Origin of the sequence: Marichromatium sp. AB32, assembly GCF_003718675.1 — a bacterium.
In the GTDB taxonomy this organism is placed as follows: Bacteria; Pseudomonadota; Gammaproteobacteria; order Chromatiales; family Chromatiaceae; genus Marichromatium; species Marichromatium gracile.
The window spans coordinates 55,140-101,705 of the sequence record NZ_RHFJ01000005.1; the positions used below are offsets into that span (position 1 = coordinate 55,140).

Consider the following 46,566-nt stretch of genomic DNA (forward strand, 5'->3'; position numbering starts at 1 on the left):
TGCGCCGGCAGCAGCAACCACTCGCGCCCCTGGTCACGATCGACGATGCGCACCATCTCCCGCCCCTCGCGGGTCATCTCGACGCGCATCCGTCCGTCGCCGACATACATCCGCCCCGAGGTCGTCTGCCCGTCCGGGGCGCGACCGAGCATCTCGGCGGAGAACTCGGTCGCCGCCGAGGCCCCCTGGGCCATCGCGGCCAGACCGGCGCCGAGGGCGACGGCCGTCTGCATCCATTGTTTCAACCGCATGACGTCAGCTCCTCCTGATGGTGTGTGGGATGGTGATCGGGACCACGCCGCCGAGGTCAGTCCACGGACCAGGGTGCGGGCCAACCGAGGGGTGGCGGCGCCTGGCCGTCACTCGAACGCTGTCGTCGCGGCCGCCAGTCGCGATTCCTTGTCTCATCACGCTGCATGCGTTCGCGCTCGGTCAGCGGTCGGAAGCGATACTCGATCCCCTCCCCCGGCACCACCAATGGCGCATCGGCGCGACGCCCGGGCTCACGGAAGCGATAGCCCGGAACCTCATCCGTCCTCGCCTCCTCAGCGCCCCAGGGGCGGAAGCGATAGCCGTCGTCGCGAGCGCGCGGCGGCGCTGACCAGACAGGCGGTGCGGCCTGCTGCTCGAGCCCCTGCTCGAAGCCCTGGCGATAGGGTGAATCCGCCCCATCGGGGGCCGACCACAGCGATTGGGCGGCCCCGGGGGCCGCGCACCAGAGCGCGCACACCAGGGTGGCGGCCGACAACCGACGCATCATGAACGTGACTCCTTGCGCACGCTCATGCGGCGACGTGCAACGCAGCGACCTTAGCAGACCGCCCCGGCAGGCGACCAGACGGAGACGACTCAGTCATCGCTCGGCGGCTCCTGGGCGTCATCCTTCAACTGGATGCCACGCCGCCCGCTGCGCTTGGCGGTCTTGCGCGTCGTGGTCGACTTCGCGGTGGTCTTGCGCGCCGTCGTCTTCTTCGCGGTGGCCTTCTTCGCCGTCGTCTTCTTCGCGGTCGTCCTCTTCGCCGGCGACTCGGACTCGGACTCGGACTCAGGCTCAGGTTTCGGTTCCGGTTCCGGTTCGGCGGCACGCGTCGTGGGCGACGCAGCCGCTGCCGGAGTGTCGCTCGGCGGCGGCGCCGTGGTCCGCGTCGGCGCCGGGCGCTGCGGCCGGCGCCGCTCGCGCCAACGCCCGAGCATCCCCTTGAGCGCCTCGAACAGCAGCACGAAGATCGCGCGCACCGCATAGAACACCATCACCAGGATCTCACCGGCCTGGGCGGCGATCCGGCGCATCCGCCCCGCGCCTGGCGCGGCATCGGGACGCGCGTGCTCTGCGGCCTCGGCGGCCTCCTCGCGCTCGGCGAGACAGGGCACCCGCACCCCGGGCGGCGCGCTCGCCGCCGCGACCTCGCACATGGCCTCGCTCGCGGCGACACAGCCGAGCGGGATCACGATCAGGGTGAGCAGGGTCGAGACCACCACGCCCGAGAGCAGCGAGATCGCCATGCCCTGGAAGATCGGGTCGGTGATGATCACGCTGGAGCCGGCGACCAGCGCCAGCGCGGTGATGAGGATCGGGCGCGTGCGGATCTTGCAGGCGCGGATCATCGCCTCGGCCACCGGCACGCCCTTCTGGATCTCGTGGATGGCGAAATCCACCAGCAGGATGGAGTTGCGCACGATGATCCCGGCCAGGGCGATCCAGCCGATCATCGAGGTGGCGGTGAACTCGCCGCCCATGCCCATCGCGAACACCAGCGCGTGGGTGGGGATGATGCCGAGCAGGGTCAGCGGGATCGGCGCCATGATCACCAGCGGGATGCGGAAGTTGCCGAACTCCCACACCACCAGGATGTAGATCAGCACCAGGGCGACGGCGAAGGCCGCGCCCATGTCGCGGAAGGTCTCGAAGGTGACCGTCCACTCACCGGCCCACTGCCAGGCGAGACGCCCGTCGTTGGGCGGCGCGCCGAGCCAGTGGAAGGCATCGCCGAAACCGCCGCCGGCGTTCGGACGCGAGCCGTCCGGGGCGAGGTAGTCCTGCTCGGCCATCAGGTCCTGGACCTGGAACATGGCATAGACCGGCGCGGCCAGACGCCCGCCGACATCGGCGACGACGTATTCGACCGGGCGCAGATCCTTGTGATAGATCAGATCCTCCTCGGGGGTCAGCACAAAGCGCCCGAGCTCGCTCAACGGCACCGTGAAGCCCTGGTTGGAGAGGATCGGCAGATCGCCCAGACGCTCGATCTGCGAGCGCTCGGCCAGCGGCACCTGGATGACGATCCGGGTCGGCTCGTGACCGCTCTGACGCCCGCTCTGCTGCTTGATGTCGCCCATGGTGGCGCCACCGAGGGCCATCTCGAGGTTGCGGTTGATGGTGTCGACCGAGATGCCGCGACGCACCGCCTTCTCGGTATCGACCTCGAAGCGCCAGTAGTCGAAGTCGTCGCGCAGATAGTTGTCGACATCGCGCGCGCTCGGCGCCTGCCCGAAGAAGGCGGTGACGTCACGCGCGAACTCGCGGCGCAGCTCCGGGGTCGGGCCGTAGATCTCGGCGACCACCGATTGCAGCACCGGCGGTCCCGGCGGCATCTCCACCACCGCGATCCGCGCCCCGGCCTGGTGCGCGGTGGCGGTGATCAGCTCGCGCGCGGCGACCGCGATCTCGTGGCTGCTGCGCTCGCGCGCGTGCTTGTCGGTGAGCTGCACCTGCAGCTCGCCCTGCCAGGGGTCGGAGCGCAGATAGTAGTGGCGCACCATGCCGTTGAAGTCGAACGGTCGCGCGGTGCCGGCATAGAGCTGGATCGCGGTCACCTCGGGCAGGGTGCGCAGCTGCTCGGCGAGCCGGTGGGCGAGATTCGCCGTCACCGGCAGCGCCGTGCCCTCGGGCATGTCGATCACCACCGAGAACTCGGGCTTGTTGTCGAGCGGCATCATCTTCACCGCCACCCACTTGAAGTAGAAGAAGGAGCAGGCGAAGAGGAAGGTGCCCCAGAGCACCAGGCGGAAGATGCGCCGCTTGGCGCGGCTCTCCATCAGCGGGGTGAGCACGCGGCGGAAGAAGCGCTCGAGTCGCTCGGCGTCGCGATGCTCGCGCCGCTCGGCGGCGGCGAGATAGCCCATCGAGGGGCGCAGCCACTTGGAGATCGCCAGATAGGGGGTGAAGACGAAGGCGGCGAACAGCGAGACGAACATCGCCACCGAGCCGAGCACCGGGATCGGCGCCATGTAGGGCCCCATCATGCCGCTGACGAAGCCCATCGGCAGCAGCGCCGCGATCACCGTGAAGGTGGCAAGGATGGTCGGGTTGCCGACCTCGCGCACCGCGTCGACCGCGGTGGCCTCGTCGGTGCGGCCCTCGGCCAGCCAGCGTCGGTAGATGTTCTCGACCACCACGATGGCATCGTCGACGAGGATGCCGATGGAGAAGATCAGCGCAAACAGGCTCACCCGGTCGATGGTGAACTCGCCCACCCAGGCGATGAACACCGTCATGAACAGCACCACCGGGATCACCAGCATCACCACCAGCGCCGGGCGCACCGCGCGGAAGGCGATGAGCACCAGCACCACCACGAACAGGGTGGCCTTGATCAGCTTCCAGATCAGCTCCGAGACCTTCTGATCGGCCGACTCACCGTAGTTGCGGGTGACGCTGACCTCGACGTTGTCGGGGATGCGCGTGCCGCGCAGCTCCTCGACCCGCTCGAGGATGGCATCGGCCACGGTCACGCCGTTGCTCAGCTCCTTCTTGGCGATGGCGAGGGTGACGGCGGGACGACCGTCGGCGCGGGTCTCGATCTCGGCGGCAGGTCCGGTGTAATAGGTGACGAGCTGGCTGGCGTCCTCGGGTCCGAGCCGGATCTCGGCCACATCGTGCATGTAGACCGGGATGTCGTTGTAGGTGCCGACCACCAGCCGGTTGATGTCCTCGACCCCGGTGAGGAAGGCGCCGGTGGTGACGGTGAAGTGCGCGCCGCGCGACTCGACGTCGCCGGCGGTGGTCTCGGCGTTGGCGCTCCTCAGCGTCTGCGCCACCTGGTCGAGACTGATGCGATAGCCCGAGAGCCGCTCGGGCGAGACGTCGATGGTGACCTGCTCGCGCCGCCCGCCGACGATGAACGCGTTGCCGGTGTCCTCGACCTGCTTGAGCGCCTGCAGCAGGTCCTGAGCGAGCAGGCGCAGCTGGCCGTCGTCGACGTCGGCGATGCCGTTGTCGTCGAGATCCTTCGACCACAGCGTCAGGGTGACGATGGGCACATCGTTGATCCCCTTGCTCTTGACCAGGGGCGGCAGCACACCCGGCGGGATCAGGTCCATGTTGGAGGCGAGCTTGTCGTTGACCTTGACCAACGAGGGGCCCATCTCCTCGCCGACGTCGAACTCGACGGTCACCAGCCCCTCGCCGCGCCGCGAGGCCGAGTAGACGTGCTTGACCCCGGGGATCTCGCTGATCAGCCGCTCCAGCGGCTGGGTGGCAAGGTTGGCCACCTGCTGCGCCGAGGCGCCCGGGTACTGCACCATGATGTCGATCATGGGCACCGAGATCTGCGGATCCTCCTGGCGCGGGGTCATCATCAACCCGAGCAGCCCCATCATCAGCATCGCCGCGTAGAACAGCGGCGAGAGCGGCGAGCGGATGAAGAAGCGGGCGGTGCGCCCGGCGATGCCGAGATGCGCGTCGTCGGCGAGACGGGTGTCTTGATCCGAGGTCATGGGGGTTACGTCTTGGCTCATGTCGAATCCAGCTTGTACGGGCCAGCGCGGCGTGGCGGCGATCGGCGGACGCCCGCAGCGGGCGTCGCTGCCCAGCGGCGCGACGGTCGCAGGCCGTCACGCCGGGTCGCGGGCGGTCCTGCGCGCCGCGACCGGTTGATCCGTCAGTGCCCGGCGTCCTCGCCTCGGGCCCAGCCGGCACTCACCCCGGGACCGGGGTCGGCGAGCACTCGCTCGCCCGGGCGCAGCCCGCTGAGCACGGTGATGAAACCGCCCTCGAGCGACTCGCCGACACGGATCAGGCGCAGCTTGGCTGCGCCCTCGGTGTCGAGCACATAGACCCCGGGCAGGCTGCCGTTGTAGCGCACCGCCGAGCGCGGCACGACCGGGTTGGCACGCGCCGGGGCGTTGTGATCGGGCACCAGCACCTTGGCGTACATCCCCGGCTCGGAGACGCCCTGGGGCAGGTCGAACTTGATCTTGATGGTGTGACGCTGGGGGTCGGCCATGGGGAAGATCTGCGCCACCCGGACCGGCACGCGCTGGTTCGAGGGGTCGATCTCGGCCTGCAGCATCATCCCCTCGCGCAGCCCCGCACGCAGTCGCGCCGGGACGTCGACCTCGACCTGGAGATACTCAATGTCGGCATAGTTGAGCAGCGGCTGCCCCGGCTGCACGGTGTCGCCGACCTCGACGAATTTCTTCACGATCACACCGTCGAAGGGCGCGATGCCGCGGGCATCGCGGATCTTGGCGTCGAGCGCCTGCAGCTCGGCCTGCAGACGCAGCATCAGGTTCTGCGCCTCCTGGATCTGCACGCCGGAGGCGAACAGGTCGGCCGAGCGCTCGGCGCTGCGATCACGCTCGCCGATGAAGGACTCGACCGGACGGGTGAACATCTGATCGAACAGGTTGGGCAGACCCATGCCGCCGGGCACCGCGCGCGACTGCGGCGAGAAGATCTCGCGGGTGTACTGCACCCCGGCGTTGCGCAGCTGGGCGTCGGCGCTGGCCATCTGCGCGAGCAGCGCACGGCGCTTGGCCAGCAACTCGGCGTCGCCGATGGCCACCAGCAGCTCGGCGTCATCGAAGGCGTCGCCCTCGCGCCCGGCGATGAAGGTCACGCGCCCGGGGAGCTGGGCGGCGAGCATCACCTCCTTGTAGGGGACCACGGTCCCGCCGATGGAGACCGTCGGCGCACCCTGCGCCTGCTGGACGACGAAGGTCTCGTCCGGACCGCCCTGCCCCTGCGCCGTGTTTGCGGCGCCCACCAGGGCGAGGGCGAACAGCCACGCGGCTGAGGCCTTTCTCATCTGTATTGCCATCGGATCGCACACCAAACGCTGTGTGTTGAGTCGGAAGCCCGAAGGGCGCGATTGCGGTTCGGAGCGGAACTCGGACACCGTCGGGGGGGAGGGTCGTTGAGCCCGGCGCGCGTCCGTCTTTTCATGGACCAGGCGATCTTCGGCCGGGTACTGCGAGACATGCCAGGTGCCGCATCCCTGTGCTCCGGACGGCGCAGTTGTCCAGTATGCCTGTGTCGCCGCGAGACATTCAACCCAGGCCACGGGCCCGTTCCCGGGGACATGCAGACCGCCGCGCGGTCGACTATCACTGGCCTGGGGGTTCGTTGTAACATCGCGGGCCATCGCGCGCCGGGAAACCGCAGGTGAGCCCGATACTGAAGTGCGCGTCCGCCGCGACGTGCCCGGCACACACCCGCAAGCGACAAGCGCACGGACCATCGCAGAGAGGAACCCAATCCATGCCGTCTACCGCTGACGCTGTGCAGCAGCGCCTGAAGGAACTGGAGTCCCACCTGGAGCAGGAGAACCCGGTCCTGCTCAGTGCCGTGCAGAGCTTCCGGGAGATCGACGAGGTCGCCTACGCCACCGGCGTTCTGCAGACCAATCAGACCTTCTCCAGTCAGATCCCCTGGTGGCCGCTGATCTCGGTGCTCGGCACCTTCTCGGCGGGCAAGTCGACCTTCATCAACCATTATCTCGGCGAGAAGCTCCAGCGCACCGGCAACCAGGCCGTCGACGACCGCTTCACCGTCGTCGTCTACAGCGCCGACCCGATCAGCCACTCGCTGCCCGGGGTCTCGCTCGACTCCGACCCGCGCTTCCCCTTCTACCAGATGTCGCGCGACATCGCCCATGTCGACACCGCCGAGGACAGCGGCGACGGCAACCGCATCGATACCTATCTGCAGCTCAAGACCTGTCACAGCGACCGGCTGCGCGGCAAGATCCTGATCGACTCCCCGGGCTTCGACGCCGATGCCCAGCGCACCACCATCCTGCGCCTGACCGATCACATGATCGACCTCTCCGACCTGGTGCTGGTGATGTTCGACGCCCGTCACCCCGAGCCCGGGGCGATGCGCGACACCCTCAAGCACCTGGTGCGCGACACCATCAACCGGGCCGACTCGGGCAAGTTCCTCTATATCCTCAACCAGATGGACTCGGCGGCCACCGAAGATAACCCCGAGGACGTGGTCGCCGCCTGGTTGCGCGCGCTCGGCGAGGCCGGACTCACCGCCGGGCGCTTCTACACCGTCTACAGCCCGGACGCCGGCACCACCATCGCCGACGAGCACCGGCGCGCCCGCTTCGAGAAGAAGCGCGACGAGGATCTCGCCGAGATCTATCTGCGCATGGAGCGCGTCGAGATCGAGCGCGCCTACCGCATCGTCGCCGCGCTGCGCAAGACCGCCACCGACTTCACCGACGGCTCGATGGCGCTGCTGCAACAGGCCAAGCGTCGCTGGCGTCGTCGCACCCTGGTCACCGAGACTATCCTGCTCGCGCTGCTGGCCGGCGCCTTCATGGTCTGGAGCCTGCGGGCCGGACACTGGCACGGGCTGGTCTACGACCCGCAGTGGCTCGACCTCTTCACCACCGTCTCCTGGGGACTGTGGGGGCTCGAGGGCGTGATCGCGGTGCTGGTGATCGGCGGGCACTTCACCATCCGCCGACTGGCGGCGCTGAGCGTGATGCCCTGGCTGCGCAAGCAGGTCGAGAAGCACAACCCGCCGGGCGACGTGATCGGCGCCTTCCAGCGCAACACCCGCTTCTGGCGCACCGTGCTCTCGGGCTCGCCGATCGGCTGGAGTCGCAGGAGCCGCAACACCATCGACGAGGTGCTGCAGAACTGCGAGAACTATATCCAGACCCTCAACGAGCGCTTCACCAACCCGCGCGGCCTGCCCGACAAGCCGCGCCGGGGGCAGTCCGCAACCGAAAGCGACTCCGCCTCGGCCTGACCTGACCGCTCCGGGTTCGCCCGGAGGAGAGCTTGCCACCGGCCGACCCCGGCCGGTGGCGACACGGCGCTGCGGCGCCACCATGCACCCCCCGTCCACCAGCCCACGGATGGCGCTGCTCGCCACGGCGCGGCGACACGCCTGGACGGGAGCATTCATACCCGAGACCGGTCCAATGCCATGACATCGGCCCGCGACGAACCCGTCTGCGGCGCCAGGCCGGACCCCAGACGAACCACTAGAGAACGACCATGCCAAACGCGACCACGGGGGGTGGCTCCCGCCCCACTGTCCAGGTACCGCCCCAGCCCCAATGGCCCATCCTCAGCGCCGACGAGAAGCGCGCCACCAAGGAGCGCATCGCCAAACTGCTCAAGGCGCAGGACGCGGTACTGGTCGCCCATTACTACACCGACGGCGACCTCCAGGAACTGGCCGAGGAAACCGGCGGCCGGGTCGCCGATTCGCTCGAGATGGCGCGCTTCGGTACCCAGACCGAGGCCAGCACCCTGGTCGTCTGCGGGGTGCGCTTCATGGGCGAGACGGCCAAGATCCTCAACCCCGAGAAGCGGGTGCTGATGCCCGATCTGAGCGCCACCTGCTCGCTCGACGAGGGTTGCCCGCCAGCAGACTTCGCCGCCTTCTGCGCCGCCCATCCGGATCACACCGTGGTGGTCTACGCCAACACCAGCGCCGAGGTGAAGGCACACGCCGACTGGATGGTGACCTCGAGCATCGCGCTCCCGGTGGTGCGCCACCTTGCAGAGCGCGGCGAAAAGATCCTGTGGGCGCCTGACCGCCATCTCGGCCACTATGTCCAGCGCATGACCGGCGCCGAGATGCTGATGTGGGACGGCGCCTGCGTGGTCCACGAGGAGTTCAAGTCGTACGCCCTCGAACGCGTGCGCGCGCTACACCCCGACGCGGCGGTGCTGGTCCACCCCGAATCACCCGATGCGGTGGTCGAGCAGGCCGACGTGGTCGGCTCGACCACCCAGCTGATCCGCGCGGTCACCGAGCTGCCCAACCCCGAGTTCATCGTCGCCACCGACACCGGCATCTTCTGGAAGATGCGTCAGCTCGCCCCCCACAAGACGCTGATCCCGGCCCCCACCGCCGGCGAGGGCGCGACCTGCGAGAGCTGCGCGCACTGTCCGTGGATGGCGATGAACGCGCTGCAGAACCTCGAGCGCGTGCTGCGCGAGGGCGACCAGGAGATCCGGGTCGAGGACGCCATCCGCGAACGCGCGGTACGCCCGATCCAGCGCATGCTCGATTTCTCCGCGCAGCGCTAGAGGCCATCACGCCAGCGACCAGCGACCAGCCTTCAGCCACCAGCCACCAGCCACCAGTGGCTGACTACCCTCAAGCGCTGGTGCCAAAGACCTGCACCACGGATGCGGGCAAGACGTGCCCTCGTCGAGGGTGCGCTCCCACTGGCTGCTGGAGACTGGCCGCTTACGACTTGAGGCTCTTTGCGCCCTTCGCGCCTTCGCGGTTCAATCTCCCCGGCTGGGCGCTGGCGACTGGCGGCTGGCGGCTGGCGGCTGGCGGCTGGCGGCTGGCGGCTGGGCACCCTACCGCCCGCTCACCAAAGCGGCGAAGCGTTGGAGCAGGCCGGCCGCCTCGGGAGTGTCGACGACCTCGACCTCGGACCCGCGCGCGCCCAGGGCGTCGATCTGGCGATCGACATAGACCTGGGTCGCCTCGCGATCGAACTCGGGATGGAACTGTACGCCCCAGGCCGACGCACCCAGGCGCAATGCCTGATGGGGATCGTGGTCGTTGGCTGCCAGCACCCGGGCACCGGGCGGGGGGCGCAAGACCGACTGGGCATGGGTGACCGGCGCCACGAAGCGATCGGGCAGCCCACCGAACAGCGGATCGTCGTGCGCCGCCGCGCTCAGCCGAACCTCGACACAGCCGAGTTCGAGTCCGCGCGGATTGAAGCCGACCTCGCCGCCGCAGGCGCGGGCGAGCAACTGGTGCCCGTAGCAGATCCCGAGTACCGGCACCCGGCGCGCCAACACCCCCGAGAGCCACCGCTCGATGCCCAGACTCCAGGGCGCGGCCTCGCTGACCATGGCGTGCGAGCCGGTGATCACCACCGCGGCGAGTTCATCGGGCGCGGGCAAGGATGCGCCCGCCGCAGCGTCGACCACCCGCCAGGCGCGATCGCTGCCGAGACCGGTGCGGATCCAGTCCTCGAAGTCACCTCGACGCGCGACCAGCTCGCCGAAGGTCCGGCCGACCTTGATGATGCAACAACGTCCTTGCATGCACCCCATCCCCCGAGAGATCCGCCGTCGCTACCGACTCAACGCCCGGCGGCCAGCCAGGCACATGCCGCGGCGACGTCGAAGAAGTACGTGAAACACACCCCGGTGTTGGCTGCGGTCGTGCGATGGAATTCAGCATGGGCACGCAGCGCCTCACGCTCCAGGATCGCGACCTCACGCGGCGGGTGCTGGCGCAGCGGCAACTCGCGCATCAGGAAGTAGACCGAGGCCAGCGAGGGACGGCCGTGCAGCCGGCGCACATCGACCAGCACCCGCCCCGAGACCCTGCACAGACGATCCAGCAGCAGCTCGGCCATCAGCATGGCGTTCTGGTCGTCGGAGACACCGGAGACACGGATCGTGACGGCGTCACCGAGCAGTCCATCGTCGATCGCGAAGGCGGTGGCGAGCACCTGCCGCACGACATCGGGGCTCACGGAGACCCCATGAGCGGGGATCAACTGCGATAGCACCACTCCACCTCCGACCAGTGATTCACGGCGGCGTTCCCGGCACACGTCCACGTCCGGAATACGCCCGCCAACCTCGGACACGGGCGCCGGCCTTGGCAACCACAGACCAATTCACTTAAGATCAATGACAATTATCAAGAAGGCGGAGCGACCTCCTGGGCGTGCTCGGGACCGGTCACCAACCGCCGTCGGGGAGGATGGTTCGTATGCCCCAGCGCAAGACGTCTCGGCGCAGATTCTCCATGGCAGTCCTGGTTCTGATGTTCTTTGCCGGCATCGGCTTCGTCGCCGCGCTCGACTTCGGCATCCGCTCCACCAACACCATGGAGTTCTGCACCTCCTGTCACACGATGCATACCAACTTCGAGGAGTACAAGGAGACACTCCACTACAAAAACCCCTCGGGCGTACAGGCGACTTGCGCCGACTGCCATGTCCCCAAGGCGCTGTGGCCAAAGCTGGTCACCAAGGTCATCGCCGTCAAGGACGTCTACCACGAGCTGGTCGGCACCATCGACACCCCCGAGAAGTTCGAGGCGCGTCGCTGGGAGATGGCCTCGCGGGTCTGGGCGAAGATGGAGCGCAGCGACTCGCGCGAGTGCCGCACCTGCCACGACTTCTCCAGCATGGACCTCTCCGAACAGGGGCGCTCGGCGCGTAGCCGTCACGCCGCCGCCGAGGACAAGGGACAGACCTGCATCGACTGTCACAAGGGCATCGTCCACGAAGAGCCCTACGAGCCGCTGCCCGAAACGGCCGCCGCCGATTGAGGTCGGCGCCCGCGCAACGACGAGGCCGGAGATGATGACCAGCAACAGGACCTGCCGCCGCGCCCCGAGGATCTCCCTGCTCGCCGCCTTGCTGCTCGGCGCGGGCGGCGCCGGGGCGGCCGACCTTGCCACCGAGCTCAGGCTCAATGCCATGGTCGGAGACACCGAGACCATGGCCGAACTGCTCGACCGCGGCGCCCCCGTCGATGCCGCCAACGCCTTCGGCAAGACCGCGCTGATGTTCGCCGTCGAGGCCGACGAGCTGGAGACGGTGGCGCTGCTGCTGACCCGTGGCGCAACGGTCAACGCCCGCACCGTCGCCGGCTGCACCCCGCTGACCTTTGCCGCCGAGGGCGGACACATCGGCATCTCGGCGCTGCTGATCGCACGCGGCGCCCATGTCCACGACCGCACCCGCGCCGGCTGGGACGCGCTGATGATCGCCGCGCGTCACGGCATCCTCGAGATGGTCGAACAGCTGCTGTTCCGCGGCGCCGATCCCAAGGCCGCCGATCGCGACGGTCGCACCGCGCTGATGCAGGCGGCCGAACGCGGCCATGTCGCCCTGGTCGCACCGCTGCTCGGGGCCGGCGCCGAGCTCGAGTCGCGCGACCGCGACGGCGCCACCGCGCTGCTGATCGCCGCCGACCGCGGCCAGCTCGAGATGGCCCGCGCCCTGCTCGAGGCCGGCGCCGAGGTCAACGCCCGCGACGCGCTCGGCGCCACCGCGCTGATCCTCGCCGCCAGTCAGGGCCACCACGAGCTGGCGCGATTGCTGCTGGAACAGGGCGCCAACCCCAATCTGCAAGACAGCGACGGCACCACGGCGTTGATGGAGGCCATCTCGACCGATCACAACGCCCTGATCGATCTCCTGATCGACTATCGCGCAAACCCCGCTCTCGAGGATGCGCAGGGACGCACCGCGGCGGACCGCGCCCGCCAGCTCGACAATCGCGAGGCGATCGAGCTGCTGGCCCGCGGTCACTGATCCCGCTCGCTGCCGGGCGACGACACGACTCCGCGCACCGCGCACTTGCTCAAGAGGCAGTGGCCCAGGCCGCTACCCCTCAGCCGCCGACGCCCCGGAGGGCGTCGGTCTACCGCAAAGATGCAACAGGAGGAAGGAATGGCCGACTCGATCCGCAACAGACTGTCCCTGACCGCGGGACTCCTCGCGCTCGGACTCGTCTCCGCCGCACAGGCCGGAGACGCCACCCCGGAGATGCTCGCCAACGCCTGTGCCGGCTGTCACGGCACCGAGGGCAACAGCATGGGGCCGGCGGCGCCCAGCATCTCGGCGATGGACCCGCTGGTATTCGTCGACACCATGGAGGCGTTCAAGAGCGGAGACACCTACTCGACCGTGATGGGCCGCATCGCCAAGGGCTATGACACCGCCGAGTTCGAGGCGATGGCCGAATACTTCCATGGCCAGCCCTATCGCCCAGCCCCCCAGGACTACGACGCGGCACTGGTCGACACCGGCGCCGAGCTCCACGACCGCTTCTGCGAGAAGTGCCACGCCGAGGGCGGCATCCCGCTGGTCGACGAGGAGGACTACAACATCCTCGCCGGACAGTGGATGCCCTATCTGCGCTACGCCATGGAGGACTTCCGCGCCGATCGTCGCGAGCTGCCGAAGAAGATGCGCAGCAAGCTCGAGGACCTGCTCGAGCGCCACGGCGAGGACGGTCTCGAAGCCCTGTACGCCTTCTACGCCAGCCAACAATAAGGACATCGGAGGATCAGCACGCGATGAAGCTCAGCAGACGCGATTTCGTCAAGACCGGCGCCACTGCCACCGCCGCCCTCGGCCTGCTCTCGGCCCCCTATCTCGCCCGCGCCGCCAGCCACCGGGTGGTGGTGGTCGGCGGCGGCACCGGCGGGGCCACCGCCGCCAAGTACCTCAAGCGCGCCGACCCGGCGATCGAGGTGACCCTGATCGAGCCCAACCAGACCTACTACACCTGCTATCTCAGCAACGAGGTGATTGGCGGCGACCGCCAGCTCGACACCCTCGAGCACGGCTATGACGGGCTGCGCGCGCACGGTATCCGCGTGGTCCACGACACCGTCACCGCGATCGACCCCGAGGCGCGCGCAGTCGACACCGCCGGCGGCGAGCGCTTCGAGTACGACCGCTGCGTCGTCGCCCCGGGCATCGAGCTGCTCTACGACCGCATCGAGGGCTACAGCGAGACCGCCGCCGAGACCCTGCCGCACGCCTGGAAGGCCGGCGCCCAGACCGCGTTGCTGCGCCGCCAGCTCGAGGAGATGGCCGACGGCGGCACCGTGGTGCTGGTCGCCCCGCCCAACCCCTTCCGCTGTCCGCCCGGTCCCTACGAGCGCGCCAGCCAGATCGCCCACTACCTCAAGGGCCACAAGCCCAAATCCAAGGTCATCATCCTCGACAGCAAGCAGGCCTTCTCCAAGCAGGGACTGTTCACCCAGGGCTGGGAGCGACTCTACGGCTTCGGCACCGAGGACAGCCTGATCGAGTGGCATCCCGGCCCGGACGCCGCCGTGGTCAGGGTCGACGCCGAGGGCATGGTCGCCGAGACCAGCTTCGGCGACGAGATCCGGGCCGACGTGATGAACGTCATCCCGCCGCAGCGCGCCGGCAAGATCGCCCAGGTGGCGGGCCTGGCCGACGACAGCGGCTGGTGCCCGGTCGACAAGCGCACCTTCGAGTCGAGCATCCATCCCGGCATCCATGTCATCGGTGACGCCTGTATCGCCACCAAGATGCCCAAGTCCGGCTACTCGGCCAACAGCCAGGGCAAGGTCGCCGCCGCGGCGATCGCCGCGCTGCTCAAGGGCGAGGAGCCGGGCACGCCCTCCTACATCAACACCTGCTACTCGATCATCGGCACCGACTACGGCATCTCGGTCGCCGCCGTCTACCGCCTCAGCGAGGACGGCGCCACCATCGCCCCGGTCGAGGGCGCCGGCGGCCTGACCCCGAGCGACGCACCCGACTGGGCACTGGCCCGCGAGGTGCAGTACGCCTACAGCTGGTACAACAACATCACCCACGACACCTTCGGCTGACCCGCCACGAGGCGGGCGCCCGCGAGAGGGACCAAAGGAGGAGGAGTCTTCGGGGGCCGCACGGCCCCCTTTTTTCGTCGTCGCGAAGCACCGGAGCGAGCGCTAGAATTGCGTGCACCGACCAGCCACGGAGCGGGGCCTGGCGCCCCGGACCTCGCCATCATGACAGACCCCAGCCTCGGCAACTGCTGGCACTGCGGCAGTCCCCTGACCCGTCTCGACTACGCCCGCGAGGGCCGCTGCCCGAACTGCGAGCGCGCCACCCACTGCTGCCGCAACTGCCGGCACCACGCCCCGGGACGCGCCAACGACTGCATCGAGCCGATCGCCGAACCGGTAACGGACAAGGTCCGCGCCAACTTCTGCGAGCTGTTCGAGCCGCGCCACCAGACCGGCGCCGCCGCGCCCGCCGACCAGGCCGAGACGCTGCTTCAGGCCGCCGAGGCGCTGTTCCACTGAGTCCCGGGCAGGGTCGTCGACGAGCGGTCGACGGCGTTTTCGGCTAGCCTCTCTGCCACGGCCAGCCGTGCGGGACCGCCCCGGGATCGAGTCGATGCGCAACCTCTGGAAACACCTCACCGCCCCCAGGAGCGAGACCCGCTCCGGCCCGCCCGCCCTTCACGCCGAACAGACAACCGCCTTTCCCGATCTCTCCGAAGCAGAGGTGGTGCAACTGCACAATCGCGCCCTCCCGCTGCGTCTCGCCCCGGGTGATGTGCTGTTTCGCGCCGACAGCCGCGCCGAGCGGCTCTATGTGATCAGCGCCGGCGAGATCGTCATCGGCGACACCGCCGCCTCGGACGCCGAGCGTTTCGGCCCGGGCGACTGGATCTGCGAGTTCGACCTGACGCAACCCGGCATCCACGCCGCTACCGCCACCGCCCTCACCCACAGCCAGGTGCTGGCACTCGAACGCAGCGCCATCGCCGACCTCGAACCCGCGCTGCTGGACTATCTCCGACACCGCGCGCACCAGTTCGGTCTCCAGCGACTGTACCGTGCACAGCGACGCCAGGCGGCGCTCGCGCGTCACAGCCGGGCGCTCACCGATGCGCTGATCGCCGCGCGCACCGCCGGCGGCGCGGGCTTTGCCGAGACCGAGACCGCACGCCAGCTCTTCGCCAAGGTCCCGGCGCTGCCGATCTCGACCACCGCGCTGCTCAACAAGATGCTCGACGAGCGCACCACCAAGGGCGAGATCGTCGAGCTGGTGACCATGGACCCGGCGCTCACCAGCACCCTGCTCAAGTCGATCAACTCGCCCTACTACGGGCTGCAGCACCAGGTCACCAGCGTCAGCCACGCCATCGCCCTGCTCGGTCACAACGCCGTCTACCAGGTGATCATGACCGAGAGCATGCGCCGCAGCCTGCCCAACACCGAGCTGTTCACGGACATCCACCAGCGTGCCGTCGAGCTCTCGCGCCTCGCCTTCACCCTCGCCCAGACGCTTGCCTTCGGGCGCCCAGCGGAGGTCGCCACCCTCGGCATCCTCGCCGACATCGGGTTGGTGATCAACGCGCTGCTCAAGAGCGCCAACCCCCGGCTCAAGCCCCTGTTCGACCTGCTCGATCCCGCCGAGATGGGCGCCGCGCTACTGCGCAGCTGGCACCTGCCGGCGATGGTGTGCGACAGCCTGCACCACCAGCATCACCCCGAGTTCGCGCCCCCGGCGCGGCTCCCCGAGACGGTGCGCGACAACGTCGCCGTGCTCTATCTCGCGCGCCGACTGCTCGCGCGGCTACACGGTCACACCCCGGGCGACCCCGGACTCTTCCTCGATGCCTATCTGGCGCTACTCGGACGCGCCGGGATCAGCGAGGTCGAGCTGCTCTACGAACAGCTCGTCCCCCGGCTGCGCGCCCAGCTGCGCCAGCTCCCGCGCTCGCTGGCCGAACGGCTCGACGGCTGAGCCGGCTCAGGCCGGCTGCGGGCGGCGCCAGGTGTAGACCGCGGTCACCGCATAGTTCCACACCGCGCCGACGAGGATGCCGGCGAGCGCCGAGAGGAACCAGCCCGAGAGCCCCTCGACGAACAGATAGTTGGCGATGCCGACATTGGCCAGGGCACCGACGCTGCAGACCACCACGAAGGAGAGCCAGCCGCGCAGCAGCGCGCGACCGCGCAGACGCATGTCGCGATAGGTGAGCAGGTTGTTGAGGAAGAAGTTGCTGGTCATCGCCACCAGGGTGGCGGTGGCCTGACCGGCGAGGAAGGCGCCCTCGCCGAGCACCGCCAGCAGCGGCCACAGCACCGCCATGTGGACGAACACGCCGAACCCGCCGATCAGCGAGAAGGCGAGGAAGCGCACCGGGATCGCCGAGCCCAGGGTCTTTTGCGCGAGCATCAGCAGATACTCCCAGAGCACCGCGTTGTCGAGCTTGCTCGTCCCGGCGTGACGCTCGCGGAAGGTGAAGGGCAGCTCGCGACAGCGCAGCGGCCGCTCGCTCGAGGAGACGATGTCGAGCAGGATCTTGAAACCGACCCCGCTGAGCCGGTGCACGCAGCCCTGGAAGGCGGCGGCGCGGACCATGAAGAAGCCGCTCATCGGGTCGGCCAGCTCGACCCCGAGCAGTCGCTGCCCGACGCGCGTGGCGAAGCGACTCATCGCCTGGCGCCGCGCGTTCCACTCACCGACCCCGCCACCGCCGACATAGCGGCTGCCGACCACCAGGTCGAGTTCGGGCTCGGCGTCGAGGGTGTCGTACATCTGGCGCAACAGCGACTCGTCGTGCTGCAGGTCACCGTCCATCACCGCCACGCAGGGCGCGGTGGTGGCGAGCATCCCCTCGATACAGGCCGAGGACAGCCCGCGCCGCCCGACGCGCCGGATCAGCCGCACCCGCGGATCCTGCCGGGCCTGCTCGCGCACCCGCTCGGCGGTGCCGTCGGGCGAGTCGTCGTCGACGAAGATCAGCTCCCAGGCGAGCCCGTCGAGCACCCGACGGACACGTTCGACAAGCTCGGGGACCGATCCCGCCTCCTTGTAGGTAGGCACGACGACGGCGAGCTGGGGCGGCTGGTGGGGGGGTCTGTGTGGCATGGATCCGAACAACCTGAAACAAGGGGTTTGGCGCCTCGGCGGTACCGGACGCGGCATGACTGAGCGGCGATCGCGCACGCGGGTCGGTTGCGCGGCGACCCTGGTGGGCGGCATTCTAACGCGTTCGTCCACCGAACCCGTGCCCGCCATGTCCACCGCCGCCCCGAGTCGTCCCGCTGCCGAGTCCATCGACTGGCGCCCGATCGCGCTGCTGATCCTCGCGCTGAGCGCACTGCGCCTGGCCATCGCCGCGCTCCTGCCGGTCACCCAGGACGAGGCCTACTATTTCGACTGGGCGCGGACGCTCGGCTGGGGCTATTTCGATCACCCGCCCGGGGTCGCCGCGCTCGGGCTCGGCACCCTGCTCGAGCCCGGCTCGGCGCTCGCCGCACGGCTCGGCACCCTGCTCGCCGGCGTCCTCACCCTGGTGGTGCTCGCCCGGCTCTACTGGCGCGCCGGGCTGACCACCACCGCCACCCTGGCGAGCGCGCTGCTGCTCGCCTGCGCCACCCTGCCGGGGTTGATCGGCGGCGTCGTCACCACCCCGGACACCGTGCTCGCGCTGGCCTGGGCGCTGGCCCTGCACGAGTCCGAGCGCGCCCTCGGCGGTGAGCGCCGGCGCTGGATCACGGCGGGCATCGCGGTCGGTATCGGGCTGCTCGGCAAGTACACCATGGTGCTGATCGGACCGGTGCTGCTGTGGGCGATCCTCTGGGTCGATCCGCGCGCGCTGCGCACCCGCTGGCCCTATCTCGGTGCGTTGGCCGCGCTGCTGGTGTTCGCCCCCAACCTGTGGTGGAACGCCAGCCACGACTGGCTCAGCCTCGGCTTCCAGCTCGGTCACGGGCTCTCCACCGAGCTGGCCGCACCCGAGACCCTGGGCGCCGGCACCATGGCCCACAGCGGCCCGCAGACGCTCGTCGAGCGCCTGGCGAGCCTCGGCGGCTATCTCGGCGCCCAGCTCGCCTTCTGGGGGCTGCTGGTCCCGGTGCTGGTGATGGCGCTGCGCGGCGGTGGCGGCACGCCACCGCGCCCGCGACTCACCCGTCACGCCCGCGCCCTGCTGATCGCCGCGACCCTGTTCCCGCTCGGTTTCTTCGCCGTCATCGCCAGCTTCAGCGAGGTCGAGGCCAACTGGCCGGTGGTCTATCTGCTCGCCGCCCCGGCGCTGCTCGCACCGCGACTGCTGCAACGACCGCGCTGGCTGCTCGGCGGCGCCGGGGCCAACCTCGTCCTGGTCACGCTCTATGCGGTGCACGCGGCGAGCGCCGCGCTGCCGCTGCCCGACAGCGCCAACCGGGTGCTGCGCGAGACCCACGGCTTCGCCGCGCTGGCCGAGGTCGCCGCCGGACTCGACGCCCCGGTCCATGCCGACCGCTATCAGCTCGTCGCGATGCTGCGCTTCCACGCCCCGGGGCTTGCGGCCACCACCAGCCAGTGGCCGGGACTGCACCGCCCCTCGGAGTATCTGCACGGGCGCATCGCGCCACGGCTCGACCCGGCGCGCATCGACCAGCCCTTCTGGCTGGTCTCGCGCGCCGGTCATCCGCCCGCGCTCCCCGGCTTCCGGGTGACCGAGCGGCGCGTCCTCCAGGATTGCGCGGGACAGCCGCTCCACCAGGGGGCGAGCGCGCCCTGCGCGCGCCCGCTCCACATCTGGCGGCTCTATCGCTACGCCCCGCTCGGCGACTGAGCCGGGCTCAGTCGAGGCGCTCGTCGTCGAGCTCGCTGTGGATCAGCATCAGTGATTCGAGCGAGCGGTTGACCGGGGCACGCTCAGCGATCTCCAGCAGTCGCGCCCGCTGCCCGGCGGTGAGATGGCCGAGCAGGTTGATGCGCTGCTGCACCCGATCGACACGCACCTCCTCGCGCTCGCAGGCGGTGCAGTCGGCGGCGTGACTGCGATCGAAGGCGAGACGCACCTCGACGTCGTCGAGATCCCAGCCCTTGGCGGTGGCGTATTCGCGCAGCGTCATCGAGGTACAGGCGCCGAGCGCCATCAGCATCAGCTCATAGGGATCAGGACCCAGCCCGCTGCCGCCGACGGCCGAGGGCTGATCGGCGAGCAACTGATGGCGACCGGTATAGAGCCCGCGCAGGAAGCGGGCGTGCAGCTCGGTGACCAGCACCTCGCCCGCGCCTACCTTGGGCGCGGTGCCCAGGCTCTGCTCGAAGCGATGACCGCCGAGGCCGAGATAGCGGCTGGCCCAGGCCACCAGGGTCTCGGCGACGTACTCGGCGTCCTCGCGATCGCTGAGCATGTGGTCGGCGTTGTCGAGCGAGATGAAGCTCTTGGGGTGACGCGCGGCCTGATAGATCTTGGCCGCCTCGTCGATCGAGACGATGGTGTCGAGCGGCGAGTGGAACACCAGCAGCGGCCGGTCGAGGTCGCGGATGTGATCGGCCGCACCGTACTGCGCGAGGTCCTCCAGCAACTGCTTGCGGATGCGGAAACGGCGCAGCCCGATCTTGACCTCGGCCTCGCCGCGCGCCTCGAGCTCGTCGCGGGCGTCGCTCAACAGATGCTGGACGTGCGAGGCGGTGGCAGGCGCGGCGATGGTCACCACCGCCTCGACCGAAGGCAGCTGGGGCGCGGCGGCGAGCACCGCCGCGCCGCCGAGGCTGTGACCGATGAGCAGCGCCGGGGCCTGGAAGTCCTCCTCGAGCTTGCGCGCCGCAGCCAGCAAGTCCTCGACGTTGGAGGAGAAATTGGTGTTGGCGAAGTCGCCGTCGCTGTTGCCCAGCCCGGTGAAGTCGAAGCGCAGCACGGCGATCCCGCGATCGGCCAGGGCGCGACTGATCCGGCTCGCCGCGGCGATGTCCTTGCTGCAGGTAAAGCAGTGGGCGAAGAGCGCATAACGTCGCGTCGGCACCCGTTCCGGCGGCATCTCCAGCAGCCCCGCCAGTCGGTGCCCTGCGGCGTTCGGAAACTCGAGCTTGATACGTGGCATTCCGATCTCCTCGGTGTCTTCTCGTGCGAATCGCGACCAAAACAGACCGCCCGCGCAGACTGCGTGCGCGGGCGGCACGAAACGAAGTGATGAACCGCCGTGACCAGGCCACGGCAAGCCCTCCATCCTCTCGCATCCGCGAGCGCGGTTCCAGTCGAGCGCACACGTTGCGCGCGCCGCCCCCGAGCCCCGCCGTCAGCGACCGTGACGACACCGATTGGTCTCCGCCGCGACTCGTTGGTTCAGCGCTTCAGTCCCGGCGGGCGCCAACGCCGATGATCCAACCCTCGATGGCGGCATGGAGGCGGGCGTCGGCATCGAGCGGAGGCGTGAACAGGTCATCGAGTCGCCCGGCGCGATCCGCGCGCATCAGCCACAAGGCCACGGCACGGGCATCGCACTGATCCGGGGTGAGCCCGATGCAATCGCCATCGTCGCGATAGAGTGCGGGATAGGCCTCGACCAGCACCGACCGGCCCAGCGCCGGGGTCCAACCGTCGAACGGCCAGCAGTGCAGCCGCTCGCCGAGCCGCGCGCGCAACAGACGCACCCAGGGCAACCCGGCATGGGTCGACTTGGCCACCGAGCCGGGCACGTCGAAATGGAACACCGACTTGGCGCCCCTGGCGCGACGGTCGGTGAGGCGCCGCCAGCGCGCATCACCACTGCGCGCAGCCCCGGCCCCGACGCGCCCGCGGCGCACATCCTCGACCCTGACACCGACGCCATCGGTCGGCCAGTGACACTGGAAGTCGTCGAAGAAGACCGGCCAGTCGTGCCTCAGCCCATGCGCGACGAAGTAGTCGAGCGGAAAGGACAGCGCATGATCGACCCCGACCAGGGTCGGCACCGGCTCGCGCAGCACCGTTTCGAGCCACGCGGCCAGGGCACGGCGACTCCAGCGTTGCGCACAACCCTCAGGGAACACCTCGGACGGCAGGTCGTCGTCAGCGTCGAGTCGGTAGGCACGGATTCCGGGCAATCGCTGCTCCGGGGTGCCGGCCCCGGAATAGTCGATCCCCAGATAGCGCGAGAAGAGGGGCGCGGGCACGGAAGGCTCCTGCGGCAGGGTCACGGAGCGGGCCGCCTTGCCCGCCCCAAACGCAAAACGGGCCAGCCGCTTTCGCGACTGGCCCGTATGCTTGTTGGCGTCCCCACGGGGGTTCGAACCCCGGTTACCGCCGTGAGAGGGCGGTGTCCTAGGCCGCTAGACGATGGGGACTGAAACTCGGTCTCAGTCAAGACAGGGCCTGCCTAGGCGATCCTGTCTTTCTTGGCTGAATTTGGTGGAGCCAGGCGGGATCGAACCGCCGACCTCAACACTGCCAGTGTTGCGCTCTCCCAGCTGAGCTATGGCCCCGGCTTTGTACTTCCAACGGACTAGCCAGCCGAATCGCTAACCCGTTATGCTTGTTGGCGTCCCCACGGGGGTTCGAACCCCGGTTACCGCCGTGAAAGGGCGGTGTCCTAGGCCACTAGACGATGGGGACTGAAACGTTTTCAGTCTTGCAGACCGGGCCTGCCTAGGCGATCCGATCCGAACTACCGAATTTTGGTGGAGCCAGGCGGGATCGAACCGCCGACCTCAACACTGCCAGTGTTGCGCTCTCCCAGCTGAGCTATGGCCCCAGCGACCTGAGACCACGTATGCTACGCACATCTTTTGACTTTGTCTACCCCTGTGCGGAAATTTTTTTCATCCCGCCTGTCCAAGGGAGCGCAACCCTACCCCATCGGTTCAACCAACCGGGTGGTAGCCCCCTTGTTCGACGATCCAGGAGCCTCGTTCCATGATGCGTATCTTCCTCTTCCTGGCGACCAACCTCGCGATACTGGTCGTCATCAGCGTGGCCTTCCGCCTGTTCGGCATCGACGGTGTGGTCCAACAGGGCGGGCTCGACATGGGCGCGCTATTGCTGATGGCGGCGATCATCGGCTTCAGCGGCTCGCTGATCTCGCTGTTCCTCTCCAAGACGCTGGCCAAGCACGGCATGCGGGTGCAGATCATCGAGCAGCCGTCGACGCCCTTCGAGCAGTGGCTGCTCGAGACCGTCGCCCGCCAGTCCGAGCGCGCCGGCATCCGCATGCCCGAGGTCGGCATCTTCGACTCACCCCAGCCCAACGCCTTCGCCACCGGCTGGAACCGCAACGACGCCCTGGTCGCGGTCAGCACCGGGTTGCTGCAACACATGAACAAGCAGGAGGTCGAGGCGGTGGTCGGCCACGAGATCAGCCACGTGGCCAATGGCGACATGGTCACCCTGGCACTGATCCAGGGGGTGGTGAACACCTTCGTGGTGTTCCTCGCGCGGATCATCGGCCATACCGTCGACCGGGTGATCTTCAAGAATGAGGAGGGACCGGGAATCGGCTACTTCGTCGTCTCGATCATCGCCGAGATCCTGCTCTCGGTGCTCGCCACCATGATCGTGATGTGGTTCTCGCGCTATCGCGAGTTCCGCGCCGACGCCGGCGGTGCCGCGCTCACCAGCCGCCGCCAGATGGCCGACGCGCTGCGCGCGCTGCAGCGGGTCCACGAGCCGCAGGACCTTCAGGCCAAGGAGTTCGCCGCCTTCGGCATCTCCGGCAAGATCGGCAGCCTGTTCAGCAGCCACCCGCCGCTCGAACGGCGTATCGCCGCGCTCGAACAGGCGGGCTGATCCCCACGTGCCCCGGCCCGTGCGCCGGGGCGCGCCCTCCCCGGCTCACAGCAAACGCTCGATCGCCCGCACCAGCCGACCGCTCTGCGGCTTGGTGATGCTCGAATAGCTCTCGACCAGATTGCCCTCGCGATCGATCAGATACTTGTAGAAGTTCCACTTCGGATAGGGCGCCCCGGCGGCGGCCAGGCGCTCGAACAGGGGCGCGGCACGACCACGCTTGACGCTCACCTTCTCGAACATCGGGAACTCCACCGAGTAGGTCAGACGACAGAAGTCGCGGATCTCGGCCTCGTCGCCCGGCTCCTGGTTGGCGAAATCGTTGGAGGGGAAGCCGAGCACCACCAGACCACGATCGGCGTAATCGCGATAGAGCGCCTCCAGCCCCTCGTATTGCGGGGTGAAACCGCACTTGCTGGCGGTGTTGACCACCAGGATCACCTTACCCTGATAGGCCTCGCAGAGATTGACCCGCTCGTCCCCGGCGAGCCGACGGACTTCCAGGTCGAGCAAAGACGAACAGGCGGGGGACTCGGCCGCGACCTGGGTCGCCGCGGCCAGACCGAGGGCGAACAGTGGCAATCTCATGGTGGATCTCTCCTGAGGTATCGACGGACATGGAGCGAGACATGGCGCCCGTGCGCGTCATTGCAATAATTTCCTACCAAATTGGTTGGAAAATCTCGAGGGCGCGCCCACATCCCCTACTCCGAACCCATCAACACGCCCGCGTCGCTTTGCGGGCCATGAGCAGCACAGCATTCGAGGAGCCAAGATGAGCGACTGGGTCAAAGGCAGGGTAACGGCCAAGCAGCGATGGGCCGAGGGGCTCTACAGCATGCGCTTCGAGGCGACGCTCGAGCCCTTCAGCGCCGGACAGTACATCAAGGTGGCGATGGACATCGATGGCGAGCGCGTCGGTCGCCCCTACTCGCTGGTCAATCCACCCGGGCAGACCGAACCCGAGATCTATTTCAACGCCATCCCCGAGGGGCCGCTCACCCCCCGGCTCTCCGACCTCGAGCCGGGCGATACCGTGTGGCTCACCACGCGCGCCAGCGGCATCTTCACCCTCGACACCGTGCAACCGGCCAAGACCCTGTGGCTGCTCGCCACCGGCACCGCGCTCGGGGTCTATCTGTCGATCCTGCGCACCGCCACGCCCTGGGAGCGCTTCGAGCGCGTGGTCCTGGTCCACGGCGTGCGCCAGCCGAGCGACCTCACCTATGGCGACACCCTCGCCGAGATCGCCGCGCACCATGGCGAGCGCTTCACCTTCATCCCCGCGATCAGCCGCGCCGAGGCCCCGGACGCGCTCTATGGCCGCATCACCGACCTGCTGGTCTCGGGCACCCTGGAATCACGCGCCGGTGCCACCATCACCCCCGAGGACAGCCACGTCATGCTCTGCGGCAACTCGGCGATGATCAAGGAATCCAAGGCGATCCTCGAATCACGCGGACTCGAACGCCACCGCCGCCACGCCCCGGGGCAGTACACCACCGAGCAGTATCATTGAGGGCAGCGAGCAGCCACCAGCTTCCAGTCACTCGGCGGCTGGCGGCTGCTTTGAACCGCAAAGACGCGAAGAACACGAAGATTTTTCGAGCCATCAGCGACCAGCCGACGGCCGCCAGCACAATACCTTGCTCACAGGCAGCGCCGACTGGCGACTGGCGGCTGATAGCTGGCGGCTGACGACTAGCCGCTGAAAAGTAGCTGGCAGCTTACAACCGACCGCATCCTTCCCTCATCTCACTTCGCGTCCTTCGCGCCTTCGTGGTTGACCTCTCCCCTCCGCCACACCGGCAGATAGCCGACCACCGCGCTGAAGAGCGCCGCCACGGCGATCAGTCGCAGCGGCCAGGTCGCGGCGGCGTAGCCGCCGTTGTCGAGCAGCAGCGAGACGGCGAGCAGCGCGGCCACGCCGACCAGCAGCAGGTGCGGCAGCGGGCGCGTCGCGCCGCCCGGCCAGCGCGCGGCCAGCCAACTCCCGAACAACGCCGCCAGCCCACCACCGGCGAGACCGAAGGCGACGTCGACCGGCCAGTGCACCCCCAACGCCACCCGGCTTGCGCCGACCAGCAGGGCGCAACCGAGCCACACCCAGCCCCAGGCGCGGGCGTGCACCGCCAGCACCCCGAAAAAGACCCCGGCGGTGACGCTGTGCCCGGAGGGGAAGCTGTGCCGGGTGTGTCCCGGTCCGATCAGGTTGAAGACATCGGCGCCGAACACCGCCGGCGGGCGTGCCGCATCGACCAACGGCTTGAGCCCACGGGCGTAGAGGATCGCCAGCAGCGCCGCCAGCACCAGCGCCCAGAACAAGCGGGGCCGCCGCCACGAGAAGAGCAGCGCCAGCGCGAAGGCGACACGCTCGTCGCCGAACAGCGTCAACCACTGCCACAGCCAGTCCGGGGCCAGGGCCGCCGCGGCATTGAGCCGCAGGAAGCCGGCGTGATAGCCGCAGACCAGATAGAGCAACACCCCCACCGCCAGCCAGCCGAGCGCCCAGCGCCACTGCCGCCGCGCCCCCGGCAGCGCCGCCGATTCGGCCCCGGCCCGCGCGGCGAGCCGCATGCTCAGGCGTGTACGCCAATCGCTCATCCCTCACCTCCCGGCACCCGTGCCTGCTCGCGCGGGTGCATCAACACCAGCGCCACCGGGCCGCGCCGGTAGAGCTGCTCGCCGCGCAGCAGCGGATAGTCCTCGGCGAGCCGGTCGAGCTTGTCGAGGCGGAGGAACACCAGATCACCGGCGCGCGGCGGACGGTGCGGGGTGATGGCGTCGCGATAGACGCTGAAGCTCGGCATCGAGGTGCGATAGACCACGGTCGGACGATCCAGCTCGCGCGCCAGCAGCCCGGCCTCCTTCACCGGCGCCTGCATCACCGCAAACACCCGCGGCACCACCGTGCCATAGACCACCGCCGTCTGGATCAGCCCGACCAGCACCAGACGCTGCCACAGCGCCGGGCGCGACCACAGCGCCAGCGCCACCACCAGCGCGGTGGCGAGCGCGATCTGCGCCAGATAGGCCGGGCCGAGCAGCGGCAGCGCCAGCTCGAACTGGGCGATCTCGTGGGCGCGCCCGCCCTGCCCGGCGGCGACCTGCACCACCAGCGGCAGCGCCAGCAGCAGCGCGAGGAAGACCAGCGGCGGGACCATCGCCAGCGCGCGGCTGGTCAAGGCGTCACGGTGGCGCGCCATGAGGATGAACAGCGGCGCGGCGCCATAGAGCAGATAGTGCGGCAGCTTGGTCCCGGAGAAGGAGAAGAACAGGAACACGGTGGCGAACCACAGCCACAGGAAGCGATCGAGCGGATCGGCCCAGCTCGCGCGCAACCGCGGCAACAGGCTGAGGAACCAGCCGGTGAAGGGCAACAGGATCAGCGGCAGCACCACCAGATAATAGCCGGGGAAGCCCGAGTGGCCGTGCATGGTGCCGCCGAAGCGCCCGGCGTTGTGTTCGAGAAAGAAGCTGCGGAAGAACCCGGCGCCGTCATCGAGATAGACCGCCAGATACCAGGGACCGGCCACCAGCACGAACACCAGCCAGCCGAGCGGCGCGAAGGCCGCGCGCAGCCAGCGTTCGAGCCGCCCCTGCGACCAGAAGAACAGGAAGCTCACCACGACCGGGAAGAACACCGCCACCGGCCCCTTGGTGAGGAAGCCGAGCCCCATCCACAGATAGGCGCGCAGCAGCGCGTTGCGGCTCCGCCGTTCGCCGGGATCGAGGAAATAGCGATAGATCTCGAAGAAGGCGAGCGCGATGAAGAGGTTGAGCACCGCATCGGCCACCGCCGCCTTGGCAATCAGCGAGACCTGCAGCGAGAGCGTCATCACCAGCGCGGCGACGGTCGCCGTGGGCGCATCGAGCCGGGCGCGCACGAAGCCCCACAGCGCCATCACCCAGAGTGTGGCGGCCAGCGCCGAGGGCAGGCGCAGCGAGAACTCGTCGAACCCCAGGCTGGAGGCCGAGAGCGCCTGCAGCCAGTAGATCAGCACCGGCTTGTCGTAGCGCGGCTCGCCGTCCTTGTGCGGGGTGATGAAGTTGCCGCTGGCGAGCATCTCGCGGGTCGCCTCGGTGAAGGCGCCCTCGTCGAGGTCGTAGAGCGGCACCGCGCCGAGCTGCCAGTAGAAGGCGAACAGCACCACCGCGGCGAGCAGCCACGGCGAGGTCAGCGCCCGCGTCAGCGGGGAGGTCTCCGGCCGGCTCATGCCTCGGGCTCCTTCCACCCGGCGGTCTCGACGGGCGAACTCCAGCGGATACGGAAGTGGCTGCGATCACCCGAGGCGAAGAAGGTGCGGGTGAGCATCTCGGCCAGCACCCCGGTGGTGAGCAACTGCACCGAGGCGAGCAGCATGAGGATGGCGACGATCAGCAGCGGGCGGCCGCCGATGTCCTCGCCGAGCCAGAACTTCACCCACAGCAGGTTGGTCATCAGCAGCCCGCCGATCACCCCGAAGGCGATCCCGATCAAGCCGAAGAAGTGCCCCGGGCGCGCCCCGAAGCGCAGGAAGAAGAAGGCCGAGAGCAGGTCGACCAGCACCCGGAAGGTGCGCGAGATGCCGTACTTGGAGGTGCCGAACTGGCGCGCCTGGTGCGCGACCTCGATCTCGCCGATACGCTGCGGCGCGGTCACCCCCGCCACCCATACCGGGATGAAGCGGTGCATCTCGCCGAGCAGGGCCACCTCCTGGATGACCTCGGCGCGATAGACCTTGAGGCTGCAGCCGTAGTCGTGCAGCGCCACCCCGGTGACCTTGCCGATCAGCTTGTTGGCGATGCGCGAGGGGATCTTGCGCATCACCAGCGCGTCCTGGCGCCGCCGCCGCCAGCCCTGCAACAGATCGAGATCGCGTTCGAGCAACGCGTCGACCATCCGCGGGATGTCGGCCGGGTCGTTCTGCAGGTCGCCGTCGAGGGTGGCGATCAGCTCGCCGCGCGCGCTCTCGAATCCGGCCTGCATCGCCGCGGTCTGGCCGAAGTTGCGCCGCAGCCGGATCACCCGCACGTGCCCGCCCCGGCGCTCGGCGCAGGCGCGCAGCCGCTCGCCGGTGCCGTCGCGGCTGCCGTCGTCGACACAGATCAGCTCCCAGGGCGCGCCATAGTCCGCCAGCCCCTGGTGGACGCGTTCGAGCATCGGCTCGACGTTGTCGAGCTCCTGGTACATCGGGATGACGACCGACAGCGACGGCCGGGAGGGGGTTCGATCTGGGGTGCTCATCGCAGACAGGGATCCATTCGGTTGAGTTCGAAGACCGGGCAGCGACTGCCGGGACCTGGTGGCCGCGCGCAGTATCCCGCTCAGTCGGCGGCGGCGTCCATGACCTCACGCAGATAGCGAAACAGCTTGCGCGGCGCCTCGGGACGCCCTTGCTCGGCGTCGCGCCGCGCCGCACGCACCAGATGACGCAGGTGCTGACGATCGACCTGGGGGCAGGCGTCGATGAACTCGCCGAGCGCCGCCTCCTCGGCGATCAGGCGCTCGCGCCAGCGTTCGAGTTGGTGATGGCGCGCGGAGGCGGCGCGCTCGCGCGCATCGGCCTCGTCGAGCAGGGCGTGGACGGCATCCATGTCCTCGCGTTCGAGCAGGTTGGCGATCCGCTTCCAGTGACGCTTGCGCGCGCGCAGATCCTTGATCCGCGGCGTCTCGTCGATCGCCGCCCAGGTCGCCTCGCTCAGCGACAGCCGCAACAGCTCGGCGCGCGGCATCCCCACCATGCGCTCGGCGAGCGCCTGCAGCGCCTGGCGCTCGCGCTTGATCTGGCTCCTGCTCGGGCCGAGATCCTGTTCGAGCTCGTCCTCGGTCACGGTGGGATCGTGGTCTGTGGTCATATCGGTTGTACTGATTCCAGGATGAGTTGTGGGCTCCGACGGCCCCGATAATCGTTGACGTCGAGCCGGTAGGCCAAACGCACCCGCCCGTGCGCGAGCGTGAGCTGCTCGGCCAGATCGAAGCCGATGGCCTCGATCGAGCCGCCCTCGGGCGGCGCCACGCGCAGCTTGAGATGACGTTCGCCGACCAGACGCGCCTGCAACACCTCGAACTCGCCGTCGAAGCGCGGCTCCGGGAAGCCCTTGCCCCAGGGACCGCCGAGACGCAACGTCTCGGCCGTCTCCAGGGTCAGCAGCCGCGCCGGCAACGGGCCGTCGGAGACCAGCTCGGGGCCGCTCGCCACGCCCTCGAGCATCTCCTCGACCACCGCCGCGAAACGCGCACGGAAGGGCTCGAAGGCCTCGGCGCGCAGGCTCAGCCCGGCGGCCATGGCATGACCGCCGAAACGCGCGATCAGCCCCGGCTCGGCCCGGTCGACGCGATCGATGGCGTCGCGCACGTGCAACCCGTCGATCGAGCGCGCCGAGCCGCGCAGCAGCCCGTCGCCGCCGTCGGCGAAGGCGATCACCGGACGATGATAGCGTTCGCGGATGCGCGCGGCGACGATCCCCGAGACCCCCTGGTGCCAGTCCGCACCGTACAGACAGAGCGCCGCGGGCAACCCCGCCTCGGCGAGATCGAGCGCCTGCACCGCCGTCTCGGCCTGGGCCTTCATCTCGCCCTCGATCTCGCGCCGGCGGCGATTGATCGCATCGAGCTGCTGGGCCAGCGCATTGGCCCGCTCGGCATCGTCGCTGAGCAGACACTCGACCCCCACCGACATGTCCTCGAGCCGCCCGGCGGCATTGAGCCTGGGCGCGGCGGCGAAGGCCAGATCGGTGGCGCTCGCGCGCATCGGGTCGCGCCCGGCCACCCGCAACAGCGCGCGCACCCCGGGACCGCAGTGCCCGGCGCGGATGCGCCTGAGCCCCTGCTCGACGAGGATACGGTTGTTGCGATCGAGGGTGACCACATCGGCGACGGTGCCGAGCGCGACCAGATCGAGCAGCGTCGCCAGGTTCGGTTCGGCGCGCCCGGCGCCGAACCAGCCGCGCTCGCGCAGACGCGCGCGCAGCGCCATCAGCAGATAGAAGACCACCCCGACCCCGGCGAGATCCTTGCTCGGGAAGTCGCAGCCGGGCTGGTTGGGATTGACGATCGCTGCCGCCTCCGGCAATCGCTCGCCCGGCAGGTGATGATCGGTGACCAGCACCGCCAGCCCCAGCTCGCGAGCCCGCGCCACCCCCTCGACACTGGAGATGCCGTTGTCGACGGTGATCAGCAGATCCGGGCCGAGCGCGTGCGCGGCCTCGGCCACCGCCGGACTCAGCCCGTAGCCGAAGTCGAAACGGCTGGGGATCAGATAGGAGACCCGCGCCGCGCCGAGCGCGCGCAGCCCGCGTACCGCCAGCGCAGTGCCGGTGGCGCCGTCGGCGTCATAGTCACCCACCACCAGCAGGTGCGCGCCGTCGCGCAGCGCCCCCTCCAGGGTGTCGAGCGCGGCATCCAACCCGCGCAACGCGGCGAAGGCCGCCAGCGCCCCGAGCCCGGGCGGCGCCTCGCCCGAGCGCAACGCATAGAGCCTGGCGAGCAGCTCGGCGGGCGAGTGGACATCGACGAAGGGGGCATCGCCACCACGGCGACGGATCTGCGGCTGGGTCATGGACACGGGACAAGACAGCAAGGGACGCGGGGCCCGGCCATCAGCACTCGTTCGCGCAAGGCGCGTTGCTTCGAGGGTCGATGACGCGACCGCCCCGAGGACCGGGATTCGGGCGAACGCCATAGCCTAGCCGGATCGACGCCCCGGGTCGAGCAGCCGACGCACGCCCTGTCCCACCCGATCGCGCACGAAGGGCCACAGCCGCCCCTTCTCCCAGAGGATGCGGGCGAACATCCGCCCCTTGTCGCGCGGCGGGGTCGCCGGATTGGAGCGTGCCACCAGGGTGATCGCACCCTGCGGACAGGCATCGAGACAGGCCGCGCAGCCGAGACAGACCGCCGGATCGATCGCCGCATGTCGCTGCGCACGCGCCACCCCGCGCAGCCCCTCGGCCAGACCGATGCACTTGACGTTGCACACCGGGAAGCAGGCCCCGCAGTAGTCGCAGCGCTCGGGGTCGATCTCGGCGAGGAAGGGCGTCTTGGCGATACCGTCGCTGAAGCCCATCTGCACCCCGGCCATCAGCTCGCAGCAGCAGCGACAGCAGTTGCAGAGGAAGGAGGGCTGCTCGCGCACGTTGTCGGTGACATGGGTCAGCCCCAGCGAACGCGCCAGCTCCAGCTTCTCCAGCATGGTCGGCAGATCGCACTCGCGGGCGAAGCCACGGCGCACCAGGAAGCGCGCGCCCTCGCCGAGCACCATGCAGATGTCCTCGACCGGCGCGCCCTTGCGACAGTGCTCGCCGAGGTGCTCCTTCTTGTGGCGGCAGTAACAGAGGGTGACGGCGAGATAGTCGGCCTGCTCGAGGATGGCGCGCGCGTCCTCGTAAGAGGTGATGCGCGAGTTCACCGGCACGTGCTCGTCATAGACCAGGGCGCGGGTGAGCTGGGTGGGGCTGCCGAAGAACTCGGCGGGCTGGCCCCCGCGCCCCTGCTCGTGCAGATACTCCGACATCAGCTGCGCCAGACGTTCGAGCGGCAGCTCGGTGTCGGCGCGCCGACGCATGAAGGTGAACTCCATGAAGCCGATCAGCCCGGGCACCAACAGATAATAGGTGTGACCGGCGTAATCCATGTCCATCACCAGCCCCTTGTCGGCCATCGACTCGAGCACCGGCGCGAGCGCCTCGGCGGGCGTCCCGGTGCGCTCGACCAGCTCGTCGAGCGTAGCCTCGTGCAGCGGGAAGGCGGCGCCGACCCGCGCCTCCTCGGGCGAGAACAGGATCGACAGGATCTCGCGCAGATGGGCGTTGTCGACCAACCCGATCGGGTACTGGTTGAGACGATCGATCAACGGGATCAGCGAGGACTTGCTACCGGCCAGATGGCCCATGGCGGGCTCCAGATTCGAGGGTGACGGAGCGGCTATTGGAGCACGCCGCAGCACGCCGGCTCAAAGGGCCGGAGTGGCTAGCGGAGACACCAACCACGAAGGCGCCAAGGGCGCGAAGCTGGAAAGGGCTTCCAGCCGCCAGCCTCCGGCGAGGGAGCAGGGTTGTCTCGTACCGCAGCAGTTGACCGCACACCGACACCAGGGGCTGTTTGCTGAAGGCTGGTCGCTTTCTTCGCGTCCTTTGGGTCTTTGCGGTTCAATCTCCCGGCGGCTGGCGGCTGGCGGCTGGCGGCTGGCGGCTGGGGCGTCCCTACCCCATCCAGGCCGCGACCACGCGGTTGCGGCCCGTCTCCTTGGCGCGATAGAGGGCGCGGTCGGCGGTGGCGATCAACGTCTTCGGGTCGGGCTGCGAGGGATCATAGAGCGCCACGCCGATGCTGGCGGTCAGGGCATGACCGGGGAAGCGTTCACCGAGGAGCTGACCGCGGCGCTCGATCTGGTGGCGGATGCGCTCGGCATAGTTGAGCGCCCCGCTCCCGCCGGTGTCGTGGAGCAGGAAGAGGAACTCCTCGCCGCCGTAGCGGGCGAGGAAATCGCTCGGTCGGGTCAGGCCGCGCATGGTGTCGGCGACGATCCGCAACACGTCATCGCCGGTCTGGTGGCCGAAACGATCGTTGAACGCCTTGAAGCGGTCGATATCGAGCAGCCCCAGGGCGAAGCCGCGCCCCGATTCGGCACTCTGGGCGAAGGTACTGTCGAGATACTCGTCGATCACGCTGCGGTTGTGCAGCCGGGTGAGCGCATCGATCTGCGCCCGGGTCCGCTCGCGGGCGAAGGTCTGGCTGCGTTCGATCGCGATCCCCAGCTCGCCGGCGACCACCCCCACCTCCTCGAGCAGGCGCAGGGTGAAGGGCTGTTCACCGCCGCCGAGCCACAGCACCCCGAGGATGCGTCCATTGCTCAACACCGGCACCGCCGCGGCCTGCTGCAACCCGAGCCGGTCGAGTAGCCGCAGGTTCTCCGGCGTATCCGGCACCAGCACCGGCTGACGCGCACGCAGCGCGCGCACCAGATCGCCGGTGAGCGCCGGGATGCTCAGCTCGATCGGTGCCGTCTCGCGCATCAGCAACGCCCGCGGCAGGGCGTGGGTGGTCACCAGGCTGCGACGGCGCGACTCGATCTGCATCATCAGCAGCTGCTCGATGCCGAACTCGGCGCGCAACGCCTCCAGGGTGGTGGGGATGAACTCGTCGGGTTCCAGGCTATGGTGCGGCGCGGTATGGCTGCTGCGCCCACCGTACGGCAACGGCGGCGCATCGTGGCGACACAGCCCGATGGCGGTATTGATCATGTTCGCGCGCAGCTGCATCACCGAGGGGAAGCGGACCCCGTAGAAGCCGCCGATCTCGCTCACCTCGCGATCGGCCTGGGCGAGCAGCTCGGCCAGGTCGAGCTGATCGAGCGCGATCAGCGCCGGCACCTCGGGGGCGAGCAGCGGGCAGCCGACCAGATCGACCGAGCCGATCCCCTGGGTCCAGGCGATGAAGTCGGCCAGCGAGACGATCGCCACCTCGCGCGCGCGCTCGGCGTCGAGCCCGCTGTCGGCGATCGCGCAATGGTGCAGCGACTGCACCCGACAGATCAGCTCCGGCAGATCCCAGTCCCCGCACACCACCGCACCGACCTGATCGTGCGAGACGCCGAAGAAGGTCTGCTCGTCGTCGCGGATGGGGTTGCCGGAGTTGGTCGCGGCGGCGAGAAAGTCGCTGTAGCGCACCCGGCCATGCGATTCGAGGATCACCTTGCCGAGATCGTGCAGCAGCCCGGCGGCATAGAGCGCATCCGGGTCGGGGTGGCCGACGCGCTCACCGATGCTGCGGCTGAGGATGGCGACCAGCAGACAGTGCTGCCAGAAGTAGATGCGATCGAAACCGCCCTGCCCGCCGCGCCCGACCATGCCCTCGAAGAACAACGCGTGCAGCGCCGCCTGACGGACCGCCGAAAAGCCCAGCAGGGTGACCGCCCGCGAGATCGAGCGGATACGTCGGGGAAAACCGTAGAAGGCGGAGTTGACGACCTGCAGCACCTTGGCGGTGAGCGCGGGCTCGGTCTCGATCACCCGCGAGATGGCGGCGATATCGCTGCTCTCGTCGTTGGTCAGACGCAGCAGCTTGACCGCCGCCGCCGGTGCCGGCGGCAGCTCGCCGACATCGCCGCGCAGGGCCGTCCGTACCGCCCGCGCGGTCCACTCGGGATCATCCATGCAGCGCCGGCCCCGTATCGCAAAATCGGCTGGAGACATTGAATCATCTCTATCCTTGTGCGCCCACCGCCTGCCGCAGGCCCGGTAGACACGATGTCCTGCTCAACCAAAACATAATCACGCGCCGGACTCCATCCATGACAGACCAGCGCCGCATGACTGGCAACGAAGCGGCCCAGTATACCGGGCGTTGACGCCCGAGAAACGCCGCAGTTTGACAGAAGCGCCGCAAACGCCCGCCGGGCGGCGCCACACCGGCCCACCTTACCGTGGTCTAGCCGAGATGCGAATGGCTGACAACCTTGTCGAACGTGCCCCAAAAGATCGGCTTGCGACGGACGAGCGGTCCGCCGACGGAGCATCGACCCGACGACCACTCCAGCCGACCGAGACCGCAACGCAGCCCTCCCCAAGGAGGGACGACAACGCCACACATCGTGCCTAACGGCAATCCGGCATCCTGCAACGGGGCCATCTAGAGGAGGAATGAACGTCTAGCTGACCTGTCTTTTCATCAGAGAGTCGCGGTCATGGCCAAAGAGACGGCGACCGAGCGCCGCAGCCCACTCCGGGAGCGACGCTCATAACGAGCCGGGTGGGCTGCTGATGGTCGGGCGGTGCGGCGCGGCGATGCGCACGGCGGCCGCGCCCCGACGGGCCAGACGCGACCACAGCGAGGCGCGACGCGTTACGCCTGGATATAGGTGAAGCTCGGCTGCGAGGTGCGGATGTCCTCCACCCCGAGTGCGGCGACCTCGGGCCGGGCCGTATCCGTCTCGCTCTGGATCAGGCCCAACCGCTGTCTGGCGACCTCGCTGCCGGCCTCGGCCCCGCGCCGATACCAGCACTCGGCCATCCGCAGATCCAGCGGTACACCCTGGCCGGTGTGATAACAGACCCCGAGACTGACCATCGCGCCGCAGTCGCCGGCCTCGGCGCCACGTCGGAACCAGTCGAGCGCCACGTCGATGTCGCGCGCCACGCCCTGCCCGCCTTGATAGCAGATGCCCAGCAGCGCCATCGCCCGGCCGTCTCCCGCCCGCGCGCCCTGGAGGTACCAGCGCACCGCTTCCTCGACGCTTTGCGGCACGCCCTGGCCGGTGGAGTAATGCACCCCGAGATGGACCATGGCCCGACCGTGACCGACCTCGGCGCCCCGGCGATACCAGCGCACCGCCTCGGCCGGATCGGCGACGACACCGTCGCCGCGCTCGTGACAGAGCCCGAGGTTGGTCATCGCCCGACCGACACCGGCCTCGGCCGCCCGACGATACCAACGCACCGCCTCGTGCAGATTCACCGGCAGGCCCTGACCGGTGTGATAGCACACCCCGAGGTTCGACATCGCTCGCCCATCGCCGGTCTCGGCGGCGGCGATCAGCGCCCGCGTCATCTGCTCGGGGAAGGGACGGCGCGCCCGGTGGAGATGGGCGAGGATCGTCGACGCGGCCTCGACCAGGGCCTCCCAGGCCGGCGGCTCCGGCGGGGCCAGCTCCAGCAGCAGGGCGGTCACCGGGTGCTCGGGAAAGTCCTGGACGATGCGCTGCAGGAAGCCTGCGGTCGCTCGGGGCGCCAGACGCCAGGCCCGGTCCATCAACTCCTCGGGGGCGACCCCCTTGTCGAAGGCGCTCAACACGAACCACTCGCCGAGCAGGTCGGGCAGCACCGGCGGAATCTGGTGCGAGGGGCCGGTGGCGCACTGATCGAGACAACCGTCGACCAACACCAGTACCTGACGCCGGAGGGTCGAACTCAACGGCGAGAGCAACCCCCGACGCACCGCGTCGACACAGTCGAGCCCCCCGGTGATGGTCGCCAGCACCGCCATGCGCTCGGCGCCGCTGCCATCGCCGAGACAGGGCAAATCGCCCTCCCCCAGACAACGCCGCCAGCGCGCGCCCTGCTCGCGATTGAGGGTCGCGGCCAGCAGGTCATCGCGCTGCCAGCCAGTGTTCTTGCCCCCGTCGGCGAGCATCTGCCCAAGAAAATAGGCATAGAGCGGGCGCCCCTCGCCATCGATCCGCGCCAGTTGCTCGGCGATCAGCGCCGCATCGGGCAGCATCGGCTCGGGCGCCGGCGCGGCCTGACGCGCGACCGCGCGGACGATCTCGACGAGCGCGGCCTGGTCGAGCTTGCACAGCTCGATCACCCCACGCTCGAAACGACTCTCCATCAGCACCGCATCGCTACCGTCGTGATGCTCGGCGAGACGGATGAACCACTCGGCCCGCGCCTCGCCGGCGATCGCCGGCGCAGAGTCGGCTCCGCCGACGGCATGACGCGCGCCTCCGATCCCGCCGCGGTCCCAACGTTGACGCTCGAGCAACAGCACGCGTACCCGACCGCGCCGTCGCCTGCGGATCAGCCGCGCACGGCGCGCCAGCCCCTGCAGCACCGGCTTGATCTCGGCCTCCCTGCCGATGATGTAGTCGATGACGATCAGGTGCGGCCGGTCCGGCCACCACTTGGTCCAACCGTCCCCGAACCGGCGAATGTCCTCGACATCGAGAAACCCGGCCACCCAGCCCTTGCCCTGCGCCTGATCGATCAGCTCCAACGCCAGGCGGCTCTTGCCCTGTCCGCCGGAACCGGCGAGCTGTAACCAGCAGAAGGCGCTCTCGGCCTTGAGAAAGCGCAGCAGCTCGCCCCACTCGCGGTCACGCCCGAGCACCGTCACCGCCCGCGCGCTATAGCGATTGAGGGTGGCCGAGTCGGTCGGCGTCGAGAGCAGCAGCCGCGCCTCGGCACCGCGCGCCACGGCGAGCCGCCGCCTCAACCAGGACAACACCGTGGCGACCGCCATCAGCACGGTGATGACGGCGGAGAGGGTTGCGAGCGGCTTGGACTGCTGGTCGAAGAAGGTCGCGATCCACCGGATCGCATGATCGGACCACTCACCCAACCCACGCAGGACGTCGCGGGCGAGCAGATCGTGAAGCCAGTCCATGGCAGGCACTCCATCGCGCAATATCGTGTATGCAAAACCCAAAGCGAGCCGGATCGACCGGACATCGGGGTCTGGAGATCAAGCCCAGCCCCGCCTTGGTCGACACCCTCGATCGCTAACCATAGCCAGAAACGATCGAAACACAAAGACAGGCCTGAGGACGAAGCGGCGTTGCTCAACGGCAGGCAATGCGCAAGGGACGAGAGCATCGACTCGATGGCCCTGCCCGAGAGCTGACGGTATCAGCGTTGGAGGCGGACGATGCAGCGGCTCGCCACACGCATCTCAAGGCATCAGGTGCGCGCCAGCGACCGAGCACGGTCGCGGGGAGAGTGATCATGAACGGCCCCGAGACCGTCGCAAGCAGGCCGGAAAGGCCCAACCCTCGGGCTCGGGGCGGAGAGAGGGACGCCCCTCTCGCTCAAGCAGGCCGGAAAGCCCTGGACACAACGAAAAACGGCCCGGACGCTGAACGTCCGGGCCGTTGCATTTTCTGGTGCGCCCTGTTGGGTTCGAACCAACGACCACCTGATTAAAAGTCAGATGCTCTACCAACTGAGCTAAGGGCGCCGAAGACCGAGAATTATACGTAAACCATCGGCGCAATGTAAACCCTAGCGTCCGCCAGCGCCCTCGACCTCGTCGAGCCGCGCCAGACGCGCGCGGGCCAGGCGCGACTCGGTGCTGTTGGGGTAGTTGTCGATGACCTGTTCGAGGCGCGCGCGCGACTGCTCGAAATCGCGCTGCTCGAAGTGGATGTAGCCCATCTTCAGCAACGCACCGGGGACCTTGGGGCTGGCCGGGTGACGGCGCACCAGATCCTCGAAGGCGGTCAGCGCGGCGTCGTAGTCGCGCTGACCATAGAAGGTCTCGCCGAGCCAGTAGCGGGCGTTGTCGGCATAGCGTCCCTGCGGATAGCGCCCGAGCAGCGACTCGAAGGCGGCACGGGCCTGGTCGTACTTGCGCGCCTTGAGCAGATCGAAGGCCTTGCCGTAGGCGTCGCGTTCGTCGCCGGCGGCGGTCTCCGGGCTCGGCAGCGAGGGGACGCCGGCGCCGGGGCCGCCGCCGGGCGTGGCCGGTCGAACCGGCGCGGGCTCGGGCTGGTTGATATCGACCGGGGCCTCGAGCACGGCCGGCGGCTCCGGGGTCTCGGGGCGCGCGCGGGCGCCGTTGAGCCGGGCGTCGATGTCGATCGACTGCTGGCGCAACTGACGCTCGAGACGCTGGATCTCGAACTGCTGGACCTCGACCTGACCGCGCAGCGCCTGCATCTCGCTCTGCAGTTGCTGGAGCTGGAGCTCGATGTCCGAGCCACGCTGGTGTTCGATGACGCGCTCGAGCCGCGCCACCCGGTCCTCGAGCCGGGCGTCGACGGCGAGTACCGGCGCGGCGGCGGCGCTCAGCACCAGGGTGACGACGACCCCGAGGCCGCCACGAACTCTCTGCGGGACTCGCATTCGCGCCTCCTCAGTACTCGATGACCACACGCCGGTTCAGCCGCCAGGACGACTCGCTCTGTCCCGGCGAGGCCGGACGCTCCTCGCCATAACCGATCACCTCGAGCTGATCGGCGCGCACCCCCTCGGCGAGCATCACCCGGCGCACCGAATCGGCGCGCTGATCGGAGAGCGCGAGGTTGTACTCGCGGGTGCCGCGCTCGTCGGTATGGCCCTCGAGGGTGACACGCACCTGCGGATGGGTGCCGAGATAACGGGCGTGGGTGCGGATCAGCGCCACGTACTCGGGGGCGATCTCGGCGTTGTCATAGCCGAAATAGATGACGCGTTTGGAGAGTGGGTTGGCCGGGTCCTCCCAGGGACCGGCGTAACGGGCGTCCTCGCCGTCGATGCCGGCGGTCGAGACCTCCGCGCCGGCGCCGCCGCCAGGCGTCCCCGTCGCGCCGTCCACCGCGGCGCCGTCGGCGCCCTGGCGAGGCGTGGTCGAGCACCCGGCGAGCACCAGCAGAAGAACGCCGGGCAACAGGGACCAAGGGTGGATGCGCATGAGTCTGACTCCTTACTGCACCATGGGTGACCAGGCCGGCTCGCGCACCTGGTCGGTTCCCTGGGTGAGACGCTGATTGGCACCGCCGTCGACGGCGGCGGCGGCGAGCACCGCGCGACCGCCATGGGTGGTGGCGTAAATTACCATGCTCGAATTCGGCGCGAAACTCGGCGACTCGTCGAGCGGCCCGCGACTGAGCAGACGCGAGAAGCCGCGCTCGACGTCGAGCAAGGCGATGCGGAAGGCGCCGTTGATCCGGCGCGCCATGGCGATCGAGCGACCATCGGGGGCATAGACCGGAGAGGCGTTGTAGTCACCCTCGAAGCTCACCCGGGAGACCGCCCCGCCGCTGGCCGGGACGCGATAGATCTGCGGATTGCCGCCCCGCCCGGAGGTGAACACCAGGTGCGAGCCATCGGGCGACCAGGCCGGTTCGGTGTCGATGGCGAAGTGATCGGTGAGCCGGGTGAGCGCGCGCGAGTCGAGATCGAGCACGTAGATCTCGGGGTTGCCGTCCTTCGACAGGGTCATCGCCAGACGCCGTCCGTCGGGCGAGAAGGCCGGCGAGCTGTTGATGCCGGGGTAACTCGCCACCCGCTCGCGCCGACCGCTGGCCAGCTCCTGTACATAGATCGCCGGACGGCGGCTCTCGAAGGAGACATAGGCGATGCGGCGCCCGTCCGGCGACCAGGCCGGGGACATGATCGGCTCGGTCGAGGAGACGATCACCTGCGGGTTGTAGCCGTCGGCGTCGGCCACCTGCAAGGTGACGCGGGCGTTCTCGCCGCGGCCGGTGGCGCTGATATAGGCGATGCGGGTGGCGGCCACGCCGGGGATGCCGGTCAGCGTCTCATGGATCTGGTCGGCGATGCGGTGTGCGGCGTTGCGCAGCCCGGCGGCGGTGGCCGTCAGGGTGGCGCCGGCCAGACGCTCGCCGCGGAAGACGTCGTAGAGGATGAAGCTGATGCGGTAGCGCGCGCCCTCGCGCACGACCTGCCCGATCACCAGGTTGTTCATGTCGAGCAGGCGCCAGTCGCGCAGGTCGACCTCCTCGTGGGAGGTCGGCTGGTCGAGCATGTCGCGTGTCGGCATCGGCGCGAAGCGACCGGTGCGGGCGAGATCGGCGGCGATCACCGCGCCGGGATCGACCGAGGCGCTCCCGCCTCCCGCGAACCCGAAGGGCACCACGGCGATCGGTTGCGCGGCCTCGACCCCGCCGGTGATCTCGATGTTCAGCCGCGCCAGCGCGGTGCCGGGCAGCAAGACCGCCAGGAAGGCGCAGAGGATGAGCAACGATGGGATGGATCGGGTCATGACACGCCCCCCCTGATCAGGGTCGGAAGGTAAAGGTGAATTCACGGAACTGGTCGAAGAGCGCCCCGGTGGGCACCGGCAGCGGCTGGGCGTTATCCAGCGCGGCGAGCGCCGCCTGATCGAAGGCCGGGGTGCCGCTGGAGCGCAGCATCACCACGCTCCCCGGGACGATGATGCCAACCGAGGTCACCCGCACCTCTAACTCCACGCTCAGCCCCTCGGACATACCGGGCGGATAGGCGAAGTGCTGGCGGACACGGTCCCCGATCACGCCCTTGTAGTAGTCGATCTGGCGCTGCTCGGCGCTGCTCAGCCCGCCACCACCGCCGCCGGCGACGACCGACGGCGATCGGCGCGCGGTCTCGGTCTCGGCCGCCTCGGCCTCGAGTCGCTCGGCCTCGCGCGCGATCTCGTCCTCGAATCGCTGCCGCTCGAGTTCGGCCATCTGCTCGGCCTCGCGCTCGATGCGCTCCTGGCGCGCCGCAGCGGCCTGGCGTTCGGCCTCGCGGCGGGCTGCCTCTTCCGCAGCTCGGCGTTCCGCCTCACGGCGTGCGGCCTCTTCGGCAGCGCGACGCTCGGCCTCGGCACGGGCTGCGGCGGCCTGACGCTCGGCCTCGCGACGGGCGGCCTCCTCGGCGGCACGGCGTTCCGCTTCACGGCGCGCGGCCTCCGCGGCGGCGCGGCGCTCGGCCTCACGGCGTGCGGCTTCTTCGGCGGCACGGCGCTCGGCCTCGGCGCGGGCCGCGGCGGCCTGACGCTCGGCCTCGCGGCGCTCGGCCTCGGCGCGAGCCGCAGCAGCCTGACGTTCGGCCTCGCGACGGGCGGCTTCCTCGGCGGCGCGGCGCTCCGCCTCACGGCGTGCGGCCTCTTCGGCGGCGCGACGCTCGGCCTCGGCACGGGCCGCGGCGGCCTGACGTTCGGCCTCGCGACGGGCGGCCTCCTCGGCGGCGCGGCGCTCCGCCTCAAGACGTGCGGCCTCTTCGGCGGCGCGACGCTCGGCCTCGGCGCGCGCCTCGGGATCGAGCCGTTCGCGCACCTCCTGGACACGGGCGCTCAGTGCCGGGTCGCCGAGCACGCTGGCCTGGACCACGCGCGGGCGATCGCCGCCGTTGCTCGCGTCCTGGGTGAAGCGCACGCCGACGAACAGCAGCAGCGCGAACAACAGATGCAGCCCCAGCGACCAGTAGAGCGCCCCGGGGTCACGCCGCAGGATCTGCAACATGGTCAGGGTCCGTCATGCTCCGGCGGCAGGGTGATGAGTCCGACCTCGGCGGCCCCGGCGGCCTGAGCGATCACCATCGCGTTGACCACCCGACCATAGTCGACGGCGCTGTCGCCCTTGACCAGCACCGGTGTCTGCGGGGCGTAGTCGAGGACCTTGCCGATGCGCTCGAACAGCGCCTCCTCGCCCACCGGCTGGTCGCGATCCTCGCCGATGTCGATGTAGTAGTCACCGAACTGATCGACGCTGATCACCACAGAGTCACCACTCTCGGAGGTGACCGCCCCGGCCTGGGCGCGCGGCAGGTTGACCTTGACCCCCATGGTGATCATGGGGGCGGTCACCATGAAGATGACCAGCAACACCAGCATCACGTCGATATAGGGGACGACATTGATCTCGGCCACCAAGCGGCGGCGATTGCGACTGCGCGCGCGTCTGCTCAAGGCTCGGATACTCCCGGGGCTCAGCCCCGCCCCTGACGTTGCAGCAAGGTCGAGAACTCTTCCATGAACTCCTCGTAGCGGTTGCTGAGGCGCTCGACCTGATCGGTATAACGGTTGTAGGCGACCACCGCGGGGATGGCGGCGAACAAGCCGATGGCGGTGGCGATCAACGCCTCGGAGATACCCGGCGCGACCAGCGCCAGGGTCGCCTGTTCGACGTTACCGAGGGCGTGGAAGGCCTGCATGATGCCCCAGACGGTGCCGAACAGCCCGACATAGGGGCTGATCGAGCCGACCGTGGCGAGGAAGGCGAGGTTGTTCTCGAGCCGATCGAGCTCGCGACTCAGCGCCACCCGCATCGCCCGCTCGGAGGCCTGCAGCACGGTCATCGGGTCGACGCCGGCGGCCTTGCGCATGCGCACGTATTCCTTGAAGCCGGCGCGGAAGATCGCCGCCAGCCCGCGCGCACTGCGCCCGTCCTGTCCCAGCTCCTTGTAGAGCGCGCTGAGATCGCCACCGCTCCAGAAGCGCTCCTCGAAGGCGTCGGCGAGCTTGCGCGCCCGACCGAGCACCCGCGCGCGATCGATGATCATGGTCCAGGAGACGACCGAGGCGAGCACCAGGATCAGCAGCACCAGCTGCACCACCAGGCTTGCCTGCATCACCAGGGCCAACAACGACAGATCAGAGGTCATGATGGGTCACTCCGCGACCGTGCGGCGAATGTCGGCGAGCAGCCGGGGCGGGATGCGCGTCGGGCGCAGCGCCTCGCCCGCGGCATCGATACAGCCCACCTTGACCGTGCCCCGGCAACAGAGTTCGCCGTCGGCCTCGCGCACCAACTCCTGGTCAAAGGCCATGCTCGCCCCGCCGATCCGGGTCAGCCGGGTGTGAACGTTCAACCGCTCGTTGAAGCGCGCTGCGGCGAGATAGTCGATCTCGACGCGACGCACCACGAACAACACCCCCTCGCGTGCGCGCAGCTCGTCCTGCTCGTAGCCAAGCTCACGCAACCATTCGGTGCGCGCACGCTCGAAGAAGCGGAGATAATTGGCGTAGAAGACCACGCCGGCGGCGTCGGTATCCTCGTAATAGACACGGATCGGCCAGATGAAGCCGGACTGGGCGGGTTGGCTGGATGTGGGCACGGGACTCGAAATCACCGGATGGCTTGATTCTCAAGGACCGGCAGTGTATCGAAAACCGCCGCATCCGGCATCCCGCAGCCGGCGCCGACGACCGACCGGCGGCCACCCCGACCACCCATCACCCATCGCGCAAGGAGTCATCATGTCCCTCTTATCCCGTCTCCAGGGCCGACGCGGCGAGCACCTCGTCGCCCTCCAGTTCGTGCTCTTCTTCGGCTTCGTCCTCACCCCGAGCTGGAACCCCTGGCTCACCCCCGGCATCCTCGAGGCGATGGCGCCGCTGCGCTGGGCGGTGCTGATCGCGCTCGGCACCTTCGCCATGGTGCTCGGCGCGGTCGGCTCGATGCACATCCGCGACTATCTCACCCCGCTGCCCTACCCGGTCGAGCACAACCAGCTGGTCCAGCACGGGATCTATGCCCTGGTGCGCCATCCGCTCTACAGCAGCCAGCTGTTCGCCGCGCTCGCCTGGGTGCTGTTCAGCCTCAGCCTGACGCATCTGGCGATCCTGGTGATCGGCTTCCTGTTCTTCGACTACAAGGCCGGCAAGGAAGAGGGGTGGCTGCGCGAGCGCCACCCCGAGTATGCCGACTATGCCCGCCGGGTGAGCAAGTTCATCCCCTGGATCTACTGATCGGTCGCCGGACGCTCGGCGCTGGCGAGCACGTAGTCGAGTCCGGCGAACACGGTCTCGGGCTCGAGCCACAGCCCGAAGCGCACCGCCGTGCGCAGCGCCGGCGGCAGGGTCGAGAGCCGCTCGGGATTGGCGCGCAGATAGGCGTGCAGCGGGGCATAGACCCGGTCGCGGATCGACTCGACCTCGACCCCGGTGAAACCGCAGGCACGCAGCCGCTCGGCGTACTCGGCGCGCGGATAGGCGTTCTCTGCCGGGATCGCGAACTTGGTGGCGACCTCGCGCCACGACCACCGCTGCGCCAGCCGCCGCGGCCAGCCCTCGGCCGGCGCCAGCGGCAGGATGTCGGCGAGCACCAGCCGCCCGCCCGGACGCAACAGCCGCAGCGCCTCGGCGAAGAAGCGCTCGCGGGTACGGAAATGGAAGGCGCACTCGAGCGCGACGACGATATCGAACGACCCCGGCTCGAGTCCCGGCTCGGTGGCCGAGCCCTGGCGCAGGTCGATACGCGCCGACTCGCCGGCGGCGGCCACCCGTTCGCGCGCCAGCGCCACCTGCGAGCCGGTGACATTGAGCCCGACGATGGCCTCGGGGCCGAGGGTGCGCATCCACTGCAGGTCCTGCTCGCCGAAGCCGAAGCCGAGATCGAGCACCCGCTTGCCCGGCGCCATGCCGGCGCGCGCACCGACCAGATCGACCAGGGCGCGGCAGGCGGCGTCGAGTTCGTCGGCCTCGGCCCAGTAGCCGAGGTTGAGATAGTGCCCGCCGGCGGCCGGCGAGTCGGTTCCGAGCAGGTCGTAGACGGCGCTTACCGGCAGCCGGCGCAGCGGGTTGTAGATCCAGTCGAGCAGCGCGAGCGCGCGGCGCGGTGGGTTGCGGGTCATCCAGGGCTCCTCGATCGCAGCAGCGATCCATTGGTCTCGATACCGCGCCGCCGCGGGCGGCGCATCGGGGGCGGGCGGCGCGCGGCTCAGAGCTGCTCGCGCGGCGCCTCGCAGTGGGTGCCGACACAGCGATAGACCCGCGGACGCGGCCCGGGTGCCATGGCCGCGAGCACCGGCGGCAACGACTCGGCGTCCTCGGGGATGGCAAACACCAGTCGATCGGCGCGATAGCCGCGCTGCGCCTCGCGCCGCCAGCTCGCCAACAGCTCGTCACTGGCGCGGATCACCAACTGCTCGGGCGGGTCGAGCCATTCGTCGAGGGCGCAGAGCAGGGTGGCGTGGGCGTGGGGCAGCCGGCGCATCGCGGTCGCGGCCAGACGCAGCGTGCCCTCGGCGGCGGCGAGATAGCGCGGCTCGCCGACCAGATGGCCGAGACGCTGCAGCGCCAGCGCCGCGACCCCGTTGCCCGCGGGCAGGGTCTCGTCGGCGAGCGGCTTGGTGCGGTGGATCAGGCGTTCGTGATCGTGGGCGGTGAACCAGAAGCCGCCCGCCTCGGGGTCGTGGAAACGCGCGAGCAGGGTCTCGGCCAGCTCGATGGCAAACGCCAGATCAGCGCTCGACCAGCGCGTCTGCAACAGGTCGAGCACTGCGGCGAGCAGCAACGCGTGGTCGTCGAGATAGGCGTCGAAGGCCGCGCGACCGTCGCGATAGCTCGCCAGCAAGCGGCCATCGCGCCACAGTCGCTCACGCACGCAGCCGAGCGCCTGCTCGGCCGACTCCAGATAGTCGTCGCGCTCGAGCACCCGCGCGGCACGGGCCATGGCGCCGATCATCAGCGCGTTCCAGGCACCGAGCACCTTGTCGTCGCGGCCCGGGCGCACGCGCCGCTCGCGCTCGGCGAACAGGGTGGCGCGCGCCGCGCCGAGCAGCGACTGCACCTGTTCGAGGGTCAGCCCCTGGGCGGCGGCCACCGCCGCCGGGGTGAGATGGCCGTGCAGATGCCAGCGGCCCTCGAAGTTCGGCGGACGGTCGAGCCCGTAGACCGCGGCGAAGGGACGATACTCGGCCTCGGGCAGCAGCGCCCGGACCTGCTCGCGCTCCCACAGATAGAAGCGCCCTTCCTCGCCCTCGCTGTCGGCATCCAGGCTCGAGTAATACCCCCCCTCGGGCGACTGCATCTCGCGCAGCACCCAATCGGCGGTGGACTCGGCGGCGCTGCGAAACAGCTGCTCGCCGGTACAGGCGTGGAGGTCGCAGCAGAGCGCGAGCAGCGCGGCATTGTCGTAGAGCATCTTCTCGAAGTGGGGGATCATCCACTGGGCATCGACGGCGTAACGACAGAAGCCGCCGCCGAGCTGGTCGTTGAGCCCGCTGCGGATCATCCGCTCGAGGCTGACGCGGGCCATCTCCAGCGGTCCGGGCGCATCCTCGCCGGGGCGATCACCGCGCGCCGCGCTACGCAGCAACAGCGCCAGCTCCGGGGCGTGCGGGAACTTGGGCGCGGCGCCGAAACCGCCGTGCCTGGGATCGAAACTCACCGCGAGCTGGTTCAGCGCCGCACCGATCAGGTTGCGCTCGGGGGGGCGTTCGCCGGGCTCGGGTTCGAGCCCAGAT

General features: G+C 69.3%; 39 protein-coding genes and 5 tRNA genes (1 of these 44 cut by a window edge). 12 read left to right on the plus strand and 32 right to left on the minus strand.

Features of this window, described 5'->3' with window-relative positions:
• From EBL85_RS03035 to EBL85_RS03050, 4 genes are all read right to left on the minus strand, one after another.
• Positions 1–251 carry the start of a hypothetical protein gene (locus tag EBL85_RS03035; protein WP_123142130.1) on the minus strand. It extends 514 nt beyond the left edge of the window, so the window shows 251 of its 765 coding nt (coding positions 1–251); its start codon is at positions 249–251; the stop codon falls past the left edge of the window.
• Between the two features lie 56 nt (positions 252–307).
• Positions 308–760 carry a hypothetical protein gene (locus EBL85_RS03040; RefSeq protein ID WP_123142131.1) on the minus strand — a complete coding sequence of 151 codons (453 nt, stop codon included), beginning with the start codon at positions 758–760 and terminating at the stop codon, positions 308–310.
• A gap of 89 nt (positions 761–849) precedes the next feature.
• On the minus strand, positions 850–4,737 hold the full coding sequence (locus EBL85_RS03045) for an efflux RND transporter permease subunit (protein WP_123142132.1): 3,888 nt from the start codon (positions 4,735–4,737) through the stop codon (positions 850–852).
• Between the two features lie 143 nt (positions 4,738–4,880).
• Positions 4,881–6,029: an efflux RND transporter periplasmic adaptor subunit gene (locus tag EBL85_RS03050; protein ID WP_223806043.1), complete on the minus strand. Its 1,149-nt coding sequence runs from the start codon at positions 6,027–6,029 to the stop codon at positions 4,881–4,883.
• A gap of 452 nt (positions 6,030–6,481) precedes the next feature.
• Here EBL85_RS03050 and EBL85_RS03055 point away from each other — a divergent pair, with 452 nt between their 5' ends.
• The gene (locus EBL85_RS03055; RefSeq protein ID WP_123140603.1) at positions 6,482–7,987 is read left to right on the plus strand and encodes a dynamin family protein; all 1,506 of its coding nucleotides are present in this window, start codon (positions 6,482–6,484) and stop codon (positions 7,985–7,987) included.
• A gap of 251 nt (positions 7,988–8,238) precedes the next feature.
• Entirely contained in the window at positions 8,239–9,282 is a 1,044-nt protein-coding gene (gene nadA / locus EBL85_RS03060) for a quinolinate synthase NadA (protein ID WP_123142133.1), read from the plus strand.
• Positions 9,283–9,564: 282 nt separating this feature from the next.
• On the opposite strand, the gene EBL85_RS03065 is transcribed toward nadA, so the two are convergent.
• On the minus strand, positions 9,565–10,266 hold the full coding sequence (locus EBL85_RS03065) for a glutamine amidotransferase (protein WP_123142134.1): 702 nt from the start codon (positions 10,264–10,266) through the stop codon (positions 9,565–9,567).
• 38 nt (positions 10,267–10,304) lie between these two features.
• Positions 10,305–10,703: a hypothetical protein gene (locus EBL85_RS03070; RefSeq protein WP_123142135.1), complete on the minus strand. Its 399-nt coding sequence runs from the start codon at positions 10,701–10,703 to the stop codon at positions 10,305–10,307.
• 242 nt (positions 10,704–10,945) lie between these two features.
• Between EBL85_RS03070 and EBL85_RS03075 the strand changes: the two genes are divergently transcribed.
• From EBL85_RS03075 to EBL85_RS03100, 6 genes are all read left to right on the plus strand, one after another.
• Positions 10,946–11,509: a NapC/NirT family cytochrome c gene (locus EBL85_RS03075; protein WP_123140600.1), complete on the plus strand. Its 564-nt coding sequence runs from the start codon at positions 10,946–10,948 to the stop codon at positions 11,507–11,509.
• Between the two features lie 31 nt (positions 11,510–11,540).
• Complete coding sequence (locus EBL85_RS03080) at positions 11,541–12,500, plus strand: ankyrin repeat domain-containing protein (RefSeq protein WP_123140599.1); 960 nt, start codon at positions 11,541–11,543, stop codon at positions 12,498–12,500.
• Between the two features lie 138 nt (positions 12,501–12,638).
• Entirely contained in the window at positions 12,639–13,244 is a 606-nt protein-coding gene (locus EBL85_RS03085; protein WP_123142136.1) for a cytochrome c4, read from the plus strand.
• Between the two features lie 23 nt (positions 13,245–13,267).
• Positions 13,268–14,563, plus strand: a complete 1,296-nt coding sequence (locus EBL85_RS03090; RefSeq protein ID WP_123142137.1) for an NAD(P)/FAD-dependent oxidoreductase — start codon at positions 13,268–13,270, stop codon at positions 14,561–14,563.
• Between the two features lie 162 nt (positions 14,564–14,725).
• Positions 14,726–15,022, plus strand: coding sequence for a hypothetical protein (locus tag EBL85_RS03095; protein WP_123142138.1), 297 nt, complete (start codon positions 14,726–14,728; stop codon positions 15,020–15,022).
• Positions 15,023–15,116: 94 nt separating this feature from the next.
• Positions 15,117–16,475, plus strand: coding sequence for an HDOD domain-containing protein (locus tag EBL85_RS03100; protein ID WP_123142139.1), 1,359 nt, complete (start codon positions 15,117–15,119; stop codon positions 16,473–16,475).
• Positions 16,476–16,481: 6 nt separating this feature from the next.
• On the opposite strand, the gene EBL85_RS03105 is transcribed toward EBL85_RS03100, so the two are convergent.
• The gene (locus EBL85_RS03105) at positions 16,482–17,606 is read right to left on the minus strand and encodes a glycosyltransferase family 2 protein (protein ID WP_123142140.1); all 1,125 of its coding nucleotides are present in this window, start codon (positions 17,604–17,606) and stop codon (positions 16,482–16,484) included.
• Positions 17,607–17,754: 148 nt separating this feature from the next.
• On the opposite strand from EBL85_RS03105, the gene EBL85_RS03110 reads away from it, so the two are divergent.
• Positions 17,755–19,299: a glycosyltransferase family 39 protein gene (locus EBL85_RS03110; protein ID WP_223806046.1), complete on the plus strand. Its 1,545-nt coding sequence runs from the start codon at positions 17,755–17,757 to the stop codon at positions 19,297–19,299.
• Positions 19,300–19,306: 7 nt separating this feature from the next.
• Here the strand turns inward: EBL85_RS03110 and EBL85_RS03115 are convergent, their stop codons facing one another.
• The 6 genes from EBL85_RS03115 to EBL85_RS03140 form a co-directional block, all read right to left on the minus strand.
• A complete protein-coding gene (locus tag EBL85_RS03115) occupies positions 19,307–20,557 on the minus strand; it encodes a bifunctional alpha/beta hydrolase/OsmC family protein (protein ID WP_123140592.1) in 1,251 nt (416 codons plus the stop codon).
• Between the two features lie 250 nt (positions 20,558–20,807).
• Positions 20,808–21,608, minus strand: coding sequence for a hypothetical protein (locus tag EBL85_RS03120; RefSeq protein ID WP_123142142.1), 801 nt, complete (start codon positions 21,606–21,608; stop codon positions 20,808–20,810).
• Between the two features lie 95 nt (positions 21,609–21,703).
• Positions 21,704–21,779: transfer RNA gene (locus EBL85_RS03125), tRNA-Glu, on the minus strand.
• Between the two features lie 62 nt (positions 21,780–21,841).
• Positions 21,842–21,917: transfer RNA gene (locus EBL85_RS03130), tRNA-Ala, on the minus strand.
• A gap of 54 nt (positions 21,918–21,971) precedes the next feature.
• A tRNA-Glu gene (locus EBL85_RS03135) sits at positions 21,972–22,047 on the minus strand.
• Positions 22,048–22,110: 63 nt separating this feature from the next.
• Positions 22,111–22,186: transfer RNA gene (locus EBL85_RS03140), tRNA-Ala, on the minus strand.
• Positions 22,187–22,347: 161 nt separating this feature from the next.
• On the opposite strand from EBL85_RS03140, the gene htpX reads away from it, so the two are divergent.
• Positions 22,348–23,217: a protease HtpX gene (gene htpX / locus EBL85_RS03145; protein ID WP_062277569.1), complete on the plus strand. Its 870-nt coding sequence runs from the start codon at positions 22,348–22,350 to the stop codon at positions 23,215–23,217.
• 45 nt (positions 23,218–23,262) lie between these two features.
• Here the strand turns inward: htpX and EBL85_RS03150 are convergent, their stop codons facing one another.
• The gene (locus tag EBL85_RS03150; RefSeq protein ID WP_062277565.1) at positions 23,263–23,805 is read right to left on the minus strand and encodes a glutathione peroxidase; all 543 of its coding nucleotides are present in this window, start codon (positions 23,803–23,805) and stop codon (positions 23,263–23,265) included.
• 187 nt (positions 23,806–23,992) lie between these two features.
• Here EBL85_RS03150 and EBL85_RS03155 point away from each other — a divergent pair, with 187 nt between their 5' ends.
• Complete coding sequence (locus EBL85_RS03155; RefSeq protein ID WP_123140590.1) at positions 23,993–24,736, plus strand: ferredoxin--NADP reductase; 744 nt, start codon at positions 23,993–23,995, stop codon at positions 24,734–24,736.
• A gap of 236 nt (positions 24,737–24,972) precedes the next feature.
• Here the strand turns inward: EBL85_RS03155 and EBL85_RS03160 are convergent, their stop codons facing one another.
• The 16 genes from EBL85_RS03160 to ybgC form a co-directional block, all read right to left on the minus strand.
• Positions 24,973–25,821: a phosphatase PAP2 family protein gene (locus EBL85_RS03160; protein WP_123142143.1), complete on the minus strand. Its 849-nt coding sequence runs from the start codon at positions 25,819–25,821 to the stop codon at positions 24,973–24,975.
• Positions 25,818–27,434, minus strand: a complete 1,617-nt coding sequence (locus EBL85_RS03165; protein WP_123142144.1) for a glycosyltransferase family 39 protein — start codon at positions 27,432–27,434, stop codon at positions 25,818–25,820. Before EBL85_RS03165 ends, EBL85_RS03160 begins: the two co-directional genes overlap by 4 nt.
• Positions 27,431–28,444 (minus strand): glycosyltransferase family 2 protein, encoded by a 1,014-nt coding sequence (locus EBL85_RS03170; protein WP_123140587.1) that lies wholly within the window; start codon positions 28,442–28,444, stop codon positions 27,431–27,433. The genes EBL85_RS03165 and EBL85_RS03170 overlap by 4 nt, the downstream gene beginning before the upstream one ends.
• 80 nt (positions 28,445–28,524) lie before the next feature.
• Entirely contained in the window at positions 28,525–29,055 is a 531-nt protein-coding gene (gene yjgA / locus EBL85_RS03175) for a ribosome biogenesis factor YjgA (RefSeq protein WP_123140586.1), read from the minus strand.
• Positions 29,052–30,758, minus strand: a complete 1,707-nt coding sequence (recJ, locus tag EBL85_RS03180) for a single-stranded-DNA-specific exonuclease RecJ (RefSeq protein ID WP_123142157.1) — start codon at positions 30,756–30,758, stop codon at positions 29,052–29,054. The genes yjgA and recJ overlap by 4 nt, the downstream gene beginning before the upstream one ends.
• A gap of 126 nt (positions 30,759–30,884) precedes the next feature.
• A complete protein-coding gene (locus EBL85_RS03185; protein WP_123142145.1) occupies positions 30,885–32,090 on the minus strand; it encodes a 4Fe-4S dicluster domain-containing protein in 1,206 nt (401 codons plus the stop codon).
• A gap of 310 nt (positions 32,091–32,400) precedes the next feature.
• The gene (locus EBL85_RS03190) at positions 32,401–34,353 is read right to left on the minus strand and encodes an HDOD domain-containing protein (RefSeq protein ID WP_123142146.1); all 1,953 of its coding nucleotides are present in this window, start codon (positions 34,351–34,353) and stop codon (positions 32,401–32,403) included.
• A 688-nt stretch (positions 34,354–35,041) separates the two neighbouring features.
• Positions 35,042–37,300, minus strand: coding sequence for a tetratricopeptide repeat protein (locus tag EBL85_RS03195; protein ID WP_123142147.1), 2,259 nt, complete (start codon positions 37,298–37,300; stop codon positions 35,042–35,044).
• Between the two features lie 494 nt (positions 37,301–37,794).
• Positions 37,795–37,870 (minus strand) — tRNA-Lys (locus EBL85_RS03200).
• A 44-nt stretch (positions 37,871–37,914) separates the two neighbouring features.
• Positions 37,915–38,757: a tol-pal system protein YbgF gene (gene ybgF, locus EBL85_RS03205; RefSeq protein WP_123142148.1), complete on the minus strand. Its 843-nt coding sequence runs from the start codon at positions 38,755–38,757 to the stop codon at positions 37,915–37,917.
• A gap of 10 nt (positions 38,758–38,767) precedes the next feature.
• Entirely contained in the window at positions 38,768–39,304 is a 537-nt protein-coding gene (gene pal, locus EBL85_RS03210) for a peptidoglycan-associated lipoprotein Pal (protein WP_123142149.1), read from the minus strand.
• A 12-nt stretch (positions 39,305–39,316) separates the two neighbouring features.
• Entirely contained in the window at positions 39,317–40,618 is a 1,302-nt protein-coding gene (gene tolB, locus EBL85_RS03215; protein ID WP_123142150.1) for a Tol-Pal system beta propeller repeat protein TolB, read from the minus strand.
• 16 nt (positions 40,619–40,634) lie between these two features.
• Positions 40,635–41,840, minus strand: coding sequence for a cell envelope integrity protein TolA (gene tolA / locus EBL85_RS03220; RefSeq protein WP_123142151.1), 1,206 nt, complete (start codon positions 41,838–41,840; stop codon positions 40,635–40,637).
• Between the two features lie 2 nt (positions 41,841–41,842).
• A complete protein-coding gene (gene tolR, locus EBL85_RS03225) occupies positions 41,843–42,286 on the minus strand; it encodes a protein TolR (RefSeq protein WP_005223674.1) in 444 nt (147 codons plus the stop codon).
• Between the two features lie 20 nt (positions 42,287–42,306).
• On the minus strand, positions 42,307–42,981 hold the full coding sequence (tolQ, locus tag EBL85_RS03230; protein ID WP_123140536.1) for a protein TolQ: 675 nt from the start codon (positions 42,979–42,981) through the stop codon (positions 42,307–42,309).
• A gap of 6 nt (positions 42,982–42,987) precedes the next feature.
• Positions 42,988–43,434: a tol-pal system-associated acyl-CoA thioesterase gene (ybgC, locus tag EBL85_RS03235; RefSeq protein WP_123142152.1), complete on the minus strand. Its 447-nt coding sequence runs from the start codon at positions 43,432–43,434 to the stop codon at positions 42,988–42,990.
• A 142-nt stretch (positions 43,435–43,576) separates the two neighbouring features.
• Between ybgC and EBL85_RS03240 the strand changes: the two genes are divergently transcribed.
• A complete protein-coding gene (locus EBL85_RS03240; RefSeq protein ID WP_123142153.1) occupies positions 43,577–44,068 on the plus strand; it encodes an isoprenylcysteine carboxylmethyltransferase family protein in 492 nt (163 codons plus the stop codon).
• Here EBL85_RS03240 and EBL85_RS03245 read toward each other — a convergent pair.
• Positions 44,062–44,952 (minus strand): cyclopropane-fatty-acyl-phospholipid synthase family protein, encoded by an 891-nt coding sequence (locus EBL85_RS03245; protein ID WP_123142154.1) that lies wholly within the window; start codon positions 44,950–44,952, stop codon positions 44,062–44,064. The genes EBL85_RS03240 and EBL85_RS03245 overlap by 7 nt on opposite strands.
• Positions 44,953–45,038: 86 nt before the next feature.
• A partial coding sequence (locus tag EBL85_RS03250) for a thioredoxin domain-containing protein (RefSeq protein WP_148040510.1) occupies positions 45,039–46,566 on the minus strand: 1,528 nt, incomplete at its 5' end.

What these genes read in the sequence shown, in the direction of transcription:
- EBL85_RS03040 (WP_123142131.1), bottom strand. Translation starts at nt 760, where the DNA reads ATGATGCGTCGGTTGTCGGCCGCCACCCTGGTGTGCGCGCTCTGGTGC.
- EBL85_RS03045 (WP_123142132.1), bottom strand. Translation starts at nt 4,737, where the DNA reads ATGAGCCAAGACGTAACCCCCATGACCTCGGATCAAGACACCCGTCTC.
- EBL85_RS03050 (WP_223806043.1), bottom strand. Translation starts at nt 6,029, where the DNA reads ATGAGAAAGGCCTCAGCCGCGTGGCTGTTCGCCCTCGCCCTGGTGGGC.
- EBL85_RS03055 (WP_123140603.1), top strand. Translation starts at nt 6,482, where the DNA reads ATGCCGTCTACCGCTGACGCTGTGCAGCAGCGCCTGAAGGAACTGGAG.
- nadA (WP_123142133.1), top strand. Translation starts at nt 8,239, where the DNA reads ATGCCAAACGCGACCACGGGGGGTGGCTCCCGCCCCACTGTCCAGGTA.
- EBL85_RS03065 (WP_123142134.1), bottom strand. Translation starts at nt 10,266, where the DNA reads ATGCAAGGACGTTGTTGCATCATCAAGGTCGGCCGGACCTTCGGCGAG.
- EBL85_RS03075 (WP_123140600.1), top strand. Translation starts at nt 10,946, where the DNA reads ATGCCCCAGCGCAAGACGTCTCGGCGCAGATTCTCCATGGCAGTCCTG.
- EBL85_RS03080 (WP_123140599.1), top strand. Translation starts at nt 11,541, where the DNA reads ATGATGACCAGCAACAGGACCTGCCGCCGCGCCCCGAGGATCTCCCTG.
- EBL85_RS03085 (WP_123142136.1), top strand. Translation starts at nt 12,639, where the DNA reads ATGGCCGACTCGATCCGCAACAGACTGTCCCTGACCGCGGGACTCCTC.
- EBL85_RS03090 (WP_123142137.1), top strand. Translation starts at nt 13,268, where the DNA reads ATGAAGCTCAGCAGACGCGATTTCGTCAAGACCGGCGCCACTGCCACC.
- EBL85_RS03095 (WP_123142138.1), top strand. Translation starts at nt 14,726, where the DNA reads ATGACAGACCCCAGCCTCGGCAACTGCTGGCACTGCGGCAGTCCCCTG.
- EBL85_RS03100 (WP_123142139.1), top strand. Translation starts at nt 15,117, where the DNA reads ATGCGCAACCTCTGGAAACACCTCACCGCCCCCAGGAGCGAGACCCGC.
- EBL85_RS03105 (WP_123142140.1), bottom strand. Translation starts at nt 17,606, where the DNA reads ATGCCACACAGACCCCCCCACCAGCCGCCCCAGCTCGCCGTCGTCGTG.
- EBL85_RS03110 (WP_223806046.1), top strand. Translation starts at nt 17,755, where the DNA reads ATGTCCACCGCCGCCCCGAGTCGTCCCGCTGCCGAGTCCATCGACTGG.
- EBL85_RS03115 (WP_123140592.1), bottom strand. Translation starts at nt 20,557, where the DNA reads ATGCCACGTATCAAGCTCGAGTTTCCGAACGCCGCAGGGCACCGACTG.
- htpX (WP_062277569.1), top strand. Translation starts at nt 22,348, where the DNA reads ATGATGCGTATCTTCCTCTTCCTGGCGACCAACCTCGCGATACTGGTC.
- EBL85_RS03150 (WP_062277565.1), bottom strand. Translation starts at nt 23,805, where the DNA reads ATGAGATTGCCACTGTTCGCCCTCGGTCTGGCCGCGGCGACCCAGGTC.
- EBL85_RS03155 (WP_123140590.1), top strand. Translation starts at nt 23,993, where the DNA reads ATGAGCGACTGGGTCAAAGGCAGGGTAACGGCCAAGCAGCGATGGGCC.
- EBL85_RS03160 (WP_123142143.1), bottom strand. Translation starts at nt 25,821, where the DNA reads ATGAGCGATTGGCGTACACGCCTGAGCATGCGGCTCGCCGCGCGGGCC.
- EBL85_RS03165 (WP_123142144.1), bottom strand. Translation starts at nt 27,434, where the DNA reads ATGAGCCGGCCGGAGACCTCCCCGCTGACGCGGGCGCTGACCTCGCCG.
- EBL85_RS03170 (WP_123140587.1), bottom strand. Translation starts at nt 28,444, where the DNA reads ATGAGCACCCCAGATCGAACCCCCTCCCGGCCGTCGCTGTCGGTCGTC.
- yjgA (WP_123140586.1), bottom strand. Translation starts at nt 29,055, where the DNA reads ATGACCACAGACCACGATCCCACCGTGACCGAGGACGAGCTCGAACAG.
- recJ (WP_123142157.1), bottom strand. Translation starts at nt 30,758, where the DNA reads ATGACCCAGCCGCAGATCCGTCGCCGTGGTGGCGATGCCCCCTTCGTC.
- EBL85_RS03185 (WP_123142145.1), bottom strand. Translation starts at nt 32,090, where the DNA reads ATGGGCCATCTGGCCGGTAGCAAGTCCTCGCTGATCCCGTTGATCGAT.
- EBL85_RS03190 (WP_123142146.1), bottom strand. Translation starts at nt 34,353, where the DNA reads ATGGATGATCCCGAGTGGACCGCGCGGGCGGTACGGACGGCCCTGCGC.
- EBL85_RS03195 (WP_123142147.1), bottom strand. Translation starts at nt 37,300, where the DNA reads ATGGACTGGCTTCACGATCTGCTCGCCCGCGACGTCCTGCGTGGGTTG.
- ybgF (WP_123142148.1), bottom strand. Translation starts at nt 38,757, where the DNA reads ATGCGAGTCCCGCAGAGAGTTCGTGGCGGCCTCGGGGTCGTCGTCACC.
- pal (WP_123142149.1), bottom strand. Translation starts at nt 39,304, where the DNA reads ATGCGCATCCACCCTTGGTCCCTGTTGCCCGGCGTTCTTCTGCTGGTG.
- tolB (WP_123142150.1), bottom strand. Translation starts at nt 40,618, where the DNA reads ATGACCCGATCCATCCCATCGTTGCTCATCCTCTGCGCCTTCCTGGCG.
- tolA (WP_123142151.1), bottom strand. Translation starts at nt 41,840, where the DNA reads ATGTTGCAGATCCTGCGGCGTGACCCCGGGGCGCTCTACTGGTCGCTG.
- tolQ (WP_123140536.1), bottom strand. Translation starts at nt 42,981, where the DNA reads ATGACCTCTGATCTGTCGTTGTTGGCCCTGGTGATGCAGGCAAGCCTG.
- EBL85_RS03240 (WP_123142153.1), top strand. Translation starts at nt 43,577, where the DNA reads ATGTCCCTCTTATCCCGTCTCCAGGGCCGACGCGGCGAGCACCTCGTC.
- EBL85_RS03245 (WP_123142154.1), bottom strand. Translation starts at nt 44,952, where the DNA reads ATGACCCGCAACCCACCGCGCCGCGCGCTCGCGCTGCTCGACTGGATC.